We start from the raw sequence: 41309 nt of genomic DNA on the forward strand, positions 1-41309 counted from the left end.
CCAGAACCCGCGCTTTATTAAAACTTACCCGCAGAAAGGGTATATTTGGATCAGTCCGGTACATAGAAAGTACAAAATAGCTCGATACTTAAATAGGGCTAACTTTTTTCGATCGAATTTTGTCCCTATCATGATGCTGTTTATTACGATGATCGGGGTTGTATTACCGCTTTCTCTACCAAGTTTCTTTGATAAAAAGCAGCAACAAGGTGCACATGTAACGGTATCATTACCAACACTTATTGTGATGGATATCGAGAATTTAACAGGGAAGGTTGAATTTGATTGGTGGGGCTTTACGCTGCAGCAACAATTAAAAAAGGGTGCAGGGCATACCTTTAGTATTGGGAATGAAGCCACATTCATTGATCAACAAAATGATACATACAAGCCAGACAAAACAACCGTATTCTCAGCGTCTTTAACTCAGCAACAGCAGCGATATGTATTGAATTATCAAATAACACGTAATAATCAAGTACCGGTATACGGTCAGCTATTCAGTGAGAATCTGACTGCACCGCTAGATAGTATGGTCACTGAGTTGGTGCAACAATTAAATGGTGTCGTACAGCCGGTATCAACAGAAGTTGTTTCAGCAAATCATGATTCAAGGATCAGCTATTTAAGTGGGTTACATGCGCTAACTTATTATGGTATCTCCGCGGCAAGCCCCTTTTTTCAAGCCGCTTTATTACATGATGATAATAATCAAGCTGCACGGTTAGAACTTGCCAATTTACTATGGAAAACGGGGCAATATTCTTTAGCACAGCATTATTTTGATGGTATTGACTTGGATGAAAGTGATGAGTTTTTAACGGTTCGATATCACCTTTATTATGGCCAATTTTTATTACATGAAGGCCGCTTCGATTCTATAGAGGTATGATTAGCAAAAAGTATGCAGTTTGCCAACGAATTAAAGCACCGCAGCTTACTTGGTCAAGTGTACCAATTAGAAGCTGATTTGGCTTGGCTGAAGTTTGATTGGCCTCGCCACCATCGAGCGGTACAAAATATGAAATTAATAAATGGGGGACTGTCGGTGAGTTTATTGGAATCTCAACGTGCATTTTATATTGCAAATCCCCCTCAAGCAGGTCTGGAACAAAACACCGAATTAGACATTGAAGATAATTTAAAGGTGATAAATCGCGCGATTCATTATTATCAACAACAAAAGCAACTCGCCCCGTTAATGAAAAGCTACTTTGCATTAGGGCAAAATTATCAAGCACCGTTAGAGCTGAGAAAAGAAGCGTTATACAATAGTTTGAATATGGCTAAAACCCAAGGCAATGTGTATTTACAGCAACAAATACTACTCTATTTGGGATTTTTTCATATTCAGTTACATGAGGGGAATGCTGCATTGACGACCCTTTGGAAGTTAGAAAGTATGAATGCTCTCTCAGCTAATATTGCAATACAAGCTGAGTTTTTAATATCGATGGCGTACATGGATAATGTGCTACGAGCAGATATATTTGACAAAACATCTTTTATTAATGCAAAACGAGGGTTTGAAAAGTTAATTTCGGATAATAAAAGTGGCCATATTACTCAGGCGAATGCGCAATTGTTGCTAGCTTGGTTATTAGTTCATCAACAAGACTATACCGCTGCTATGTCATTAACGGATCAGGCAATTACGACGTACAAAGTGTATAAGTTTGTCGATAGCCTAGCGTATGCACACTACACTAAAATGTATATTTTGCTTCAGCAAGAACAGTTTGAGCACTCACTGTCATTTGCTATTAAAAAACCAAAACATAAATTAACGGCTATTTATAAAAGTGCGGCGCAGTGGCAATTAGGCCATTTTGATCGTGCTATCAAATCTATGACTGAAACTAAAGTGCACTTTCATTTGCAGTGGCAAAGTACGGATCAAAATCTATTACACCATTTTATAGAAGCAAGAAATGAGGGAGTTAAATTGAATTCGCTCCCTCAATTATTGCCACCACCTTACAGTGTGTATTGTCAATCTGAATGGGTGTTTGAGTAGTGGGGTGTATGCAGCAAAGTTTCACTTGGTGGAGTATTACCTCGATACATCACGCTTCCTTGGTTATTAAGTAATATCCAATAGGGCAGTTCAGAGATTGAGAATAGCCTAAAAAGCACATTATGTTTATCAAATATCACTGGATGAGTGATGTAAAATTGTTGCTTATAAGTATGTGCATCTGCAATAGAGACGTAAAAAGGCTTAATGATAGTGAGCTTTTCTATTTTGCTGTTTAAATTAAGTTGGTTATGCGCTTTAATCTTTTCTACACAGTCGGGTAAGTGGTGTTTGGGGCAAAGCGCATCACTAAAAAATAATAATCGAGTAGGGTGCTTGTCGGACTGATTAAAATCAAAATGGCTATTTTGCAAGCTAGTGAATCGCAATTGCTCTGCAGTGATAACTAGGTGCTCTTTGTTTGGTAAACTAACGAGTGTATTTGGTGTATATGTATTAACGACTTCCCCCTGTTTTAAGCTAATCACTGTTGGTGTTTTTTGTACCGAAAAGTGTTTTGCTAAACGGTTGTTTTTGTCTATTTTGAGCGTCTTAAATTGTGGGTATGCTTGTATGAAACGTGCCAGATCAGCGGTATTTACGTTCATGTCTATTTGAAAATAACGACGTGGAAGGTGTGATTTTGGAAGGTTGCTTAATGCGGCATATTCACTCCATATATCAATAAAGACGATTTCTTCATGGGCCATTGCCGTTTGAGCTTCAGTGATTTTTATATTACAGATCATCAATATGTTAAAAAGGAACCATAGTAGGGGTTTATTCATGATATTTTCCTTGTGTCGTTAAGTCGAGGAGCTTGGCTTTGAGCTCATCTGTTAATAGTGCGCTGCGATGGATGATGTTCCCTTGTTTATCAATAATGATATGAATCGGTGTGCCTGTAATTTTAAATCGCTCCACGAGTGAGCCATCATCAAATACGGTGGGAAAGGTATAGTTATATTGAGATAGAAAGCGACTGACCAATTGAGGTGATTGATTTAAACCCACGTTAATCGAGACAACATGTGTCTGTTCCCGCTTTGTATTGGCTGTTTTTTGTAAGTGGGGCATCTCTTCTATACAGTAGCGACACCAAGTGGCCCAAAACTTTAGGTAAGTAATTTTTTTTTGAGTGTGAATTGTCTTCCCCTGTATTGTGTTTAAAACGAGTGGTTTGATGAGTTGTGATGCATAACAGGCATTGTGTGTTAGACCTATTAAAAGTAGTGAGTATATGACTGCGTAATATCGTTTCATGATGTTTCCGTTATTGTATTAAAAGAATAGTGCTTGTCCGGCGCGTATTAAGTAGTACTGCGCCATGAATAGCATCAGTAGTGCAAAAATAGTGGGTGGGAGCGTTAACCAACGTCCGGACTTGGGAAGAACATTGAGTAAATGACTAAATACGCCCAGTATAAATAGCAAAGCGCTCATCCCTAATGCAAAGCAAAAAAGCAGTGCCGCACCAAAGCCACTCTGTTGTTGCTCTGCGACAAAAAGTAATAAGCCTGCCAGTATAGGAGAGGTACAAGGGGCTGCGACTAATCCACTGGCCGCACCCATGAAAAACGGCTTTTGACTCGATAAGGAGACGTTTGAAAGTAAGTTTGGAAGTGCTAACCAACCTTTGAGAATGGCAGCAAAATAAAGAAGTAAATTAGCAAAACCAATTTGAACCCATGGATCACTGGCGACAGATCCAAACATTTTACCGGACAGAGCAGCTAACCAACCTAACGCGGCATAGACTAATGCAAAACCTAAGCAGTAGTACGCGGCTCTGCGTTTTTTGTACTGCTGTTCGGAATTTCTAGTTGCTAATGAAGCAATTGTGATGTGGAGTAGAGGGTAAATGCAAGGGGATAAACTGGCTAATACGCCACTAAAAAAAGCGCCCAGAAGTAACCACCAGCTTAATTGCAGTACATTAAGTTGGCTTAATAACAATGTTTCTAATTCAACAACCATGACAAACTCTATGAAATCTTGAAATTGTCGATGAGTATTTTATAAGGTCTCAGTAAAGCCTATCAAATAGACATAAAATAGAGATAAAAAAAATTAAATAATTGATATATATAAATATAAACTCATAAAAAAGTGAATGAAAGGCGAGGGGAATTAGCCGTTGAATATGGGAAATGAAGATAAGCGCTATCGCATACTGTTCAGTAGTTTCGTATTCATTGCATTACACGAGAAACCTCTGTCTGCGCTAAACTAATAATCTTATTTTATGGGGTAATAATTTGAAGGGTTATTACTTAACCTGAGCATAAAGGTAACTCGCTTTAGTTCTTATACAGACCTCTGGTTACTTATATTAAAGTATAAATGGGGGGTTGTATAAATAAGAGGGGTAAAGCATCTATGCTAGCAGGGGGAAATAATTGAAAACGCCTGCAAGTTAGCAGGCGTTTGATCGATAAAAAAAGCTGTTTTACAATGGCTTTATCTTACCTTTAATCCTTTCTTTTCCATCCCGCGGTAGATGATAAGCATCTGTGCAATGGTGATCAGGTTCGATACCAACCAGTATAAAACGAGGCCTGATGGGAAAGGGAAGATTAAGAAGAATATCGTAAATACCACAGGCATGTACGTCATCATCTTTTGCTGCATTGGGTCAGTTACGGTCATTGGTTGCAGCTTTTGCGTTAAAAACATACTCGCACCAAATAAAATTGGTAACACATAGTATGGATCTGCCGCAGATAAATCGGTTAGCCACAAAATGAATTCTGCGTGACGTAACTCTGTCGATTCTAAGAATACATAGAACAAGGCTAAGAAAATTGGCATTTGTAGTAATAGAGGTAAACAGCCACCCATCGGGTTAACTTTCTCTTTGCGATATAGTTCCATCGTTGCTTGACCAAACTTTTGGCGGTCATCACCGTAGCGTTCTTTTAATGCTTGCATTTTTGGTTGTAGCATACGCATTTTAGCCATTGACGTATATTGTGCTTTAGTCAGTGGGTAAAGTGCCGATTTTACTAAAATAGTGATAGCAATAATGGCTAAACCCCAGTTGCCAATGAAGCCATATAGGATTTTAAGCAATACGAATAGAGGCTGAGAAATAAACCATAGCCAACCATAGTCTACCGTTAAGTCTAAGTCTGTGTGGATAGTTTCTAGTGCATCCCCATCTTTAGGCCCCATGTAGTAAGTGGCGGAAAGGTTAACTGTACTATTCGCTTGTACATTCACCGGCTCGCCTTTTAACCCCATAATACCTTGGCCATTACGCACTGCGGTATAAATGGTGTTATTTGACTCTTGCATTGGTACCCATGCACTTACAAAGTAGTGCTGAATAAATGCGACATAGCCACCTAACGTATTCTTGTTAAGATTCGCTTCAATCATGTCATCAAAGCTGTATTTTTCATAGGGCTCTTCAGCTGTACCGTATGCCGTACCAAGGTAGGTTTGATCAACCATGCTGCCTTTGGCCTGAATTGTACGTTTAACCTGAGTATACAATTGCACTTGTATAGGATCTGCTGTTGCGTTGTTAACGCTATATTCAAGGTTTACATCGTATTTACCAGCTTTAAATACATACGTTTTGGTAAACTCAACACCTTTGGCATCAACAAAAGTTAAAGGCACACGCAACTCATCACCATTCAATTGGTATTGCGTATTAGAACTTGTATATACAGGACGACCATCTTGTGATGCATCAGGCCCATTTAAGCCAATTAAGCCACTTTGCGAGATATATTGCTTACCTTCAAACTCACCTAGTAGTAAGTAAGGGTCTTCACTACCATGCGTTTCAGCATGCTTTAGAAGTTTAGCTTCAACAATGTCGCCCCCTTTGGTATCAATTTGTACCGCTAAAACGTCAGTTGTTACTGTGATCACTGAACGAATTGCTCTAGTCGCGGCTACAGGCACGTCGCCTTGGCTTGATACAGGTACATCATTTTGTGATGCAGCCGATGATACATTTGGGGTAGTTACTTGTGTTGTGGCACTGGTATCGATTTTTGGTTGGTTGTAGTCATTATTCCACTCTTGGAATAATAAATACGACACAAGCAATAAACCGATAAATAAAAACGTGCGTTGTGATTCCATAACAGCTCTTATTTCTCGTGTTGATGTTTAACTTGGGTTGATTTCTCAGGTACGGGGTCATCCCCGCCTGCACTTAAAGGGTGACATTTTAATATGCGTTTGACCGCGAACCAACTCCCTTTTAACAAACCATGACAATTAATTGCTTGTATGGCATAGCTAGAGCAAGTTGGATTAAAACGACAATGTGGACCTAACATAGGACTAATAAAGTGTTGGTAACCTTTAATCAATAGAATAAAGATACGCTTCGGGGCATCAAGTAATATGGTGAACCAAGGCTTTAGCACTTTAATTATCATTGCCATACTATTAATGTTCAAAAGGTGAGCTAAAGATACCCTAAATCAAGGGCTAAAGCTACGAACGGGGTGTATTATCGCGCTTTTGCGGCGAGTTTGCTTTTTTTACATTCTTTGCTGGGCGCTTTTTAAACGGTTTAGGCTTTGGTGCTCCCGGTTTACAACGTTCATTGAGTTTTCGCCACATTTTATTAAGTTGTTGCGTTAACTCGGCATTACTTTGTTCATCAACACCGCTTTTAACCATCAATACAATATCAATGTTATCAAGTTTATGCTGATTTAAACGAAAACTTTCGCGAGCAAGTCGTTTGATGCGGTTGCGTTGGCAAGCCAGTTTACAGCGCTTTTTAGCAACAGTAAGGCCTAAACGAGGACGTCCAATATCATTAGGTTTTGCTAGAAGAGTAAAATAAGGTGTCGCTGCGCGAGCAGGTTCTTGAAATATTCGAGAGTAATGCGAGGGAGTTAACAGACGTAACTCCCTGCCAAAGCTAAAGCTTTCCACTTATATTAAGCAGAAAGTACTTTACGGCCTTTAGCACGACGACGTGCTAGTACTTTACGGCCATTTACAGTTGCCATGCGAGCACGGAAACCGTGAGCACGTTTGCGTTTTAAAACGCTAGGTTGAAAAGTTCTTTTCATAACAATTCCGTCCGATCGGTTAAGTTAAAACATCCTATGCAGGTCGCGATCCTGGCACAGGTGCCATTGCGAGCGCGAGATATTAATGCCCATTGCCTCGAAAGTCAATAACTATCTCTGGCGCTGGTGGTTTTTTAACTAATACTATGTAGGTCTCTACGTAGTTGGTTATTAGTAGTCGCTATTATATAAAGCTGCCGCATTATAAAGGTGATCTTTCGATCGTACCAGTAGATCTGGATCGATCTGATCTAATTAGAGTTTTCCACAGGCTTTGGGGGAAATATGGAAAAAACCTTTGGAAAACTAAAAATGATCGTAAAATAGCAGTGAGATCTTGTCTATTTTTTGCTATGATCTAACTCTTGGATCTAAAATAAAATTTCATTTAAAACAGTTGTTTATTGTTTTTTATCAACAGGATCCTCATTTTTTGAAAAGTCAACATTGAAGTTGTGGATAAGATCCATTCATAATACTCGGCTTCCATTATTAATTTAATGATAATAAAAGAAAATTTCTGGGTGAATTTTGACCTGTTTTAGGTGCCCGGGAATATTAACTATGTATTGGAGTTCAGCGTGTATCTGTCGGTTTGGCAAAGTTGTTTATATGTGTTGCAAGATGAATTGCCGTCTCAGCAATTTAGTATGTGGGTTAGACCACTACAAGCAGAAAGTACCGATGATACCTTAACGATTTATGCACCTAACCGTTTTGTGCTTGATTGGGTGAGAGAGAAGTACTTAAATCGTATTAATGAATTACTTATTGAGATCTGCGGTGATGAAGCGCCAAAGTTACACTTTGACGTAGGTAGTAAACCTATTTTAGGTCAACAACCTAGTGCTGATACCCAACAAGTACCGATGGTAAGTGCACAGCCTGCAACAAGTACGCAGAGCGTTGCTGCGCCAGCCGTTGAAAAGATTGAACCAGCACCAAAATCAGCATATCGGCCTAATATTAAAGAAAATTATACGTTTGATAATTTTGTTGAGGGTAAATCTAACCAATTGGCAAAAGCTGCCGCAACTCAGGTTTCTGATAATCCTGGCTCGGCATTTAATCCTGTTTTTATTTATGGCGGGACAGGCCTAGGTAAAACACACTTATTGCATGCTGTCGGCAATGGTATTTTGGCTAAAAAGCCAGACGCAAAAATTGTGTATATGCATTCAGAGCGCTTTGTACAAGATATGGTTAAAGCACTACAAAATAATGCAATCGAAGAGTTTAAGCGATATTACCGAAGTGTTGATGCCTTGATGATTGATGATATTCAGTTTTTCGCCAATAAAGAGCGCTCTCAAGAAGAATTTTTTCATACCTTTAATGCGTTGCTTGAAGGTAATCAACAAATCATTTTGACGTCAGACCGTTATCCTAAAGAAATTGTGGGAGTAGAAGACAGGCTTAAATCTCGTTTTGGTTGGGGTTTGACGATAGCAATAGAGCCCCCCGAGCTGGAAACACGAGTTGCGATTTTAATGAAAAAGGCGCAGCAGAGTAATATTAACTTACCACATGAAGTTGCATTCTTTATTGCTAAAAAACTACGCTCTAATGTACGTGAACTAGAAGGTGCGTTAAATCGTGTGATAGCCAATGCAAATTTTACAGGCAGGCCTATCTCTATTGACTTCGTAAAAGAAGCATTGCGTGACTTATTAGCACTACAAGATAAGTTAGTGACCATTGATAATATACAACGTACTGTTGCTGAATATTATCGTATACGTGTATCTGATTTATTATCAAAGCGCCGTAGCCGCTCTGTAGCGCGTCCACGCCAAGTTGCGATGGCGTTATCTAAAGAGTTGACCAATCATAGTTTACCAGAAATAGGCGATGCTTTTGGTGGACGAGATCATACAACGGTATTACATGCCTGTCGTAAAGTAAAAGCACTTCGTGATGAATCACATGAAGTAAAAGAAGATTATCAGAATTTGATTAGAACATTGTCGTCTTAAGGGCTCGTTTTTATTATGCAAATAACCATTTCTAGAGAGCAGTTTTTAAAACCGCTAACCCAAGTTTCCGGTGCAATTGAGCGTAAGCATACGCTACCTATTTTATCGAATGTACTACTTGAGATTAAAGATGGTACGTTGGCTATGACAGGGACCGATTTAGAAATTGAGCTGGTCGCAGCAGTGCAATTGGATGAGCCAATTAGCGATGCAAAAATCACTTTACCCGCAAAAAAGTTGCTGGATATTTGTAAGAGTTTGCCTGATGGCTCTGATATTAAGTTGGCAAGTCAAGAGCACCAATTATTACTCACCAGTGGGAAAAGCCGCTTTTCATTAACAACGTTGGCCGCTGAAGATTTTCCTAATCTTGAGCAATGGGATGGCGAAGTTGAATTTCAGCTAACGCGATTAGAATTACGTAAGTTGCTGGAAAGTACTCATTTCTCTATGGCAAACCAAGATGTTCGTTATTATTTAAATGGCATGTCATTTGAAGTTGATAACAGTGAAATTAAAACGGTCGCGACAGATGGGCATCGTTTAGCAATTGCACACAAGAAACTATCCGAATCTGTTGAAATGCAAAGGCAGTTAATTATACCGCGTAAAGGTGTTCAAGAAATTATGCGATTGTTGCCAGCTGACGATGAGTTATTAAGTATTCAGTTTGGTGCAAACCATGTGCGTATTGTCGACAGTGAATTTACCTTTACCAGTAAGTTGGTTGATGGGCGCTTCCCTGATTATCGACGTGTGCTACCTCGAGGCGGAGATAAACTTGTTACTGCCAATAGAGAATGGCTGCGCAGTGCTTTTCAACGTGTGTCTATTTTATCAAATGAAAAGTTTCGTGGCGTTCGCCTCAATTTATCAAGTGGCCTTTTAAAAATTAGTGCCAATAACCCAGAACAAGAACAAGCAGAAGAAGTTGTCGAAGTGGGTTATCAAGGTGATGATTTGGAAATAGGTTTTAATGTTTCTTATGTATTAGATGTGTTAAATACAATAAAAACGGAAGACGTACAATTTACTTTAGCTGATTCTAATAGCAGTGCGTTAATTGAGGGCGCTGGAGATGATGAAGCAATGTATGTTGTGATGCCAATGCGTTTATAAAATGAGCCTTACCCACTTGAGCCTCGGTGACTTTCGAAACATCGAGGCGATTTCTTTAGAGCCCAGTCCAGATATTAATGTGATTATTGGTGCGAATGGCAGTGGTAAAACGAGTTTATTAGAAGCCATTTACTTTCTCTCCCATGGAAAGTCTTTTCGTACTAATAGGCATAAATTATTGATCCGACACGAACAGACTCGCTGTTCAGTTCACGCCAAAAAACAACATCTTAGCTTGTCTATACCAGTTGGTATTGGTAAAGATTCTTCGGGAGAAACCTCTTTACGGATCCAAGGGCAGTCAAGTCGAAAAGTGTCTGAGCTTGCCCAGCTAATACCTGTTCAAGTGATTACACCAGAAAGTTATGATTTGTTTTTTGGTGGCCCTAAAGAACGTCGTAAATTTATGGATTTAGGGGTGTTCCACGTGGAACATGGTTTTTTTCAAGAGTGGAAAGATTTCAACAAAGTACTTAAACAACGCAATGCACTCTTGAAGTTAAGACCCAATAACTACGCTGAACAAATCCAATATTGGGACAAAGAGTTTGTACGATTGGCAGAGAAAATAAATAACCACCGAGAAGCGTATATAAGTAGGTTTAAAACGCTTTTTTTTGATAAAATAGTTAGTCAAATACCCGTATTCTCAGGGCTTGAATTGCGCTATGATGAAGGGTGGAAAGAAAGCTTAGCTGTCACATTGAAACAACAGTTTCACCGCGATACAAAGCTAGGCTATACAACCAAAGGGCCACACAAAGCTGATTTCAGTTTTTATATTCAAGGCCATAGTGTAGAAAGTATTTTATCTCGGGGTCAATTAAAACTACTTCTATATGCGCTTAAAGTTGTACAGAATAGCTTAATTGAATCTGAAACCGATAAGCAGTCGATATTGCTTATCGACGACTTACCTTCAGAATTAGGTGAAGAAACTATGCAGTACGTGTCGACATTATTGTCGCAGTGTCAGTCTCAACTGTTTATTACTGCAATCACCGCTGAAAGTATTTCTGCTGTTGTGGAACCGATGAAACGTGAACTAAAAATGTTCCACGTGAAACATGGCAGCTTAATAACAAAATAATTGGAAGAAACCATGTCTGAAAATTACGATTCATCCAGTATTAAAGTACTGAAAGGATTGGATGCAGTAAGAAAGCGTCCAGGAATGTATATAGGGGATACAGATGATGGCACCGGTCTGCATCATATGGTATTTGAAGTTGTTGATAACTCAATTGATGAAGCATTAGCTGGTCATTGTGACGATATCTTTGTAACAATTCATCTTGATGGCTCTGTATCCGTGCGCGACAATGGTCGTGGTATTCCAACTTCTATTCATGAAGAAGAAGGTGTATCTGCCGCAGAAGTTATTATGACTGTACTACATGCTGGTGGTAAGTTTGATGATAACTCATATAAAGTATCAGGTGGCTTACATGGTGTCGGTGTTTCTGTTGTAAATGCACTTTCTGAAAAACTACAATTAACAATCCGCCGAGAAGGCAAGGTGCATCAACAAACGTATTCAATGGGTGTACCTGATGCGCCATTGGCTGTTATAGGTGAGTCTGAAACTACAGGAACTGAATTACGCTTTTGGCCAAGTTCAGAAACCTTTACTGATATAAACTTCCATTTCGATATTTTAGCTAAGCGATTACGTGAACTCTCATTTTTGAATTCTGGTGTTAGCATTATCTTAAATGATGAACGTGAGGAGAATAAACAAGACCACTTTAAATATGAAGGTGGTATCCAAGCGTTTGTGGCTTATTTGAATCGTAAAAAAACACCTGTTCATCAAAGTGTCTTCCATTTCACGAGTGAACGTGAAGATGGCACAAGTGTTGAAGTATCAATGCAGTGGAATGATGGTTTCCAAGAAAATATTTATTGTTTTACCAACAATATTCCACAGCGAGACGGTGGGACACACTTAGCAGGTTTTCGTTCGGCATTAACGCGTACACTGAATACGTACATGGAAAAAGAAGGCTTTCACAAGAAAGCGAAAACCAATAGTAATGCAACCGGCGATGATGCGCGCGAAGGACTAACGGCTGTTGTTAGTGTAAAAGTACCTGATCCAAAGTTCTCTTCACAAACAAAAGACAAACTTGTTTCAAGTGAAGTGAAGACGGCAGTTGAGCAAGCCATGGGTGAAAAATTGGGGGAGTTCTTACTTGAGAACCCTGCAGATGCCAAAATTGTTGTCAGTAAAATCATCGATGCTGCTCGTGCAAGAGAGGCGGCACGCAAAGCAAGAGAGATGACTCGCCGTAAAGGTGTGATGGATTTAGCTGGCTTACCTGGCAAATTGGCAGATTGCCAAGAACGGGATCCTGCACTTTCTGAACTATATATAGTGGAGGGTGACTCAGCAGGTGGATCGGCTAAACAAGGCCGTAATCGTAAGAATCAGGCAATTTTACCGTTGAAAGGTAAAATACTGAATGTTGAAAAAGCACGATTTGACAAAATGTTGTCTTCACAAGAAGTAGCAACACTGATTACTGCGCTGGGCTGTGGTATTGGTCGTGATGAATATAACCCTGAAAAGTTACGTTACCATCGTATTATCATTATGACGGATGCGGATGTGGATGGTTCTCACATTCGTACATTGCTTCTGACGTTCTTCTATCGCCAAATGCCTGAAATCATTGAGCGTGGCTATGTCTATATTGCCCAGCCACCTTTATATAAAGTGAAAAAAGGTAAGCAAGAGCAATATATTAAAGATGACGCAGCCCTAACGGTATACCTTACTGCATTAGCGCTTAATGGTGCTGCGTTGTATCCAACTGAAGGTGCAGCTGCGATAGAGGGAGAACCATTGGCAATCATGGTTGATGATTATCAAAATACCGTGAAAATCATTGAGCGATTAAACCGTAAGTTCCCGTCATCGGTGACTAATCGCCTGATTTATCAATCAGAGCTAACAGAAGCTGACTTAGCTGAGCAAACAAAAGTAACGCAATGGACAGAATCATTCATAGCGGATTTAGTTGAGCGTGATGAAGATGCCACTATATTTGAAGCTGATGTGAAATTTGATGAAGAGCGCAGTTTATATTACCCCGTTATTAAAATTCGCCAGCATGGTGTAGATAAAGCGTATACGCTAGATCATAGCTTTATTACTTCTAAAGACTATGTACGTATTGCCAATACAGGTAAAAATATAGCGAACTTGATCGGTGATGGTGGATATGTTCAGCGTGGCGAGAAAACTCTTGAAGTCGATAACTTTGTCGATGGCTTAGACTGGCTGATCAATGAATCGAAGCGTGGCTTGTATACACAACGATATAAAGGACTCGGTGAGATGAATCCAAGTCAGTTGTGGGAAACAACCATGGATCCAGGTGGCCGTCGTATGCTACGTGTTACAATTGAAGATGCGATTGCAGCAGATCAGTTGTTTGCTACTTTAATGGGTGATCAGGTAGAACCTCGCCGAGAGTTCATCGAGACAAATGCACTGCGAGTGGTTAACTTAGACGTATAATTCTAAGTGACAGAAAAATGAAAAAAAGGAGGGTTTTCCCTCCTTTTTTTGTGTCTAACGCTTAAAACCATGCTGCGCTCGCGGTATACTGAGCATAATTTTCACTCATTTGAAACCCTTCACTGATGTAAGTAAAAACAGTGCAATACGGGTTTAGTCATGAACCAAATAATATAATTAAGCCAACTATGCAAAAATACGATGTTAAAACCTTTCAAGGGTTGATCCTGGCATTACAGGATTACTGGGCACAGCAAGGCTGTATCATTGCTCAGCCATTAGATATGGAAGTAGGCGCGGGAACATTTCACCCGCTGACGTTTTTAAAATCAATTGGCCCAGAGCCAATGTCGAGTGCGTACGTACAGCCATGTCGTCGTCCAACTGATGGCCGCTATGGTGAAAATCCGAACCGACTACAGCACTATTACCAATTCCAAGTTGTGCTAAAGCCATCGCCGGAGAACATTCAAGAGCTCTATTTAGGATCATTGGAAGCTGTGGGCATTGATACGTTAACGCATGAAGTACGCTTTGTTGAAGATAACTGGGAATCTCCAACACTTGGTGCATGGGGTTTGGGTTGGGAGATTTGGCTCAATGGTATGGAAGTGACTCAGTTTACCTACTTCCAACAAGTAGGTGGTATTGAGTGTGCGCCGGTGACAGGCGAAATCACATATGGTTTAGAGCGTTTAGCCATGTATATACAAGGTGTAGATAGTATTTATGACCTGGTATGGACTGATGGCCCTATGGGTAAAGTAACCTATGGCGATGTATTCCATCAAAACGAAGTCGAGCAGTCGAAATATAATTTTGAGCATGCAGATGTCGATGCTCTATTTGCACAATTTGACCATTGTGAGAAAGAGAGTCAAAAATTGATTGAAGCAAGTTTACCATTACCTGCATATGAACAAGTTATGAAGGCATCACACGCATTCAATCTATTAGATGCGCGTCATGCGATCTCTGTGACTGAGCGCCAACGTTATATTTTACGTGTTCGCGCTTTATCTAAAGCCTGTGCACAAGCATATTATGATGCTCGAGAAGCGCTTGGCTTCCCGCTTTGTAAGGATTAAGCAATGTCGACTGAAAATCTATTAGTAGAAATTGGTACTGAAGAGTTACCACCAAAAGCATTGCGCAAGCTTGCACAAGCATTTGCTGATAATATGTCAGCAGAACTGACATCATTAGAATTAGGCTTTCATCAGGTCAATTGGTACGCGTCACCACGCCGCTTGGGTGTGCAAGTGTCTGCATTAGAAACCCAGCAGCAAGATAAAGTTGTGGAGAAACGTGGCCCTGCTACTAAGGCTGCTTTTGATGCTGAAGGCAATCCGACCAAGGCAGCACAAGGTTGGGCACGAGGGTGTGGTATTGACGTCAGTGAGGCTGAAACACTAGAAACGGATAAAGGTGCATGGTTATTACATCGTGCGACCGTATCTGGCAAACAGTCAGTTGCACTACTTGCGGATGTTATTGCTAAAGCACTTGCTAAGTTACCTATTCCAAAACCCATGCGCTGGGGGGCCAATAAGACTCAGTTCATTCGCCCGGTACATACTGTGGCTGCCTTACTCGGTAGTACACAGGTCAGCGGCGAAGTACTGGGTAAATCAATTAGTAATGAATTACAAGGTCACCGTTTTCACCATCCAGCACGTGTATCAATTAAGCATGCCGATGATGCATTTGAGGTATTGAAGGGGGCGTATGTGATAGCTGACTATGACAAACGCAAAAACCTGATCCGTGAGCAGATAGAAGCAGCCGCTAAAGAGGTTCATGCGCAAGTGGCGATGGATGAAGATTTACTTGATGAAGTGACTTCATTAGTTGAATGGCCGGTAACATTAACAGCCTCATTTGAAGAAGCCTTTTTGGATGTACCATCAGAAGCCCTGATCTACACCATGAAAGATGACCAAAAATACTTCCCGTTGTTAGACCAAGACGGCAACTTAATAAACAAGTTCCTGTTTGTGTCTAACATTGAAAGTAAAGATCCAAATGTCGTTATTGCCGGTAATGAAAAAGTGGTTCGCCCTCGTTTAGCCGATGCGCAATTCTTCTTTGAGACGGATAAAAAGAAAACACTTGAAAGCAGGTTAACCTCGTTAGAGTCTGTATTATTTCAAAAGCAACTAGGTACGCTTAAAGATAAGTCTGAGCGTATTGCGGCTTTAGCAGGTTATATTGCTGAGCAAGTTGGCGCTGATAAAACGTTGGCAGAGCGTGCAGGTCTTTTGAGTAAAACTGACTTAATGACTGAAATGGTCATGGAATTTACGGATGTGCAAGGCGTGATGGGAATGCATTATGCACGCATTGACGGCGAAGCGGAAGATGTGGCATTAGCACAGAATGAGCAATATATGCCGCGTTTTGCGGGGGATGCATTACCGTCAAACCCAATTAGCTATGCGGTAGCACTTGCTGATAAGTTCGATACGCTTGTGGGTATTTTTGGGATAGGTCAAGCACCTAAAGGAGACAAAGACCCATTTGCACTTCGTCGTGCAGCCATTGGTGCATTGCGCATCATGGTTGAAAAAGAGCTGCCGTTAGATATTAATGACATCGTAGCGAAAGCAAAAACCCTCTTTGCTGATAAGTTAAGTAATGACCACGTGGCAGAAGATGTCCTCGAATTTATGCTAGGTCGTTTTCGAGCATGGTACCAAGACGAAGGTATAAGTGTGGATGTTATTCAAGCGGTACTGGTTCGCAAACCAACATCGCCTATTGATTTCGATCGTCGTGTTAAAGCCGTTAGTCATTTTAGAGCTCTCTCTGAAGCGGATGCTTTGGCAGCCGCGAACAAGCGAGTGAATAATATCTTGGCTAAAAACAACGTCACCAGTGACGCACAAGTTAATGATGCACTATTAGCTGAACCCGCTGAGCAAGTATTAGCACAACAAGTGAGTGCTCTGACCGTTGAGTTGGCACCTGTGTATGCGGCAGGTGACTATCAACATGCATTAAGTCGTCTTGCAAGCTTGCGCGATGCCGTCGATGACTTCTTTGATAACGTAATGGTGATGGCGGATGATGATGCGGTTAAAAATAACCGTTTAGCATTACTCAGCCAGCTTAGTCGCTTATTCTTAAACACTGCAGATATTTCTGTATTACAAAAATAAGTAATTTGTTACGTTAAAAGCCAGCAATAAGCTGGCTTTTTTATTACCATATGCACTGTTATACGGTATAGCGTGTACTTACTTATTATTTAAATCGAAGACACTGGAGTTGTAATATGAAAAAGCTCAGTACAGTTTTATTAATGCTGTTATTGTCAGCTTGCGCAAATCAGGTACGAATTACAGACTCTCAGCAAACAAATACGACAGTAGCTCAAGAATTAAATAGACCGATGTACTTACGAGGTGATTTTACCTTGTGGGATGCGGAATCGCATTATATGCTGCAAGAGTCGAAGAAAGGTGTATATTCAGTCAAAGCGAAGTTTATGACGCCTGGTAAAGTATATGAATTTAAACTTGCGGATGATGCATGGTCAAAAGGGTTTAATTGCGGGTATAAAGTACAGGGGACATTGCGGTTAAATCAACCTCAATTAGCAGACTGCGATACAGTTTATAATTACTTTAACTTTATGCCGAAAAAAAAGGGTTGGTATAAGATCACGCTAGACTATTCTGATAATCGATCGCCTAAGGTGATGATTAAAAAAGAGTAAAATGTACGGTATATTTTACTCTTTCTATTTACTAATGGTATTTATTAATAGTATTTACACTTTATTTCGCATGATCCTCTCATGCCTTGGGTGCCGTTAAATACGCGGTTTTCACCTGCGCCAGCTACCAAATGTGTTTGGTTATTACTAACTTGTTTGTTGTTTAAGTGTTTAAGTGTTTAAGTTTTTGAGTTTTTAAAGTCAATTTCATTTTTAACTGTCCTTATGTTATTTATGAAAGATTCCCAATATTTGGGAAATTAAATTTAGCATAATCTTTCTTTGAGAGTCAAGGATTAGGCTAGCAGCCTTTTTTTAACAGGTATTTATAGGGTGCTTCGGCAGTTTCTTGGGCAATTAAGGTATGATCCATAAACTCACAAAAGCTGGGGATATCACGGGTTGTTGATGGATCATCAGCGACAATTAAGAGTGTTTCACCGGTATTCATTTTTCTGACCATACCGCGGATCATCATCACAGGCTCAGGGCAGCGCAGGCCAATGGCATCTAACGTATGGTCTGGGTTTGAAAATGGCATGAGTTAACTCGCTTAGCTGACACTGAATGATTTTGTGCGCTATTTTAACCAGTGTTTTTAGACAAATAAACCACCCCTTAGAAAAAGCTGAAAATAAATGGGTTTACCATTATATCAGCACGAAAAAAGGCAAAGCGATGTGCTCACTTTGCCTTTGTCACCAAGTTGAAAGGGTTTGTCGGTATTGTCTACTCGACGCGCTCAAATACGGTCGCAATGCCCTGGCCTAAACCAATACACATTGTGGCTAAACCATACTTTGCGTTTTTGTCTTCCATAATATGAATTAGGGATGTACTAATGCGTGAGCCAGAACAGCCAAGCGGGTGACCTAAGGCAATGGCGCCGCCATTAAGGTTTACTTTTTCGTCCGCGACGTCTAATAAACCTAAGTCTTTTAATACCGGTAATGATTGTGCAGCAAATGCTTCGTTTAATTCGGCTACGTCAATATCATCAATGCTTATTCCGGCCTGCTTTAGCGCCTTTTTACTTGCTGGAACTGGACCATAACCCATGATGGATGGATCACATCCAGCCACCGCCATTGACTTTATTCGTGCGCGAATAGGCAACCCCAGTGCTTTGGCTTTTTCTTCGCTCATTACCAACATGGCGGAAGCCCCATCAGATAAGGCAGATGAAGTACCCGCTGTCACAGTACCTGATGCTGGATTGAAAACAGGGCGTAATTGACCCAAACCTTCTACGGTTGTTTCTGGGCGAATGACTTCATCATGCTCGACAAGGACTGGCACGCCATCGTCATCGTGACCTTGCATTGGTAATATTTCACGGCTAAAGCGGCCTTCAACCGTCGCTGCATGCGCACGTTGGTGTGAGCGATATGCAAAGTTATCTTGCTGTTCACGGCTTATGCCATGCAGTGTTGCTAAGTATTCTGCGGTGAGACCCATTACACCAGATGCTTGGGCAATCGACGTTGATAACCCTGAATGAAAGTCAACACCATGCGTCATAGGAACATGGCCCATATGCTCAACGCCACCAATAAGGTAAGTGTCACCAGCACCGGTCATAATTGCCCTTGCAGCATCGTGCAAAGCTTGCATTGAAGAGCCACATAAACGGTTTACGGTGACCGCAGGTACTGAATGAGGAATACCAGCCAGTAACGCTGCGTTACGGGCAACATTAAAGCCTTGCTCTAATGTTTGCTGGACACAGCCCCAATAAATATCATCAATAGATGCAGGGTCTACAGCAGGGTTACGTTCAAGTAAGCCCTTCATTAAATGTGCACTTAAATCTTCAGCACGACGATGTTTAAATACGCCATTTTTAGACCGACCCATAGGGGTACGCAGACAATCGACGATTACAGCTTGTTGCATTGCAGACATATTATTGACCCTCCACTGAATAGAACACTTTACCTTGTTTTGCCCACTCACGGGTTTGTTCAGACACTTGGTAAATGGCACCTAGGTGCGCATATTTATCTGCCATTGTAACAAAGTTAGCCAGTCCCACTTGATCCAAGTAACGGAATGCACCGCCTCTAAATGGTGGGAAACCAATACCGTAAATCAGTGCCATATCTGCTTCTTGTGCAGAGGCAACAATTTCTTCTTGTAAGCATAGTAAGACTTCGTTCAGCATCGGCACCATACAGCGTTCAATGATGGTTTGTTTGTCGAACTCTTTGGGTGATTCACAGATACTTGCTAGTAATTCAAGGCTTGCAGCATCTTTAGATTTTTTCAGACGACCTTTTCTGTCTGGTGCGTACTGATAAAAGCCGGCTTTATTTTTCTGACCATAACGTTCTGCATTCGCCAATACGGCAACGGGATCTTTTTCTTGGCGTGCCATGCGCTGTGGGAAACCATCCGCCATAACACCAGTACAGTGATTAGCAGTATCAATACCTACCACATCGAGCAAGTAAGCGGGGCCCATCGGCCAACCAAATACGTTTTCCATCACTTTATCTATTTTACTAAAGTCGGCGCCTTCAACCACAAGTTGACTGAAGCCTGCAAAGTAAGGGAATAAAACCCGGTTTACAAAGAAGCCGGGGCAGTCATTAACAACAATAGGTGATTTACCAAGCTTTAAGGCATAATCAACCACCGCGTTAATGGTTGCATCAGAGGTTTTGCTACCGCGAATAATTTCAACCAATGGCATCTTTGGCACTGGATTGAAAAAGTGCATACCACAGAAATCTTCTGGACGTTTTAGCGCAGTTGCTAATTCGTCAATACAAATGGTGGATGTGTTTGACGTTAATATAGTGCCTTCTGGCAGCTGTTCTTCAAGACCGGCTAGCACCGTCTGTTTTACCTTCGGGTGTTCTACGACCGCTTCAACCACAATATCAGAATTGGCTAAATCACGATCGTCAAGCGTTGGTTTTATTTTACCAAGTGTTGCGACCATTTTATCCATGGCCATATGACCACGTTTTACTTTTTTACCAAGAATGGTGGCCGCTTCATTCATGCCTAAATCAAGCGCCGCTTGGTTGATGTCTTTCATGACAATCGGTGTGCCTTTATACGCAGACTGATAAGCAATGCCTCCGCCCATAATGCCCGCACCGAGTACCGCAGCTTGTTTGATCTCAAGTTGTGATGCTTTAGCTTGCTTTTTAGCAACGCCTTTGATGTATTGGTCTGCTAAGAAGATACCGGTTTGTGCGGCAGCTTCCGCTGTTTTCGCAAGCTTGGCAAAATTGGCATTTTCAATGGCCATTGCTTCATCGCGAGTGCTATTTGCGGCTGCTTTAATGGTTCTTACTGCCATAACTGGCGCTGGGTAATGACCTTTGGTTTTACCCATTACCATGCCTTCAGCCATCGCAAAGCTCATGCCTTGCTCTACTTTATTTAGCTTCAATGGTGAAAGTTTTACTTGGCGCTTAGATTGCCAGTCGAGTTTACCTGCTACAGCTTGTTCTAGTACGCGAATAGCCGCATCGAATAGTTTTTCTGGTGCAACCACGCCGTCTACCGCACCAACCTTTAAGGCATCATTGGCACGGTGTTCTTTACCTGTCGTTATCCAGGTCATGGCGTTGTCAGCACCAATAATTCTTGGTAAACGTACTGTGCCGCCAAATCCAGGCATGATCCCAAGTTTGACTTCAGGTAAGCCAATTTTTGCTGAGGTACTGGCTAAACGAAAGTCAGTAGCAAGTAACCACTCACACCCACCACCAAGCGCTAAACCATTGATGGCAGATACAGTAGGAAACGGTAAATCTTCGATGGCATCAAATACATCGGTTGCGTCTTTTATCCAGCCAATAAGTTCTTCTTCTGGGCGCTGGAAGGTCGGTAAAAATTCAAATATATCAGCACCAATGATGAAGTGATCTTTATCACTGGTAAATACCATTGCGTCTATATCGTCACGTTGACGTAATTCGGCAAATGCGTTTGCGCACTCTGATAGGGTTTGTTGAGATAGTTTATTGACCGAACCTGGCATACAAAACCTAAATTCAGCGATTTTGCCTTTGCAGAAATCAACAACAAAGGACTCACTCTTATATAACATGCTTGTTCTCCCGTGTAGTAACACTGGTACGATGAGTTGCTATTTCACCCAGTTTGGCCGCTTTAAATAAAAATTGCAATGAAAAATTTATGCTGTATTTCTCATCTCCTTAAAAAGCGTAAATTTTGATGCTAAGGTGGAGATGTTGATTTTATTCACCTTCAGTATAGATGTGCGCAGTCACTATACTGTGGAATTTTTAGATAATTACTGTATTACAAAAGCATGTGTGGTACGTCCGCATATTATTTTACTTAATCAATTTAGGTCATTATGAAATCATGGATCTTGAGTGTTGCTGCTACCAGTCTTGGGCTATTTAGCTGGTTTTCTTGTGCAGATGACACTCATAAAGCATTTAAAGCTGCTGAGCGAATTGCTTGGTCTGGACAGCACAAGGCGTTTAAACGGTCCTTACAAACGCTAAATCATCCGTTAAAACCGTATGTGGAACTGGCTTTTTATAAACGTAATAGCAAGCTAAAGTATCAAGCGGAAATTGCGCATTTTCTTAGTGTGTATGATGGTACTCCCCTAGAGTGGCCGGTGCGTTCTAGTTGGCTAAAGTACCTGAAAAGGCGAAGTAAAAAAGCGTTATTCGTTGAGTATTACCAGCCTACTAAAGATGCAGAGTTGCACTGTAGCTATCTAAAATATCAGCTAGATTTAGGCGCGCCAAAAAAAGCCATTTTAAATCAGGTCGAACCACTTTGGGTCGTGGGCAAATCCCAGCCTCGTGCGTGTAATAGCTTATTTAAGCAATGGCAAAATGCAGGATATAGAACCGACGACATGGTATGGCAGCGAATTACCAAAGCTGCGCAAGGGGGGCAAACATCATTGCTACGTTATCTAAAAACCTTGTTACCAAAGGAGCAGGCGTACCTAGCTGATTTATATGCGACCGTTAGGCGGGATCCAAGTGCTGCTGCGGGGTTATACCGATTTAAAAAGCGCTCCATAAAAGAGGCTGAAATTGCAATTTATGGCGTACGCAGATTAATTTGGCGGGATCAGAAGTTAGCGCTCAAAGCTTGGGATAAGTTGCAAAAAATGTTTCCTTTCACGCAATCACAAAAAGACAGCGTCGCATATCGTTTTGCTCTTGCATTGGCATCGAAAGGCCACCCACAAGCGCGATTTTGGTTGAATAAAGTTCCGTCTGAAAACCAAGATAGTAAATTAAAGCAATGGATGATGGGTAATATGCTCAAAGAGCAGGATTGGGCAGGGATCACGGCTTTGTTTACACCCATGAAAAACTTAAGTAACGGTCAAACGTATTGGTTAGCATATAGTCATGCTCATCGCGGCAACGAATCCAAAGCAAAGCAATTGTGGCAAAGTCTTGCTGTTAAAAGAGATTACTACGGTTTTTTAGCAGCAGAACGGCTTGGTTTACCTATATCTCTTAACGCTAAGCCCTTAGATGTTTCTCCTGAATTATTGATTAAAGTGTCAGAAGCGCCCGGTTTTAAACGTGCAAAAGCACTCTATGAAATGAAACGTTATACTGAAGCGAGGAGAGAGTGGAACTATTTGACGAATACATCGAGTATACCAGAGAAATTAGCAGCCTCTACATTGGCCGCTGATCTTGATTGGTATGATAGTACTATTTATACATTGGCAGAAATCAAAGCATGGGACTATGTCGATTTACGTTTCCCACTTGCGTATCAAGATTTATTTAATCGTTACAGTGAAAAGAGCCATATTGATGTGGCTTGGAGTATCGCGGTTGCGCGTCGTGAAAGCTCTTTTGCCCCTGATGCGCGCTCTCATGCTAATGCCTATGGGTTAATGCAATTGCTACCTAGCACTGCGCGTTATGTAAGTAAACAACGCGTTTCTAAGACAAAGCTATTTCAGCCAGTTACCAATATCCGTTTAGGGACTGACTACTTAGAGTATTTAAAAAAGAAGAATGGTGGAAATGAAATACTGGCTACTGCATCTTATAATGCGGGATATCACCGTATTAAAAAATGGTTGCCAGATGAAGCGATGCCTGCAGAGTTGTGGATTGAATTGATCCCATACAAAGAAACGCGTGATTATGTTAAAAATGTCTTTGCTTACCGCCAAGTTTACCACACTAAAATGGGTCGCGATGGTAATGTATTGGCACCAATCTTGGATATGAAAATTGGTGGCTGAGTCGAATCAAGTATTACCACAGAGTCAATCTAGCGACTTCGCTGGATTGGCTTTTAGCGCTTATGATAGACTGGATTTATTGGTAGATTAAACTTAATGGGTACACCATGGAACAATTAGCACAATATTATGCTGAGCATATTGCAACGTTACAGCAGCGCACAAAAACAATCGTAGAACGTGAAGGATTGGAAGGGCTTGTGATCCATTCAGGTCAAGCTAAACGTCAATTCTTAGATGATATGTATTATCCGTTCAAGGTAAACCCACAATTTAAGGCGTGGCTACCGGTAATAGATAACCCCCACTGTTGGTTAGTCGTGAACGGCACAGATAAACCAAAGTTGATATTTTATCGTCCGGTTGATTTTTGGCATAAAGTACCAGATGAGCCGAGCGATTTTTGGGCTGATTATTTTGATATCGAATTATTATTAAAACCTGATCAAGTTGAAAAGTTTTTACCTTATGATAAAGCCGGTTATGGATATATCGGTGAATACTTAGAGGTTGCACAAGCGCTCGGGTTTACACAAATGAATCCAGAGCCAGTGATGAATTATCTGCATTTTCATCGTGCTTATAAAACACAGTATGAGTTAGTGTGTTTACGTGAAGCAAACCGTATAGCTGTGCTTGGTCACACTGCAGCAAGAGACGCTTTTTATGCAGGGGCATCCGAGTTTGGTATTCAGCAAGCTTATTTGAATGCAACATCACATATGGAAAATGATACACCGTATGGCAATATAGTGGCACTAAATGAAAATTGTGCAATTTTACATTATACCCACTTTGATCGTCAGGCACCTGCGCAACATCGATCATTCTTAATTGATGCAGGCGCAAACTTTCATGGCTATGCATCTGATATCACACGTACCTATGATTATGCTAAACAAGGACAGTTTGCCGATTTAGTGTCAGTCATGAATGAGCATCAAATCGCATTAGGTAAGGCATTACAACCAGGAAAACTCTATGGTGAACTGCATATTGATTGCCACAATCGTGTTGCCCAAGTCTTAGCTGACTTTAATATTGTAAAGCTACCAGCAGAAGACATTGTTACTAAAGGTATTACGTCAACGTTTTTCCCTCATGGTTTAGGTCATCATCTAGGTCTGCAAGTACACGATATGGGTGGGTTTATGGCTGACGAGCATGGTACCCATCAAGATCCACCTGAAGGTCATCCGTTCTTGCGTTGTACTCGTAAAATTGAAGCCAATCAAGTATTCACCATTGAACCTGGGTTATATTTCATTGATTCATTATTGAGAGATTTAGCAGACACAGACAATAAGCAGTACATCAATTGGGACAAAGTAACAGAGTTAAAACCTTTTGGCGGTATTCGAATTGAAGATAACATCATTGTGCATGATGACCAACTAGAGAATATGACACGAGATTTGAACTTAGATTAAGGTTATGCAAGTTTAAATTAGAATGAGGGAGCATAAAGCTCCCTTTTGTTGTTAAGGTACACAATTATTGTATGTCAGAATATTACATCCCGAGTGATACATTAAAGTTCCAAGAAGAAATTAAAAAAAGTACGTTTATAGTGCATATTGCACATACGCCAACGCTTGACGATGCTAAAGCATTTATCAAAAAAATAAATGAGGACTACCCTGATGCGCGACATAATTGTTGGGCGCATGTTGCGGGACAGCCAGGAGGTAGTCATGTTTATGGGTTTTCTGATGATGGTGAGCCGAATGGGACCGCAGGTAAACCGATGCTGAATGTACTAACTGGCTCCGGGCTTGGAGAAATCACGGCAGTGACGACACGCTATTTTGGAGGCATTAAACTTGGTACCGGTGGACTAGTACGTGCGTATGGTGGGTCGCTAAATAATGCCCTTGCTGAACTCGAAACTCGCTTAAAAATACCTTCAATTATATTACAAGGCGAATCTGATTATGCCTTGCAAGGTATTATTGAACAGTACTTACAGTCACACTTTACTATTTTAGCGATAGATAAAGAATATAGTGCGTCGGTTTGCTGGAAAATTAGTATTGATCATCGTCAGGCGCGCCAAGCTCAACAAGAAATTTTTGATTTAAGTAACGGTGTAGTTGAGTTAACTATCAAAGAATAAGACAATTGGTGCTAAATTAGTTCTAATAATCAGAAAAAGCGAAAAGCAGCATGCAATTTCGTACCATCATTAAAATTCTTGGCCAGCTGGTGGCATTGTTTAGTATTACTATGGTACCACCAGCTTTGGTGTCATTGATCTATAAAGACGGTGGTGGTGTACCATTCGTTTTAGCCTTCGTATTTAGCATTGTGATAGGTATGTTGGCATATTATCCTAACCGTAAAGAGAAGGGGGATTTAAAGGCAAGAGAAGGCTTTTTAATCGTTGTACTATTTTGGCTGGTGTTAGGGTCATTTGCATCAGTCCCGTTGATCTTTTTACAAACACCGAGTTTGTCTCTAGCTGATGCGGTATTTGAAGCGTTTTCGGGGCTTACCACGACAGGCGCAACGGTGCTGACTGGCATCGAACACTTGCCTAAGTCGGTATTGTTTTATCGACAACAATTGCAGTGGCTTGGTGGTATGGGGATCATTGTTTTGGCTGTGGCTGTGTTACCCATGCTCGGCGTGGGTGGTATGCAGTTGTATCGAGCTGAAACTCCGGGACCGGTAAAAGATTCGAAAATGACACCTCGAATTGCCGATACCGCAAAGCACCTTTGGTATATTTACGTATCGCTTACTGCTGCATGTACGGTTTCATATTGGGCAGCAGGAATGGGGTGGTTTGATGCGATTTGCCATGCTTTTTCCACGATAGCGATTGGCGGGTTTTCTACTTATGATGCGTCGATGGGATATTTCGATAGCCCCTTAATTAATTTTATTTGCGTGGTATTTTTAATCATTGCTGCGATAAATTTCTCATTGCATTATGCGGCCGTATCAAGTCGAAATGTACGGGTATATTTGCGCGATCCTGAATTTAAAGTATTTCTTTTTATTCAGTTGGCTTTGGTCGTGTTATGTTTTGCGGTACTGTCGTCAAATCAAGTATATGTTAATGGCGATGAAACATTAGATCAGGCGTTGTTCCAGGCTGTATCCATTAGCACGACAGCTGGATTTGCAACCGATAACTTTTCTGCTTGGCCATTATTTTTACCAATATTACTGATTTTTTCTAGTTTTATTGGTGGATGTGCAGGATCTACTGGCGGAGGGATGAAAGTAGTACGGGTGTTTTTGCTGTACCTTCAAGGCGTGAGAGAGCTCAATCGATTGGTACATCCTCGCGCTATTTATTCAATTAAGCTAGGTCGAAAAGCATTACCAGACAAAGTAGTTGAGGCTGTATGGGGGTTCTTTTCAGCCTATGCATTGGTATTTGTAATTATCATGATTGCACTACTTGGTACAGGAATGGATAACATTACAGCGTTTTCAGCAACGGCTGCATGCTTGAATAATTTAGGACCTGGGTTAGGCGAAGTCGCGGCACATTATGGTGATATAACAGACACTGCAAAGTGGATATTGACAATTGCGATGGTATTTGGTCGATTGGAAATATTTACTTTATTAGTTTTATTTACCCCAACATTTTGGCGTGGGTAATGGTATTAGGTGATACTTGGACTTCAGTATCACCTGTCTTTCTCTTACGTTATTCTAAGCATGAATATGCGGTTCTCAGCTTGCATTTAAGTAAATATCGGTTTTTAATTGAGGCTTATATAATAGGTATATACTTATTTCTTGGACTGAACTGTGTGGTTTAGTCATTATATTAGTAAGGTTGAGTGATGTTAAAAACCAGCGCCGCAGGAAGCGGACACCATATTGCGCAGATCCCAGCTGGTAGTGTGATAGATGTTGAAGTGATCATGCCGGCAGGCTCAAAGCGTTTAAAAACGGAATTTGTCGGTCAGTTGGATGCACAATTCTTAGTGCTGAACTTTCCTAGCTCTAAACGCCTCGGTGCAGCAGTTGATTATATTAAAGAAGGGACACAGGTCATTGTTCGCGCATTATTAGAGCATGGAGAAGGCCAGGTCATCGCTTTCAAAACAACAATTAAAGCAATGACTTCTCACCCTGCGCGACTGATTTTTTTAATGCCTCCTAAACAAGTACAAACGTACTGCTTGCGTGCTCAAACACGTGTGCCGACCTTGATCCCTGCGGTGATAAATTTAGCTGATCATTCTTGTGTTGGGGTGATCAAAGACATATCGTTATCTGGGTTACAGTTTGATATTCACCATGAAGATGGTAATGACTCTGAAAATATGAAAGAGCAAGACTGCAAAGTCTTACTTGAAGGGAAGAATAATCAACAGATCACGTTATCAGGCTCAATTTGTAGCTTGCATCCTCAAGATGACACAATTGCCCTTGGTATTAGACTAACAGGAGAGCAAAACACCATGGAAAGTATTTTAAAAGAGTACTTGATTGATTTAACAATATTTCATGAAGAGCAATAGGCAATAAATTGAGTGCGCTAGACGAATAGCGCACTCACCTGGAATAACTTCTCAACTACGCTAATTTGACGCTTATCAATTAAAAACATGATGACATGGTCACCTGATATAATTACGGTGTCATCGTGAGCAATAAGCACTTCATCATCTCTTACGATGGCACCAATGGTTGTGCCCATAGGAAGCTTAATCTCCCTGATAGAGCGACCCACAACTTTCGAGGTTGTTTCATCCCCATGTGCTACGGCTTCAATTGCTTCTGCAGCACCTTTACGTAAAGAATATACATTTACAATGTCGCCACGACGTACATGGGTTAGTAGTGCCGAAATAGTGGCTTGCTGCGGTGAGATCGCGATGTCTATTTCGCCGCCTTGTACTAAATCTACGTAGGCACCACGTTGAATTAACACCATGGTTTTTTGTGCCCCCATACGCTTAGCTAACATCGCAGCCATGATATTGGCTTCATCGTCATTAGTAACGGCTATAAACGCATCAACTTGTTCGATATGTTCTTCTGACAATAGCTCTTGATCAGACGCATCTCCACAAAACACCACTGTATTATCTAACATTTCTGATAGCTGCGCAGCTCGGTTATGGTTTCTTTCAATCAGTTTTACACTGTGATTTTTTTCAAGTGAACGTGCTAATCCTGCTCCAATATTGCCGCCGCCCGCAATCATAATTTTTCGATATGATTGTTCTAATTTTTGTAATTCGTTCATTACGGCACGAATATGCTTGGTTGCGGCAATGAAGAATATCTCATCGTCTGCCTCGATAACCGTTGTGCCCAAAGGCTTAATTGCTTTGCCTTGACGGTAAATTGCGGCAACACGGGTATCAACATTTGGAATATGCTCTTTTAAAGCGGATAGGGCGTAACCTACCAATAATCCGCCGTAATATGCTTTCACCGCAACCAATGACAACATCCCGTCAGCAAACTGCAAGACCTGCAGTGCACCGGGATAGTCGATTAAGCGGCGAATATATTTAGTCACGAGCTGTTCTGGCGCAATATAGTGATCAACAGGCAAGTCGTCATTATGAAAGAGCTTTTCTCGGTATTTCAAATATTGTTCAGAGCGGATCCGAGCAATTTTCGTCGGCGTATTAAAAATACTATAAGCAACCTGACAAGCAACCATATTGACTTCGTCTGAGCTGGTTACCGCGATGATCATATCGGCATCTTCGGCTCCTGCTTGGCGTAAAACATCAGGGTGGGCACTGTGCCCAGTGACCCCCTGCAAATCATATTTGTCTTGTAACTCACGTAGCCTATCGCCGTCAATATCCACAACGGTTATTTCGTTTTGTTCACCTACGAGGTTTTCTGCCAGTGTACCGCCAACTTGCCCTGCACCTAAGATAATGATCTTCATAGTTTATGACTTATTGTTATTGTTTTTTTGTGAGTTTGGCATAATAAAAACCATCACTTAAGCCGGGTAACAATTGCATACCTGGTTGTTCAGGTGTGTCATTATCATGCAAGGGATGATGTATTGCATCATTGGTTTGTGTAATAAACTGTGCTACTTGCTGTGCATTTTCTTCAGGCAATACGGAGCAAGTTGCGTAAATTAATGTGCCTCCGGGCTTTAACAGTGGCCAAATATTTTTCAAGATAGAGGCTTGTAACTCGGCAAGGTCATCTATGTCGGTTTTACGACGCAGCCATTTTATGTCGGGGTGACGGCGGATAACCCCCGTAGCTGAACATGGCACATCCAACAAGATGCGGTCATATGGTGTGCTATCCCACCATGTATCTGGTGTGGATGCGTCCGCATGAATGCATTCTGCGCGCAGTCCGATGCGCTTTAAATTTTGTTCCACTCTTTCTAGACGTTGGTCATCGGCATCTAATGCATGCACGCGAGCATCGGCTAACTCAAGTATATGGCAAGTTTTACCACCAGGGGCGGCACAGGCATCTAAAATTAAGTCATCATCTTGTGGGTCTAATAGTCTGGCGGCAAGCTGCGCAGCCGCATCTTGTACAGAGCAAGCACCTTCTCTAAAGCCCGGCAAGGTGAACACATCACACGGTTTATCGAGGAGTATGCCGTCTTGGTACTGTGCGTCCATACTGTGCTCAATACCATCCTCATCCAGCATCTCACTGTACTCAGCAGTTGTGTAGTGCTGTTGATTTACGCGCAACCACATTGGTGCTTGTTGTTGATTTTCATCTAATATATCTTGCCATGTATCAGGGTATGTAGCTTGTAATTTTTTGATAAACCAGCCTGGGTGGTTGAATTGGCATACGGGAATTAAATTTGCGCTGGCCTCTAACTCTGCTTGCTGGCGTTGGAAAGTACGTAAAATAGCATTGATTAATCCTTTTAAACCAGGCGCCCGCATTGACTCGACCGCGGCGACGGTTTCAGCCACTGCTGCATGCTCAGGTACACGCATATGTTGCAACTGGTACATTCCTACATATAAGACGAACTGGTAAACACGGCGTTTACCTTTTAGTGGTTGCTCTAGTAATTGCTGGCAGTAGTGTTCTAGAGTGGGTAAGTATCTTAATACGCCATAGCAAATCTGTTGCAATAGGGCTTTGTCTTTCCCGTGTACCTTTTGCGCTGCAAAAGGTAATTGTGTATTGAGAGATTGACCTTTATCGACAACTTGATACAACACTTCAGCTGCGAGTGCACGTACGTTCGCCATTATTGACCTACCTTAGTGCCAGTGGTAACCCACTCAGCACGACCATTAAGAAAATCTTGTGCTGACATGGGTTTTTTACCTTGTGGTTGTAACTGAGTAATTGCTAAAGCTTGTTCGCCACATGCGATGACAACGCCATGTTTGTCACTACGAAGAATTGTTCCTGCATCACCTTGTTCATCGAGCACGGTTGCTTGCCAAATTTTAACCGCTTGTTCCTGCATGACAGTAAAGCAAACAGGCCAAGGGTTGAATGCTCTGATATTACGTTCGATTTGTACTGCGGGCATAGTCCAATCTATATTCGCTTCATCTTTAGAGAGTTTTTTTGCATAGTTAGCAAGGTCATCGTTTTGTTTGATTGGTGTTGCTGTGTCGCTCATCAATAAGTTAAGTGTCTCTAGCAATGCCGACGGGCCCAATTCAGCTAATTTATCATACAGGCTCGCACTGGTGTCTTGCGCTGTGATTGGGCAAGTCGCAATATACAGCATATCACCGGTATCTAAGCCTTCGTCCATTTGCATTATTGTGACACCCGTTTCAGAATCTCCAGCCCATAACGCTCGTTGAATTGGTGCAGCACCACGCCAGCGGGGTAAAATAGAACCATGTACATTCAGGCAGCCGAGCTTTGGTGTGTCTAAAACGGCTTTAGGCAATAATAAACCGTACGCGACGACTATCATTATATCGGCATTAAGCGCTGCCAATTCCGCTTGTGCCTCGATAGACTTAAACGTTTCAGGTTGAAATATGGGCAGATCATGTTCCATGGCAAGTAACTTTACTTCACTTGCTTTTAATTTTTTGCCGCGACCAGCAGGGCGGTCGGGCATACTATAAACACCCACAACATTATGTTGGGAGTTGATAAGGGCATTTAAATGGCGCGCGGCAAAATCGGGCGTACCGGCAAAAACGATGCGTAGTGGTGAGGTCACTGAGTTATCCAATGCAAATTTAATTAAAAAGAGTTAAGCACGTGAAGCAAGTTTGGCTTCTTTTTCTAGCTTTTTACGAATACGTTGACGTTTAAGTGGTGATAAATAATCGATAAACAATTTGCCCACTAGATGATCAAGTTCATGTTGCGTACAAATAGCCAATAAGCCATCGGCTTGGTAATGAAACTCTTCGCCTTTTTCATTCAGAGCCTTAACTTTGACACTTTCTGCACGGTCCACTTTTGCATAAGAATAAGGTACTGACAAGCAGCCCTCTTCACTAATAGTAGCACCTTCTTTTTCAAGGATCTCCGGATTAATTAACACCATTGCTTGATCGCGTTCTTCAGAAACATCGATCACGACGATTCGTTTATGAATGTTAACCTGAGTGGCAGCTAAGCCAATGCCATTTTCGTCATACATGGTTTCAATCATGTCTTTTACTATTTGACGAATTTCGTCATTTACTTCAGTCACAGGTTGCGCCACAGTGCGTAAGCGTTCATCTGGAAATCTAAGTACTTCTAACTTTGCCATGGTTACCTTTTACAGTTGAGCTAAAAATGCGATATTGTATGTTCTTATTTTAGCCATTCACGTTCCCCTTTAACAGGTTTTGGTTGATAATATCTAAAAATAACTCAAGGAAGCCGTAATGAAATACCCAATTGCTGCGCTATTCATGGCCATGAGTGCCTCATTCTCTATATTGGCAGATACTTTAAATCTAAAATCGAGTGCGCCAGAGCAATATACTGTTAAAAAAGGCGACACGTTATGGGATATTTCTAACTTATATTTGCGTTCCCCTTGGAAATGGCGTCAGTTATGGCAATGGAATCCGCAAGTGAATAATCCGGATCGCATCTACCCAGGTGATGTTTTGGCATTACAATATGATGCTGAAGGGCGTCCGATGCTCATGTTAGATAAAGGGGTAAAAAAACTCTCACCACATAGTCGAGTGACTGTGCAAAAAAGCACCGCAATACCGACTTTACCGCTGGCGATGATTGAACCATTTATTGAATATGAACAAGCTCTAGATCAAGATGCATTGAATAGCAGTCCTATTGTTTTGGGAGCCAGTCGTAATGTGAAGATGAGTACGCTAGGTCATATCTTATACGTTAAAGGTTCTCTTCCGTTATCGGCAAATTATGGTATTTATCGTCAAGGCGAACCTTATATAGATTTAGCGACGGGCGCTACATTAGCCTATGAAACAAAGTTGGTTGGCTCCGCGCGGGTAATACGGGTAGGTAATATTCAAAATGGTGTTCCATCTTCTGTGGAAGTTGAAATGATCAAACAAGAAATTAAGCCTGGGGATGTGCTTTTACCTATTTCAAAAGGGCAAAGCTATTCGGCGCAATTTCATATGGCGAAACCTAAAAATATTGATGCGGGGATGATCATTGCTAGCACCAATAAGTTACGGGAGTTTGGTACGACGGCTGTTGTGGTGCTCAATTTAGGACGTAATGCAGGGCTTAAAGAAGGGCATATTCTTGATATTAAGAAACAATCACCTACAGTTATTGAAGGTAAACATGGTCCTCGCTACGTTGAAGATGCGAATAGCTTGGAAAAGTTTATGAAAAGTGTCAGAGAGCTGTTTGGGAAAGGTAATACAGAGAATAGTGTTGTTTGGACTATGCCTAAGGAAAAGGTAGGAGAGCTAATGGTGTTTAAAGTGTATGACGACATTAGTTATGCAATGGTTATTAAATCGATACATCCAATTCGAGTTGGAGATACTGTTAGCGCAGAATAACTTTACTCGAATGCTCTAAGGAGGGAGCATGTCGCAATTGTCACTATCGCGCTGTATGGCGCTATATTTATGCAAAGGACTCGGTCTATCTAGTATTAAGGCCCTAATGGATCATGGTGATTTGAATCACCTGTTTAATTTAAATATTGATGAACTAAAAAACCTAGGATTAGCAGAATCTGTAGCCGTACAACTTGTGAAAGTTGACTGGCAATATATCGATGCACTTATTAGTCATTGTGAAACTTTATCTATAGCGATTGTGTCATATTTTGATAGTCGCTACCCCCCGCTATTGAAACAGATATGCACAGCGCCTTTACTTCTATTTTGTCGCGGAAATATTGATTTACTCGTAAAGCCACAGGTTGCGATTGTAGGGAGTCGCAGTGCGACCGCTACCGGGTTAGAAATTGCTGCTGAATTTTCTTATCAGTTAACGCAATCAGGCTTGGTTGTGACCTCAGGCTTAGCGCGAGGTGTTGATGGTGCAGCACACAAAGGTGCGTTAGCGCATTTGGGTGAGACAATCGCAGTGCTGGGTACTGGAACCGATATAATTTACCCCAAACGACATCAGCAGCTTTATCAGCAAATCATTGAGCATGGGCTAGTGGTAAGTGAGTTTTTACCAGGCACGCAGGCCAAAGCATGTAACTTCCCTCGTAGGAATCGAATTATATCCGGACTTTCTTTAGGTGTACTTTTGGTTGAAGCTGAAATTAAGAGTGGTTCATTGATCACAGCGCGTTATGCGTTGGAACAAAACCGTGAGGTATTTGCTATACCAGGGTCTATTAAAAACCCACTCTCACAAGGGTGTCATTTTTTACTAAAACAAGGCGCTAAGCTTACGGAGCATGTGAGTGATATTCTAGAAGAAGTGAGCTTTTTGCCGGAAAACAGTCTATATACTATAGAGAGTATGGCTAAGAATGATACCTCACAGGAGGATTGTCGCGTATTACAAAACTTAGGCTTTGAGGTAACCAGTGTAGATACCTTGACGCAAAGAACACAATGGCCAGTTGAAAAAGTCGTCGCGCGATTATTAGATCTAGAGTTAGAAGATAAAGTAGAGCGCGTATTGAACGGCTATATCAAATTAGCAAGGGGTTAGTTATGTTTGATATTTTAATGTACTTATTTGAAAACTATATCCACAGCGAAGCAGATATTTTTGTTGAGCAAAATGAATTAACTGACGAATTGTTACGAGCAGGGTTTAACCAAGATGAAATTTATAAAGCATTAGATTGGTTAGAACAGCTGGCTGATCTTCAACACAGCGATGAGATCCCTTATTTAAATGCCACGGCAGATCAAGCCGTACGGATTTATACAGAGAAAGAATGTCAAATGTTAGATGTTCAATGTCGAGGGTTTATTATGTTTGTTGAGCGTGTAGGGGTGATTGATAGTATTACACGTGAAATGATTATTGATAGGTTATTTGCTTTAGAAAAACCGTATATTGGTCTTGATGACTTAAAATGGGTTATTTTAATGGTGTTGTTTAATGTGCCAGGTAAAGAACATGCCTATGCGCAAATGGAAGATCTTATTTTTGATGAGCCAACTGAGTATTTACATTAATATGTGAGGGTTTCTCGATGGAATGACTATAACTCCTTGACCCAAGATGTGATGGAGTTATATTAGGCGCAATTACGTGCAGCCTCAGTAGGTACTATGACCAAAATTGACCCTTCGCTTTTCAATGCACAACAGCATGCATTGGACAAAGAACATGAGCCTTGCCCCGAGTGTGGTTCTGAATTAGTCATGAAGCATAGTAAAAATGGACCATTTTTGGGCTGCACGAGTTATCCTACCTGTGAACATATTACACCGTTAGTCCAGCACGATAATCATGACATTAAAATTCTAGATGAATCGCCTTGCCCTGAATGTGGCAATCATTTAGTGATCCGTAATGGTCGCTATGGCATGTTTATAGGGTGTACTGGCTATCCGCAGTGCAATTATATCGTGCACGATGAACAAGAAGAGCAGCCAGAAGAGGTTGGGTGCCCTAAATGTCAGAAAGGGCAGTTAGCTAAACGTAAAAATAAGTTTGGTAAGTTCTTTTACTCCTGCGATTGCTACCCCAAATGCAAATATAGCGTGAATCAGCAACCAGTCGTACATACTTGCCCTGAATGTGGTTGGGGAGTCATGTTAGAAAAGCAAAGGGCAGGAAAAGCTGTGTTACAATGCCCGCAAAAGTCCTGCCAGCACAAAATAGAGAAACCGCAGTGAGTAATTCATCTGAAAATGCGATGTCAATAGAGCCTAATAATGTTGTTCAAGCTTTAACACAAGGCCAAGTGATATGTTATCCAACAGAAGCCGTATTTGGCTTAGGTTGTGATCCTGATAATCAGAATGCTGTTGAAGCATTGTTAGCCATCAAGCAAAGAGATGTTGCTAAGGGGCTGATCTTAATTGCTGATAACTATAGTCAATGCTTACCGTACGTAGATGATACGAAAATTCCAATGGATATGCGTGCTGATATTTTTTCTTCTTGGCCTGGGGCCGTAACATGGGTGCTACCAGCTAAAACAAGTACACCTAAATGGTTAACGGGGGTGCATAGTACTATTGCTGTGCGTGTCACAGCTCACCCGGCAGTGAAAGCACTGTGTCAGCAATTTGGCAAGCCGCTGGTGTCAACAAGTGCAAATCTATCAGGCCAAGAACCTGTGGCAAGCTTAGAGGAAGCGAAGCGGGTATTTACCACGCAAGTTGGTTTCTATGTTGATGCGCCGTTAGGTGGAGCAAGTGCTCCGAGTCAAATAAAGCATGCACTGACTGGTGCGGTATTAAGAGGGAGCTAATTGTAGATGGCCAATGTTAATTTAGAGACGGTAAAAGCTTTTTTATTGTCATTACAAGATCATATCTGTGCAGGTTTAGAACAAGCAGATGGGCAAGCCAAATTTGTTGAAGATGAATGGCAGCGAGTAGAAGGAGGGGGCGGAAGAACGCGGGTTATTCGCGATGGCGCAGTTATAGAACAAGGGGGCGTTAATTACTCACATGTTTTTGGTAAATCAATGCCAGCATCTGCCACGGCGCATCGGCCTGAACTCGCTGGTAGAAGTTTTCATGCGTGTGGAGTGTCTTTGGTTATTCACCCAAAGAACCCTCATATACCGACCAGTCACGCCAACGTGCGATTTTTCATTGCTGAAAAAGAAGGTGAAGCGCCTATTTGGTGGTTTGGTGGTGGGTTTGATTTAACGCCATTTTACCCTGTCCTTGATGACGTAAAGCATTGGCATCAGGTGGCAAAAAACTTATGTCAGCCGTTTGGAGACGAGATTTATGATGATTACAAAAAGTGGTGTGATGATTATTTCTATTTGAAGCATCGCCAAGAAACTCGTGGTGTGGGCGGCCTGTTTTTTGATGATTTAAATAAATGGGGCTTCGATAAGAGCTTTGCCTTTATGCAAGCGGTGGGTAATGGCTTCTTAGAGGCATATGTACCATTAATTGAACGTCGTAAAGAGACTCCGTATGGTGAGCACGAACGCCAGTTCCAACTTTATCGCCGTGGTCGTTATGTTGAATTTAACTTAGTTTGGGATAGGGGCACTTTATTCGGCTTACAAACTGGGGGGCGAACAGAATCTATATTAATGTCTATGCCACCGTTAGCACGTTGGGAGTATAACTTTACCCCAGAACCAGGTAGTGCAGAGTTTGCGTTGTACGATCATTTCTTAAAACCACAAGATTGGTTGGGTCAACAAAACTAAACTCAATTGTACTAAGAGATAAAAAAGGCACCAGTGATGGTGCCTTTTTGCTTAACATAGATCAGAATTGAGTTATTCGAGCTTAAAGCTCCGTACTTGCTCATCAAGTGAACGGGCAAGGTTTAGCAGCTCTTCACTGACATTTTTACTGGCATGAGCATCAATCAATGACTGTTCAGCATTATCTTGAATAGCAACCACACTTTGGTTTATCTCTTCAGCGGCTAAATTTTGCTGTTCTGTAGCATCCGCTATTTGCACATTAAGATCATTAATTCCATGCATTTGTGCAGAGATGTCTTTGAGTGCTTGCGCAACCTGTTTGACTTGTTGTGCGCGCTCGTCAGCTTCTTCACATGACGCATTCATTGCTTTTACTGTGTCAGCTGCTTCACTTTGCAACTTTTCAATGGTGCGTTTTATTTCATCTGTAGAATCATGGGTACGGGTTGCAAGGGTTCTGACTTCATCAGCAACCACGGCGAAACCACGACCGGCTTCACCGGCTCGGGCGGCTTCTATCGCAGCATTGAGAGCAAGTAGATTGGTTTGTTCGGCAATACTACTGATCACTTCTAGTACCTTACCGACTTCCAATGTTTGTGATTGCAGTTGGCTCACCTGCTCACCAGCTTGGCGAACATCCATAGCAAGTTGATTAATACTTTGCTCAGTATGATTGGCGATTGCCATGCTTTGTTCAGCAAGGTGATTACTGCTCTCTGACTTTTCTGAAGCGAAATGTGTGGTATTTTTAACTTCACTGGATGAGCTTTCGAGTTCATTAATGGCGGCTGCAACAGAGTCAGTGCCTTGCTTTTGATCTAAGATAGCGCGTTCAGTGGTATCAGCAGATGTATAAATGGTTTCAGCAGAGTGAATTAGGACTTTGGCTGAATGCGATACTTGCGAAATATTGTCAGTGAATGATGCCATCATTCTATTAAAGTTACAGGCCAAACGGCCGAGTTCATCATCAATCGTATCATTAATACGTAGGCTTAAATCTTTATTTTGAGTAGCTAAGCGCATGGTTTTACCTAAGGCTTTTAGCCTGACAATAAATAGCTTTCTGAATAACCCCCCCAGAATGATAAAGGTAAACAAGAAAATAGCAGAGAGTAAACCTGTACTGACTAGCGTGTTTTGGTGAACGGTGTTGTCTATGCCTGTAAGTGAATAACTGATACGCACTACTCCTAAAACGTCCCCTTCGTTGGCTTGATGGCAACCAAGGCAATTTGTACCTTTATAATCACTGCTTGCGATCATGGGTTTTAGGTAGGTCATGATCCGGTCATCATTACGCTGTTCAATAACGAGTGTTTCCGTGCCATTGAGTGCTGCAATTTCAGCTGCGTTACTCGCTGATTGATTATTATTGCCCGGCCCATAGAGTTTATTGACCTTTGCAGAGCGAATAATATGGGCATCTTCAATATTAGGGTGGTCACGCAGCTTGTTGCTGAGTATCTCTCTGTTTGCCATTGTCCCAGTGAGCATCATGGTATTTATTGAGTCGAAATAATTGTCTGCTAATAACCTAATATTGTTTTCAACAGTGTCTTGAGCAAGGGTTTGTTGCTGGTGGCTATTACTTAATATACTGGCGATCAGAACCAAAAGACCGGTAATTGCCAGTAAGGCATAAATTTTATGTTGAATAGATTTCACGCGCACCACTCATTCGAGAAAAACAGAAGGGTATTATGCGTGTTTTATGACGAGCTAAATTTGACTTAGCGCAATAAGTATTGCGCTAATTGCTACATTGATTAGGTATGTTTAGTGTTGATTTATCATATGACCTGCGAGCTGGTCGAGCGAATTACGCAAGCCTTCTCGTAATAATGGATTATCTATTTCTATATCTAGACTTTTATTCATACAGTGCATCCATTGGTCTTTGAGCGCAGTATCAATGGGAAAGGGCATGTGTCTTTGGCGTAATTTTGGATGACCATATTTCTCAGCAAACAAGTCTGGCCCGCCTAACCATCCAGAAAGAAACTCAAAAAATACCTGTCGGATCCTATCCAAAGGTTGCGGATGCATATCATAAAGTGGCTTTGCGTAAGGGTCTGATGCCATTATGTCGTAAAAACGATTGGCTAAAGCGCGCGCGCCTTGTTCACCACCAATGATTTCATAAGGGGTTTTCTCTGGGGTTGGATCGGGTTGCGCTGCAACTTTACTTGCATCTTTATTAAAGATGCGTTTAATTAACTGCTTCATGATTGTTGCTAACTTCTAGGCTAAAAATAAATGGATAAATACGCGGTGTTTGGGCACCCCATAAAACATTCGAAATCACCGGCTATTCATCAGCAATTTGCAAAGCAATGTGGTGATACGCTGACTTATGAAGCGATTTTAGCACCATTAGATGGCTTTCAATCAAGTGTTGAAGCATTTTTTTCTAGTGGAGGGTGTGGCGCTAATATAACCTTGCCCTTTAAAGAGCAGGCTTATGCGTTAGCTGATACGCTCACACAGCGGGCGAAATTAGCTGGTGCTGTAAATACGTTGAAACGTTTAGAGGATGGCCGATTGTTGGGCGACAATACCGATGGCGCAGGGCTAGTTAAAGACTTAATTGACCAAGGGGCACAGTTAAATGGCGTTCGGCTATTATTATTAGGTGCGGGTGGCGCGGCACGAGGTTGTATTTACCCTTTACTTTGCGCGGGTGTAAAGGAAATAGTAATTGCCAATCGCTCTGTTGAGAAAGCCACTATTTTAGCCAAAGAGTTTCACTCTTACGGCGCCGTTAGTAGTTATGCACTTGATGAAATTCCAAATGAGCGCTTTGACATCGTGATTAACAGCACATCGTTGAGTGTGTCAGGACAAGTGCCAAACATCGATGCTCACCTGATTGCGCAGTGTCAATTTGCGTATGATATGTTTTATGCCGATGAGAATACGAGCTTTTTAAAGTGGGTATCGCAATATAATGCGCAGTGTAAGTTAGTTGATGGTCTAGGGATGTTGGTCGGGCAAGCGGCTGAGGCCTACTTGTTATGGCGAGATACACTGCCAGATACAGAAATAGTGTATCAAGTTATGAGAGAAGCGAGTTAATAATGAATCAAGGTATTTTGTTTAATGATCAAATAGAGTTTGATGTGGTGTCATGTACGCTAACTTTTAATGCGATGGTCTTGGGTATGATAGTACCTTGCATTATTACTACACCTATAAATGAGCAAAGTAAGGCATTGGCCCATTTTGCTCAGCATCAATTTGACTATGAAATTCAAGCTGAGCAACTAATCGAGGATGAAGTGTATCAACCCGATGGCAGTATTAAATTAGCTTTCTTGTAAGTATTCATCTTTAAGCTGTACATAGTTTTGTGCGGATACAGCTAAAAAGGCAAGTTCCTCAGGATTTAATGGTCGAGCTTGCTTTACAGGACTGCCAACATACAAAAAGCCCCCTTGTAGGGTCTTGTTTGGTGGCACTAATGAGCCGCCACCAATGATCACATCATCTTCTACAATCACATTGTCCATAACTATTGCACCCATACCCACCAGAATTCGATTTCCTAATGTGCACCCGTGCAGCATAACTTTATGACCAACAGTGACATCATCACCAATGATCAATGGGTAGCCACTTGGGTTATTGGTCGTTGCGCGGGTTAAATGTAATACAGAACCATCTTGTACGTTAGTTCTCTCGCCTATTTTTATATAGTTAACATCACCCCTTGCGGCGACGAGAGGCCAAACACTGCTGTCTTTACCAATCGTGATGTTACCAACGAGTACTGCTGACTCATCTATATAAGTAGATTCATGAAGAGTGGGTGTGATCCCTTTATAGCTTCTTAGCATTTAAATGCCCCAGTTTGAGAGAGTATTCTAATAGGGCTAGTGTAAAACTAACTGCGTTGTTAGGCTATAGGTGATTTAAACATCGTATATCGTGCATAAAAGTAGCAAAAATAGAGCTTTCGTTTTAATTTTGCTCGAACA

Annotated in this window: 39 protein-coding genes; 22 read left to right on the forward strand and 17 right to left on the reverse strand. The window is 41.4% G+C overall.

The features are described 5' to 3' along the window. Window positions 1-892, forward strand: an 892-nt coding sequence (locus J8L97_RS14075; RefSeq protein WP_211050522.1) for a type IV pilus biogenesis/stability protein PilW, incomplete at its 5' end; no start/stop codon positions are given. A 12-nt stretch (window positions 893-904) separates the two neighbouring features. Next, window positions 905-2017: a hypothetical protein gene (locus J8L97_RS14080; RefSeq protein ID WP_211050525.1), complete on the forward strand. Its 1113-nt coding sequence runs from the start codon at window positions 905-907 to the stop codon at window positions 2015-2017. Here J8L97_RS14080 and J8L97_RS14085 read toward each other — a convergent pair. From J8L97_RS14085 to rpmH, 7 genes are all read right to left on the reverse strand, one after another. Next, window positions 1993-2805, reverse strand: coding sequence for a thioredoxin family protein (locus J8L97_RS14085; protein WP_211050527.1), 813 nt, complete (start codon window positions 2803-2805; stop codon window positions 1993-1995). The two genes, J8L97_RS14080 and J8L97_RS14085, sit on opposite strands and share 25 nt — an antisense overlap. Continuing rightward, entirely contained in the window at window positions 2798-3280 is a 483-nt protein-coding gene (locus tag J8L97_RS14090; RefSeq protein WP_211050529.1) for a TlpA disulfide reductase family protein, read from the reverse strand. Before J8L97_RS14090 ends, J8L97_RS14085 begins: the two co-directional genes overlap by 8 nt. 18 nt (window positions 3281-3298) lie before the next feature. After that, complete coding sequence (locus J8L97_RS14095; RefSeq protein ID WP_211050531.1) at window positions 3299-3994, reverse strand: cytochrome c biogenesis protein CcdA; 696 nt, start codon at window positions 3992-3994, stop codon at window positions 3299-3301. A gap of 483 nt (window positions 3995-4477) precedes the next feature. Further along, window positions 4478-6118: a membrane protein insertase YidC gene (gene yidC / locus J8L97_RS14100; RefSeq protein WP_210997966.1), complete on the reverse strand. Its 1641-nt coding sequence runs from the start codon at window positions 6116-6118 to the stop codon at window positions 4478-4480. Between the two features lie 8 nt (window positions 6119-6126). Then, window positions 6127-6414, reverse strand: coding sequence for a membrane protein insertion efficiency factor YidD (gene yidD, locus J8L97_RS14105; RefSeq protein WP_404821708.1), 288 nt, complete (start codon window positions 6412-6414; stop codon window positions 6127-6129). A 64-nt stretch (window positions 6415-6478) separates the two neighbouring features. Further along, window positions 6479-6928 (reverse strand): ribonuclease P protein component, encoded by a 450-nt coding sequence (gene rnpA, locus J8L97_RS14110; protein ID WP_192509179.1) that lies wholly within the window; start codon window positions 6926-6928, stop codon window positions 6479-6481. A gap of 5 nt (window positions 6929-6933) precedes the next feature. After that, a complete protein-coding gene (rpmH, locus tag J8L97_RS14115) occupies window positions 6934-7068 on the reverse strand; it encodes a 50S ribosomal protein L34 (protein WP_004335215.1) in 135 nt (44 codons plus the stop codon). 581 nt (window positions 7069-7649) lie between these two features. Between rpmH and dnaA the strand changes: the two genes are divergently transcribed. The 7 genes from dnaA to J8L97_RS14150 all read left to right on the forward strand — a co-directional run bounded on the left by dnaA (window position 7650) and on the right by J8L97_RS14150 (window position 17410). Beyond that, the gene (gene dnaA, locus J8L97_RS14120; protein WP_192509180.1) at window positions 7650-9044 is read left to right on the forward strand and encodes a chromosomal replication initiator protein DnaA; all 1395 of its coding nucleotides are present in this window, start codon (window positions 7650-7652) and stop codon (window positions 9042-9044) included. 15 nt (window positions 9045-9059) lie between these two features. Further along, window positions 9060-10163, forward strand: a complete 1104-nt coding sequence (gene dnaN / locus J8L97_RS14125) for a DNA polymerase III subunit beta (protein ID WP_192509181.1) — start codon at window positions 9060-9062, stop codon at window positions 10161-10163. 1 nt (window position 10164) lies between these two features. Next, window positions 10165-11253, forward strand: coding sequence for a DNA replication/repair protein RecF (gene recF / locus J8L97_RS14130; protein ID WP_210997969.1), 1089 nt, complete (start codon window positions 10165-10167; stop codon window positions 11251-11253). 12 nt (window positions 11254-11265) lie between these two features. Continuing rightward, window positions 11266-13689, forward strand: coding sequence for a DNA topoisomerase (ATP-hydrolyzing) subunit B (gene gyrB / locus J8L97_RS14135; RefSeq protein WP_211050532.1), 2424 nt, complete (start codon window positions 11266-11268; stop codon window positions 13687-13689). Between the two features lie 188 nt (window positions 13690-13877). After that, entirely contained in the window at window positions 13878-14777 is a 900-nt protein-coding gene (gene glyQ, locus J8L97_RS14140; protein WP_010366281.1) for a glycine--tRNA ligase subunit alpha, read from the forward strand. A gap of 3 nt (window positions 14778-14780) precedes the next feature. Next, the gene (glyS, locus tag J8L97_RS14145; RefSeq protein WP_211050534.1) at window positions 14781-16850 is read left to right on the forward strand and encodes a glycine--tRNA ligase subunit beta; all 2070 of its coding nucleotides are present in this window, start codon (window positions 14781-14783) and stop codon (window positions 16848-16850) included. Between the two features lie 116 nt (window positions 16851-16966). Beyond that, the gene (locus J8L97_RS14150) at window positions 16967-17410 is read left to right on the forward strand and encodes a hypothetical protein (protein ID WP_211050535.1); all 444 of its coding nucleotides are present in this window, start codon (window positions 16967-16969) and stop codon (window positions 17408-17410) included. A 301-nt stretch (window positions 17411-17711) separates the two neighbouring features. On the opposite strand, the gene tusA is transcribed toward J8L97_RS14150, so the two are convergent. The 3 genes from tusA to fadB all read right to left on the reverse strand — a co-directional run bounded on the left by tusA (window position 17712) and on the right by fadB (window position 21479). After that, window positions 17712-17951 carry a sulfurtransferase TusA gene (tusA, locus tag J8L97_RS14155; protein WP_211050536.1) on the reverse strand — a complete coding sequence of 80 codons (240 nt, stop codon included), beginning with the start codon at window positions 17949-17951 and terminating at the stop codon, window positions 17712-17714. 188 nt (window positions 17952-18139) lie between these two features. Then, window positions 18140-19306, reverse strand: a complete 1167-nt coding sequence (fadA, locus tag J8L97_RS14160) for an acetyl-CoA C-acyltransferase FadA (protein WP_210997990.1) — start codon at window positions 19304-19306, stop codon at window positions 18140-18142. A gap of 10 nt (window positions 19307-19316) precedes the next feature. Next, on the reverse strand, window positions 19317-21479 hold the full coding sequence (gene fadB, locus J8L97_RS14165) for a fatty acid oxidation complex subunit alpha FadB (RefSeq protein ID WP_211050537.1): 2163 nt from the start codon (window positions 21477-21479) through the stop codon (window positions 19317-19319). 273 nt (window positions 21480-21752) lie between these two features. Here fadB and J8L97_RS14170 point away from each other — a divergent pair, with 273 nt between their 5' ends. From J8L97_RS14170 to J8L97_RS14190, 5 genes are all read left to right on the forward strand, one after another. Next, the gene (locus tag J8L97_RS14170; RefSeq protein ID WP_211050538.1) at window positions 21753-23639 is read left to right on the forward strand and encodes a transglycosylase SLT domain-containing protein; all 1887 of its coding nucleotides are present in this window, start codon (window positions 21753-21755) and stop codon (window positions 23637-23639) included. A gap of 107 nt (window positions 23640-23746) precedes the next feature. Then, window positions 23747-25069: a Xaa-Pro dipeptidase gene (gene pepQ, locus J8L97_RS14175; protein ID WP_211050539.1), complete on the forward strand. Its 1323-nt coding sequence runs from the start codon at window positions 23747-23749 to the stop codon at window positions 25067-25069. Window positions 25070-25140: 71 nt separating this feature from the next. Next, window positions 25141-25755 (forward strand): YigZ family protein, encoded by a 615-nt coding sequence (locus J8L97_RS14180; RefSeq protein ID WP_211050540.1) that lies wholly within the window; start codon window positions 25141-25143, stop codon window positions 25753-25755. Between the two features lie 50 nt (window positions 25756-25805). After that, window positions 25806-27257: a TrkH family potassium uptake protein gene (locus J8L97_RS14185; RefSeq protein ID WP_210997978.1), complete on the forward strand. Its 1452-nt coding sequence runs from the start codon at window positions 25806-25808 to the stop codon at window positions 27255-27257. Window positions 27258-27445: 188 nt separating this feature from the next. After that, a complete protein-coding gene (locus J8L97_RS14190; protein WP_211050542.1) occupies window positions 27446-28129 on the forward strand; it encodes a flagellar brake protein in 684 nt (227 codons plus the stop codon). A 17-nt stretch (window positions 28130-28146) separates the two neighbouring features. On the opposite strand, the gene trkA is transcribed toward J8L97_RS14190, so the two are convergent. From trkA to def, 4 genes are read right to left on the reverse strand one after another with little or no spacing between them, the layout of a single operon-like run. Further along, on the reverse strand, window positions 28147-29523 hold the full coding sequence (gene trkA / locus J8L97_RS14195) for a Trk system potassium transporter TrkA (RefSeq protein ID WP_211050543.1): 1377 nt from the start codon (window positions 29521-29523) through the stop codon (window positions 28147-28149). A 16-nt stretch (window positions 29524-29539) separates the two neighbouring features. Next, window positions 29540-30826, reverse strand: a complete 1287-nt coding sequence (rsmB, locus tag J8L97_RS14200) for a 16S rRNA (cytosine(967)-C(5))-methyltransferase RsmB (protein WP_211050545.1) — start codon at window positions 30824-30826, stop codon at window positions 29540-29542. Continuing rightward, entirely contained in the window at window positions 30826-31770 is a 945-nt protein-coding gene (gene fmt / locus J8L97_RS14205) for a methionyl-tRNA formyltransferase (protein ID WP_211050547.1), read from the reverse strand. The genes rsmB and fmt overlap by 1 nt, the downstream gene beginning before the upstream one ends. A gap of 33 nt (window positions 31771-31803) precedes the next feature. Next, window positions 31804-32313: a peptide deformylase gene (gene def, locus J8L97_RS14210; protein WP_192509196.1), complete on the reverse strand. Its 510-nt coding sequence runs from the start codon at window positions 32311-32313 to the stop codon at window positions 31804-31806. A 118-nt stretch (window positions 32314-32431) separates the two neighbouring features. Here def and J8L97_RS14215 point away from each other — a divergent pair, with 118 nt between their 5' ends. From J8L97_RS14215 to hemF, 6 genes are all read left to right on the forward strand, one after another. Next, window positions 32432-33553: a LysM peptidoglycan-binding domain-containing protein gene (locus J8L97_RS14215; protein WP_211050550.1), complete on the forward strand. Its 1122-nt coding sequence runs from the start codon at window positions 32432-32434 to the stop codon at window positions 33551-33553. Window positions 33554-33581: 28 nt separating this feature from the next. Further along, window positions 33582-34673 (forward strand): DNA-processing protein DprA, encoded by a 1092-nt coding sequence (dprA, locus tag J8L97_RS14220; RefSeq protein WP_211050554.1) that lies wholly within the window; start codon window positions 33582-33584, stop codon window positions 34671-34673. A gap of 2 nt (window positions 34674-34675) precedes the next feature. Then, a complete protein-coding gene (locus tag J8L97_RS14225; RefSeq protein ID WP_192509199.1) occupies window positions 34676-35149 on the forward strand; it encodes a DUF494 family protein in 474 nt (157 codons plus the stop codon). A gap of 96 nt (window positions 35150-35245) precedes the next feature. Continuing rightward, window positions 35246-35815, forward strand: a complete 570-nt coding sequence (locus J8L97_RS14230) for a type I DNA topoisomerase (protein ID WP_211050555.1) — start codon at window positions 35246-35248, stop codon at window positions 35813-35815. A gap of 20 nt (window positions 35816-35835) precedes the next feature. After that, window positions 35836-36396: a Sua5/YciO/YrdC/YwlC family protein gene (locus J8L97_RS14235; protein WP_211050566.1), complete on the forward strand. Its 561-nt coding sequence runs from the start codon at window positions 35836-35838 to the stop codon at window positions 36394-36396. Between the two features lie 6 nt (window positions 36397-36402). Further along, complete coding sequence (gene hemF, locus J8L97_RS14240; protein WP_211050556.1) at window positions 36403-37323, forward strand: oxygen-dependent coproporphyrinogen oxidase; 921 nt, start codon at window positions 36403-36405, stop codon at window positions 37321-37323. Window positions 37324-37395: 72 nt separating this feature from the next. Here the strand turns inward: hemF and J8L97_RS14245 are convergent, their stop codons facing one another. Further along, window positions 37396-39003: a methyl-accepting chemotaxis protein gene (locus J8L97_RS14245; protein WP_211050559.1), complete on the reverse strand. Its 1608-nt coding sequence runs from the start codon at window positions 39001-39003 to the stop codon at window positions 37396-37398. A gap of 105 nt (window positions 39004-39108) precedes the next feature. Beyond that, window positions 39109-39558, reverse strand: a complete 450-nt coding sequence (locus J8L97_RS14250; RefSeq protein WP_211050560.1) for a group II truncated hemoglobin — start codon at window positions 39556-39558, stop codon at window positions 39109-39111. Window positions 39559-39588: 30 nt separating this feature from the next. On the opposite strand from J8L97_RS14250, the gene aroE reads away from it, so the two are divergent. Both aroE and J8L97_RS14260 read left to right on the forward strand, forming a co-directional pair. After that, entirely contained in the window at window positions 39589-40407 is an 819-nt protein-coding gene (gene aroE / locus J8L97_RS14255; protein WP_211050561.1) for a shikimate dehydrogenase, read from the forward strand. Window positions 40408-40409: 2 nt separating this feature from the next. Then, window positions 40410-40652, forward strand: coding sequence for a DUF1488 family protein (locus J8L97_RS14260; protein ID WP_211050562.1), 243 nt, complete (start codon window positions 40410-40412; stop codon window positions 40650-40652). On the opposite strand, the gene J8L97_RS14265 is transcribed toward J8L97_RS14260, so the two are convergent. Further along, window positions 40638-41168: a gamma carbonic anhydrase family protein gene (locus tag J8L97_RS14265; protein ID WP_211050564.1), complete on the reverse strand. Its 531-nt coding sequence runs from the start codon at window positions 41166-41168 to the stop codon at window positions 40638-40640. The two genes, J8L97_RS14260 and J8L97_RS14265, sit on opposite strands and share 15 nt — an antisense overlap. Window positions 41169-41309: the final 141 nt, after the last annotated feature.

The organism is Pseudoalteromonas sp. MMG012 (assembly GCF_018100875.1).
Taxonomy (GTDB): domain Bacteria; phylum Pseudomonadota; class Gammaproteobacteria; order Enterobacterales; family Alteromonadaceae; genus Pseudoalteromonas; species Pseudoalteromonas aurantia.

Coding starts and splice junctions, on each gene's coding strand:
- gyrB (WP_211050532.1), top strand. CDS start 11,266: ATGTCTGAAAATTACGATTCATCCAGTATTAAAGTACTGAAAGGATTG.
- glyS (WP_211050534.1), top strand. CDS start 14,781: ATGTCGACTGAAAATCTATTAGTAGAAATTGGTACTGAAGAGTTACCA.
- J8L97_RS14190 (WP_211050542.1), top strand. CDS start 27,446: ATGTTAAAAACCAGCGCCGCAGGAAGCGGACACCATATTGCGCAGATC.
- J8L97_RS14170 (WP_211050538.1), top strand. CDS start 21,753: ATGAAATCATGGATCTTGAGTGTTGCTGCTACCAGTCTTGGGCTATTT.
- J8L97_RS14180 (WP_211050540.1), top strand. CDS start 25,141: ATGTCAGAATATTACATCCCGAGTGATACATTAAAGTTCCAAGAAGAA.
- rsmB (WP_211050545.1), bottom strand. CDS start 30,826: ATGGCGAACGTACGTGCACTCGCAGCTGAAGTGTTGTATCAAGTTGTC.
- recF (WP_210997969.1), top strand. CDS start 10,165: ATGAGCCTTACCCACTTGAGCCTCGGTGACTTTCGAAACATCGAGGCG.
- def (WP_192509196.1), bottom strand. CDS start 32,313: ATGGCAAAGTTAGAAGTACTTAGATTTCCAGATGAACGCTTACGCACT.
- J8L97_RS14150 (WP_211050535.1), top strand. CDS start 16,967: ATGAAAAAGCTCAGTACAGTTTTATTAATGCTGTTATTGTCAGCTTGC.
- J8L97_RS14080 (WP_211050525.1), top strand. CDS start 905: ATGCAGTTTGCCAACGAATTAAAGCACCGCAGCTTACTTGGTCAAGTG.
- J8L97_RS14225 (WP_192509199.1), top strand. CDS start 34,676: ATGTTTGATATTTTAATGTACTTATTTGAAAACTATATCCACAGCGAA.
- J8L97_RS14235 (WP_211050566.1), top strand. CDS start 35,836: ATGTCAATAGAGCCTAATAATGTTGTTCAAGCTTTAACACAAGGCCAA.
- aroE (WP_211050561.1), top strand. CDS start 39,589: ATGGATAAATACGCGGTGTTTGGGCACCCCATAAAACATTCGAAATCA.
- J8L97_RS14215 (WP_211050550.1), top strand. CDS start 32,432: ATGAAATACCCAATTGCTGCGCTATTCATGGCCATGAGTGCCTCATTC.
- J8L97_RS14265 (WP_211050564.1), bottom strand. CDS start 41,168: ATGCTAAGAAGCTATAAAGGGATCACACCCACTCTTCATGAATCTACT.
- fadA (WP_210997990.1), bottom strand. CDS start 19,306: ATGCAACAAGCTGTAATCGTCGATTGTCTGCGTACCCCTATGGGTCGG.
- J8L97_RS14090 (WP_211050529.1), bottom strand. CDS start 3,280: ATGAAACGATATTACGCAGTCATATACTCACTACTTTTAATAGGTCTA.
- J8L97_RS14185 (WP_210997978.1), top strand. CDS start 25,806: ATGCAATTTCGTACCATCATTAAAATTCTTGGCCAGCTGGTGGCATTG.
- J8L97_RS14230 (WP_211050555.1), top strand. CDS start 35,246: ATGACCAAAATTGACCCTTCGCTTTTCAATGCACAACAGCATGCATTG.
- fadB (WP_211050537.1), bottom strand. CDS start 21,479: ATGTTATATAAGAGTGAGTCCTTTGTTGTTGATTTCTGCAAAGGCAAA.
- hemF (WP_211050556.1), top strand. CDS start 36,403: ATGGCCAATGTTAATTTAGAGACGGTAAAAGCTTTTTTATTGTCATTA.
- dprA (WP_211050554.1), top strand. CDS start 33,582: ATGTCGCAATTGTCACTATCGCGCTGTATGGCGCTATATTTATGCAAA.
- J8L97_RS14260 (WP_211050562.1), top strand. CDS start 40,410: ATGAATCAAGGTATTTTGTTTAATGATCAAATAGAGTTTGATGTGGTG.
- rpmH (WP_004335215.1), bottom strand. CDS start 7,068: ATGAAAAGAACTTTTCAACCTAGCGTTTTAAAACGCAAACGTGCTCAC.
- dnaN (WP_192509181.1), top strand. CDS start 9,060: ATGCAAATAACCATTTCTAGAGAGCAGTTTTTAAAACCGCTAACCCAA.
- glyQ (WP_010366281.1), top strand. CDS start 13,878: ATGCAAAAATACGATGTTAAAACCTTTCAAGGGTTGATCCTGGCATTA.
- trkA (WP_211050543.1), bottom strand. CDS start 29,523: ATGAAGATCATTATCTTAGGTGCAGGGCAAGTTGGCGGTACACTGGCA.
- yidC (WP_210997966.1), bottom strand. CDS start 6,118: ATGGAATCACAACGCACGTTTTTATTTATCGGTTTATTGCTTGTGTCG.
- J8L97_RS14250 (WP_211050560.1), bottom strand. CDS start 39,558: ATGAAGCAGTTAATTAAACGCATCTTTAATAAAGATGCAAGTAAAGTT.
- pepQ (WP_211050539.1), top strand. CDS start 23,747: ATGGAACAATTAGCACAATATTATGCTGAGCATATTGCAACGTTACAG.
- J8L97_RS14085 (WP_211050527.1), bottom strand. CDS start 2,805: ATGAATAAACCCCTACTATGGTTCCTTTTTAACATATTGATGATCTGT.
- J8L97_RS14095 (WP_211050531.1), bottom strand. CDS start 3,994: ATGGTTGTTGAATTAGAAACATTGTTATTAAGCCAACTTAATGTACTG.
- tusA (WP_211050536.1), bottom strand. CDS start 17,951: ATGCCATTTTCAAACCCAGACCATACGTTAGATGCCATTGGCCTGCGC.